This window comes from Vicinamibacterales bacterium (genome assembly GCA_035699745.1).
Lineage (GTDB): Bacteria > Acidobacteriota > Vicinamibacteria > Vicinamibacterales > 2-12-FULL-66-21 > JAICSD01.
The window spans coordinates 1-56,048 of record DASSPH010000074.1 but is presented as its reverse complement, the minus strand read 5'-3'; the positions used below and the strand labels follow the sequence as shown (position 1 = coordinate 56,048).

Genomic DNA, 56,048 nt, shown 5'->3' with positions numbered 1-56,048 from the left:
TGGGCGGCTCGCTGCTGCCGACGCGCGAGCCGTTCCTCTACAGCGTCGGCTTCACCGCCACGGACGGGGTTCCACTGGCCGACCTCGAGGCCGCGGCGACCTCGGAGATCGAGCGCGTGCGCGAGCAGGGGCTGACGGACGAGGAAGTGCTTCGCGCGAAGCGTCAACTCCGCGCCCGGCTGGTCTTCGAGAACGACAGCGTCACCAACGTCGCGCATCAACTCGGGTACTTCGAGACCGTCACGGGACCGGGATACTTCGAGGAGATGCCGTCGCATCTCGCCGCGGTGACGGCAGCGCAGGTGGCCGACGTCGCGGCGCGCTATCTCGCGCGCGAGCGGCGGACCGTCGGCTGGTTCCGCCCTCTGGAGCGCAAGCGATGACGACGACGGTGGCGAGCGGGCTGACCGCGGTTCGCGAGCCGCTGGCGAACGGGGCGGTGTTGATCGTCCAGGAAACCGCCTTCTCGCCGGCCGTCACCATCAACCTGGCGTTCCGCGCCGGCAGTCTCGAAGAGCCGGACGATCGTCCGGGGCTGGCCTGGTTTCTCGGCCGCGTCATCGATCGGGGCACGGCGACGCGAAGCGCCATGGCCGTCGCCGAAGCGCTCGACGACCGCGGCGTCGCGCTGCGGGTCTCGACCAACCGCCACGTGCTCTCGCTGTCCTGCACCTGCCTCAGCGAGGACTTTCACCACATCTTCGGCGTGCTCGCCGACGTGGTCCGCAATCCGGTGTTCCCCGAAGAGGAAATCGAGAAGCGGCGGGCGGAGACGATCACGGCGATCCGGCAGGATCTCGACAACCCGGGGGTGCGGGCGAGCGAGGCGCTGCAAACGCTGCTCTATGGGGCGTCGCATCCCTACGGGCGTCCGGCGAAGGGGACGATCGCCAGCGTCGAGCGGTTCACGCGCGCCGATCTCGTTGCCTTCCATCGCGCCCGGTTCGGACCCGCCGCACTCTCGATCGCGATCGTCGGTGACGTGCGCGCCGACACGGCGCTGGCGGCGGCGCGCGACGCCTTCGACGGCTGGGATGCCGTGCCGGCGCCGAACCGGCCGGTGCCGCCGGTGAGCCGGGCCGCGGCCCGGCAGCAGGCGGCAATCGAGATGGCGGACAAGTCGCAGACGGACATCGCGTACGGGTTCACGAGCATCAGCCGGCTGGATCCGGCGTACTGCAGCCACTGGGTGATGAACAACATCCTCGGGCAGTTCGGGCTCGGCGGCCGGCTCGCGGAGAACATCCGCGAGCGGCAGGGCATGGCGTACTACGCGTTCAGCTCGTTCGACCCGAGTCTCGGCCCGGGGCCGCTGGTGATTCGCGCCGGTGTCGATCCGGCGAACGTCGAGCGCGCGATTGCGGCGATCGACGCGGAAGTCGGCGCCCTCGGCCGCGAGGGGGCGACGGAACGGGAGCTGGCCGAGACCAGGCAGTACCTGATCGGTTCGATCCCGCGGATGCTGGAGACGAATCAGAGCATCGCGGTGTTCCTCCAGACCGCCGAGTTCTTCGGTCTCGGCCTGGACTACGATCGCAGGCTGCCGTCGCTGCTGCGCGCGGTCACGCTCGAGGACGTCAACGCGGCGGCCGCCGCCGTGCTCGATCCCGAGCGCGCGTGCGTTGCCGTCGCCGGCTCCGCCTTCGCTCGCGGTGACGGGCACGCGAGCTTCGGCGAGGCAGGCTCCGCCTTCGCTCGCGGTGACAGTGACGCGAGCTTCGGCGGGCAAGCCCCGCCTTCGGTTCCGCATCATTGATGACGCTTCGGCGAGGCAAGCCCACGAGTGTGAACACCAAGGCCGTCTTCTTCGACGTCGACTTCACGCTGATCCATCCCGGCCCCGCGTTCCAGGGCCACGGCTACGCCGAGGCCTGCGCGCGTCACGGCGTCGCGGTCGACGCGGCGCGGTTCGAGGCTGCGGTGGCACAGGCGTCGGCGAACCTGGACGCGCGCGGCGGTGTCTACGATCCCGCGGTGTTCATCGGCTACACGCTGCGGATCATCGAAGCGATGGGCGGATCCGGCGCCGGCGCCGAGGCGGCGGCGCGCGATCTCTACGATGCCTGGTCGTCGTGCCACCACTTCACGCTGTACGAGGAAGTCCCCGACGTGCTGCGCGATCTCCGCCAATCGGGTTACACGATCGGCCTGATCTCCAACACCCAGCGGTCGCTCGCCACGTTCGAGGAGCACTTCGAGCTGCACGGGCTGTTCGACGTCTCGATCTCGTCGGCCGAGCACGGCTACATGAAGCCGCATCGCTCGATCTTCGAGGCCGGCCTGCGCCGCGCCGGCGTCGCCGCGGCGGAAGCGGTGATGGTCGGCGACAGCGTGCCGCACGACATCGCCGGCGCGCTCTCGCTCGGGATGCGCGGCGTGCTGGTCGTGCGGTCCGGGCTCTCGAAAGGGGCGCCGCCGGAGGTGCCGGTGATCCATTCGCTGCGCGAGCTGCCGGCGCTCCTGTGATCATCCGCGATCTGACGACGATCGACGACTGCCGCGCGGTCGCGGCGCTCGAGCGGGAGATCTGGGGCTACACCGACGCCGAAGACGTCGTGCCGCCGCCGGTGCTGATCGTGTCGATCAAGCGCGGCGGCATCCTGCTCGGGGCGTTCGACGGCGCCGGCGTCATGCAGGGCTTCGTCTATTCCATTCCTTCGATCAAGGACGGCCGGCTGGCGCAGTGGTCGCACATGCTGGGCGTCGTGCCAGGGGCGCGCGACGGCGGGCTTGGCTTCCGCCTCAAGCTGGCGCAGCGCGACCGGGCGCTCGCCATGGGCATCGATCTGATCGAGTGGACCTACGATCCGCTGCAGGCGCTGAACGCGCACCTCAACTTCGCGCGGCTCGGCGTCGTCGTCGAGGAGTACGAAGAGAACATCTACGGCGGGTCGAGCAGCCCGCTGCACAGCGGATCGCCGACCGATCGCTTCGTCGCCGAGTGGAAGCTGACGGCGCCGCACGTCGAGCGGCGGCTCGCGGCGCGCGGCGTGGGGCTGATCCGCGACGCGGCGATCGTCACCGCGCCGCTGATCAATCCGTCACGCCAGGCGAAGCAGTGGCTGGCGCCGGGCGCCGCCGATCTGACGGCTGACGCGCCGCGGCTGCTGGTCGAGATTCCGGTCGACTACCCGGCGATGCAACAGCAGGAGCCGGCGCTCGCGCTCGACTGGCGCATGGCCACCCGCGCGATCTTCGAGCACTACTTCGCCCGCCACTACCGCGTGGTCGATTTCTTTCTGTCCCGCGCGTCCGGACGCGGCCAGTATCTCGTCGTTCGCACCTAGTCTGCGCGCCAGCCGCTTCCCGTAACGCGGCTTACCGGCTCCGTAAGCGCGAGCCGCGATCGCACCTCCCGTTTCTCTTTTCTGCCGTGCAGATCAGGCGCCTACCGAGTGGCGCCGGAATTTGCATGGCTCAGGACTCGAGCGTCTGCGCGATGGCCGCCAGGTGGTGGTAACTGTGGCGCACGGCGTGATCTTCGAGCATGAACTGGCAGGTGACGGGCGCGTCCGCGTACAGCGACGCCGGCGCCGCGCGATCGAGCTCCTCGTCGCTGAGCGCGCGGATCGCAGCCGCGGCTGCGGCACTGTTGCGCGCCAGCAGATCGAGCGTCGCCGCCTTCGCCGCTCCGTCGTGTTCGGCGGCATGCGCGCCGTTCATCGCGTGGATGTCGTTCCAGGTGACGCCGGTGATCGGCGATCCCGCGGCCAGCTTCTGTGCGAGCTGGATCTCGATGGGATAAACGCTCGCGACGTGGTGCACCACGACGCCGATGCGGCGGCCGTCGCCGCGGATGCGCGAGCGCCACTGCGCGTCGGTGAGCGAGGCGGCCAGCGCGGCGAGCGCGCGGGCGCCCGCTTCGAGGCGCTCGGCGAGCGCGCCGGCGCGGCGCGAGGTCTGAGGGGTAGTGGCGGGAAGGTGTGCAGCGATGTCGATCATGAATGAATCCTCGGGAACGGGGACCGGGTGCGTCATTGCGCGGTCCGATGCCGACGATACGAGACGGTCGGGCGTGAGGGCCATGCGCGGGCGTCCGGGATCGTTCGCCGCGCGTCCGCCAATGGCGCGCGCATGCCCGATCGTCCGCGCCGCTCGTCCGCGCGTCCGCGGGAGCGGCCGTGCAGACTGACGTCCTCTCCGACGTCCTGCGCGCCGTCCGCATGACCGGCGCGGTGTACTTCGATTTCGAACTGCGCTCGCCGTGGGTCGTGGAGGCGCCCCGGTCGCGCGAGATCGTCGGACAGGTGATGCCTGGCGCCCAGCGCCTGATCGAGTTCCATCTCATCGCCCGGGGATCCGGGTGGGGCCACGCCATCGGCGATCCTCCCGAGCGCCTGCGGGAGGGAGACGTGCTCGTCTTTCCGCACGGCGACGCGCATGTCCTCGCGAGCGCGCCCGGCCTGCGCGCGGCGCCGGACATGCAGGCCTTCGCCCGGAGGTCGACGCCGCTGCCGATGTTCTACGAGCTGGGCGGATCGGGCGGCGAGCGGGCGCGCATCGTGTGCTGTTTCCTCGGGTGCGACGACCAGCCCTTCAACCCGCTGCTGGACGCGTTGCCCTCCGTCGTGCACCTGTCGTCCGGCCGTTCCGACGCGGACGCCGAGCCGCTCGGCACCCTGCTGGTCATGGCGGCGAAGGAAGCGCGGAGCACGCGCGCCGGCCGCGAGAACGTCCTCGCCCGGCTGTCCGAGCTGTTGTTCGTCGAAACGATCCGCCGCCATCTCGAGACGCTGCCGCCCGGAGCCGGATGGCTCGCGGGACTGCGGGATCCGACGATGGCGCGGGCCCTCGGCGCGCTGCACGCCGAGCCCCATCAGCGGTGGACCGTGGAACGCCTCGCGCGGGCGGTCGGACTGTCCCGGTCGGTGCTCGCGCAGCGCTTCACGGAGATGATCGGCCGGCCGCCGATGCAGTACCTCGCGCTGTGGCGGATGCAGCTCGCCTCGCGCCTGCTGCTCGATCGGCAGCCGATCGCCGCGGTTGCGAGCGCCGTCGGCTATGAATCAGAAGCGGCGTTCAGCCGCGCCTTCAAGCGCCTCGTCGGCCTCCCGCCGGCGAGCTGGCGCCTCGTACGGCCGTCGTACGACCTCTGTCCTGGCGCTGTGCCTGTCCGCGATGGTGCCGCCCTCCGCACACTGGAGGCATGCTCAGGTGGAACGACGACATGAACACGGCACGGGCCAGCGGACTCGACGGCATCGTGGTCGCGCACACGGAACTGAGCGATGTCGACGGCGAACACGGCCGGCTGGTCATCCGAGGCTGCAGCGTCGAGGATCTGGCGGGGCGCGCCACGTTCGAAGATCTCTGCGGCCTGGTGTGGACGGGCGAGTGGCCATCGGCGGGCGTCGGCGGTGACCTGCGCGCAGCGCTGGCGACTGGAAGGCGCGACGCGTTCGCGCGTCTGAACTCCCTGGGCGCGGCGCTCGACGCCGGCGACGGCATGGACGCGCTGCGAGCCGCCGTCGGCCAGCTCACCGCGGCCGATCCGGCCATAGATCGTCTGCAGGTGACCGCCGCGATTCCCGTGTTCGCCGCCGCATGGGCCCGCCGCCAGGCCGGCCAGCCGGTTGTCCCGCCGCGACCGGAACTCTCGCACGCCGCCGACTACCTGCAGATGCTGACCGGCCGCCTGCCGGGCGCGTCTCACGCGGCCGCGCTGGATGCCTACTTCGCCTGCGTGGTCGATCACGGGATGAACGCCTCGACCTTCGCCGCGCGGGTAGTGGCGTCGACCGGCGCGGACCTCGTCAGCGCGGTCGTCGCGGGCATCTGTGCGCTGAAGGGGCCGCTGCACGGCGGCGCTCCCGGGCCGGTGCTGGACATGCTCGACGCCATCGGCCGTCGCGAAAGCGTCCGGGCGTGGCTGGAAGCGGAGCTCGCCGCCGGACGCCGGATCATGGGCATGGGGCACCGCATCTATCGCGTCCGCGACCCGAGGGCCGCGGCGCTCGAGCGCGTGACGTCGTCGCTCGAGCGCAGCCACGCGGACGATCGGCGCCTCGCGCTCGCGCGCGCCGTCGAGCAGGAGGCCGAGCGCCTCCTCGCCGAACGGTACCCCGCGCGCGGCCTGCGCGCGAACGTCGAGTTCTACACGGCGATCCTGCTGGACGCGCTGGGCATTCCGCGCTCGCTCTTCTCGGCCACGTTCGCGGTGTCGCGCGTGGTCGGATGGTGCGCGCACGTCGATGAGCAGCGCCGCGCCGGCCGACTGATACGGCCCGCCTCCGTCTATGTCGGCGCCGCCGCGGCGGCGCCCGGCGCGCGGCCAATTTCCTGATGGATTCCTCAGCCGTCGACCCGTACAGCGCCGCGTACGAGTCCTGTGCGGGTGCTGTGGGTGGTCCCTCGCGGGCGCCGAGTTCAGACTCGCCTCATGTCCGACGCCGCTATCGCGTTCGCTCCGAGCCCGGCGCACGGCGCAGGGCCGCACTTCTCCCGCTTCGGCCTCGTCGGCCGGAGCCGCGCCATCGGCGAGGTGGTCCGGCGGATCGACCTGGTGTCCGCATCCAGCAGCACCGTGTTGATCACCGGCGAGACCGGCACCGGTAAAGAGCTGGTCGCCCGCGCCATCCACCAGCGCAGCGCGCGACGCGCCATGCCGTTTGTCAGCGTCAACTGCGCCGCGATTCCCGACACGCTGCTCGAATCCAATCTCTTCGGGCACGTGCGCGGCGCGTTCACCGACGCCACCTCCACCAAGCGCGGACGCTTCTCGCTCGCCGACCGCGGCTCCATCTTCCTCGACGAGATCGGGACGATGAGCGGCGGACTGCAGGCCAAGCTGCTGCGCGTCCTGCAGGAGCGGGAAGTCGAGCCGCTCGGCGCCGAGCGGGCCGAGCGCGTCGACGTCCGGGTGATCGCCGCCACCAACCGCGACCTGCACCAGCTCGTGGAAGAGGGCAGGTTCCAGGCCGACCTGTTCTACCGGCTGCTCGTCGTCCCCATCGTCGTGCCGCCGCTGCGCGAGCGCGCCGACGACATTCCGATGCTGGTCGACCATTTCGTCGAGAAGCACGCGGCCCGCAATCACAAGCCGATCGCGGCCATCGAAGACGGCGTCATCGCCACGCTCCAGGGCTATCACTGGCCGGGCAACGTGCGGCAGCTGGAGCACACCATCGAGCGCGCGGTGGTGCTGACGACCGGCACGGTGATCGCGCGCGACGTGGTCACCATCGAAGCCAGGACGCCGGCGGCGGGCGCCGGAGCGCTGTCGCTGAACCTGCAGCAGAACGTCGAGCGGGTCGAACGGGACACGATCCGCCGCGCACTCGAGATGTCCCCGTTGAAACGGCAGGCGGCGACGCTGCTCGGGATCAGCCCGCGCGCGCTCACCTATTACCTCGCCAAGTACCCCCTGATTGGCAGGGGGGATTCATCTGAGATTCGGAAGGAGCACTGATGTCGAGAACAGGTCTTTCACTGTTGGCTGTCGCCCTCATCACCGGAGCGATCACCGCCGCGCCGCGGCTGCATGCCGCCGCAGGCTTGGTGCACGACGAGCAGATCGAACAGGAGCAGGACGGAGGGGCCGGGCTCTCCAGGCTGGTTGAGAAGGTGCGCGAAGCGACCGAGCCGTTCCGCCAGAGCGTTCCTCCCGGCTACCAGCAGTTCCTCGGCTGCGTGAGCGGCCCGGAGGCCGGCGCCATGGGCGTTCACTTCGTGAACTTCGAGCTGGTGGACGGCAAGGAGCCCGACGCCGCCAAGCCGGAGGCGTTGATCTACGAGGTCGAGAACGGCCGCGCCCGCCTCGTCGGCGTCGAGTTCATCGTCCCGGCCGAAGCGTGGGATGCGGCGCACGGCAATCCGGCAACTCCGCCGGAGCTCGAAGGCCAGGTGTTTCACTTCGTCGCGAGCCCGAACCGGTTCCGGCTGCCGGCGTTCTACGAGCTGCACGTGTGGGCATGGCGCGACAATCCCAAGGGCACGTTCGCGGACTTCAACCCGCGCGTCTCATGCGATCGGCGGTAACGGGAAGGACCGGGACGTTCGCGCGCGCCGCGGTGCTGCTGCTGCTCGCGGCACGCGCGGCGGCCGGTCCGCTGCCATCCACGGATCCGCTCGAGCACTTCACGATCGACATCTGCCTGCGCCTCCCTCGATCGATCCCGCCGCAGATCGCGCCGCTGCTGAAGAGCGAAGTGGAGGCGATCTGGGCCCCGTACAGCGTGCGGCTGCAATGGGCGGCGGACGGGAACGGCTCGGACGCGCCGCGCGCCCTGTCGCTCGATGCCAGCGTCGAGCGCGACTTCCAGCAGCACTCGCGGACCGGATGGCCGATGACCCTGGGAGAAGCGGCGCTCGGCGGCGATCTCGGCGCGGCGCATCCGATCCGTGTGTCGTTCGACGCCACCGAGCAGGTGCTGGCCGACCGGTCCGGCCGCCCGGCACCGCCCGGCATGGTGCGCGACGCGGAGATGGCGCTTGCGCTCGGACGGGTGCTCGCCCACGAGATCGGTCACGTGCTTCTCGGGCCGCCGTTCCACGACCGCGACGGCCTGATGCGCGCGTCGTTCCGGCCCGGCGAGCTGGCGGAGCCGGATCGCGCGCCCTTTCAACTGACCTGCAGCGGCGTGGTGCGCCTCAGAAACCGCCTGCGCGCGCTTGCGCGGGAGCCGCTGCTCGATTATCCCGTCGCGCCGTGCATACGGCCCGAGACAACGACGCGATCGCCTGAGCGTCGGGCTGGCGCGAAGACAGGCGTCGACGAAAAAAGGCAAGAGGAGAGACATCGATGATGAGACCAGTCGCCGGCCTGCCGGCCGTGCCCGCGGTGCCGACATGCTGACGTTGTCGCCGGAAATGCAGGTACTGAAGACGCGCCTCAAGGCCACGTGGGAGTCGGGCGACTACGGCGTGTTCGCCAGGTTCCTGGAGAAAGGGGCGCTGGAGTTCTTCGATCGGCTCGCGCTTCAGCCGGGCACGCAGCTGCTCGACGTCGCCTGCGGCGCCGGTCAACTGCTGCTGCCGGCGGCGCGGCGCGGCATGCACGCGACCGGCCTCGATCTCGCGTCGAACCTGGTGCGCCAGGCGCGGGCGAGAGCGGCGCAGTACGGCTTGGACGTTCGGGTCGATGAAGGAGACGCCGAGGATCTCCCCTACGCGGACGCGTCGTTCGACGTCGTGATCAGTCTGATCGGCGCGATGTTCGCGCCGCAGCCGGAGCTGGTCGCCCGCGAGATGAGCCGCGTCTGCCGGCCGGGCGGCCGCATCGTCATGGGCAACTGGACGGCCACCGGACACGTCGGACAGATGTTCGCCGTCATCGCTCGCCACGTGCCGCCGCCGTCCGCGCCGTCGCCGCTCCTGTGGGGCAGTGAGACGACCTGCCGGCAGCGGTTCGGCGCGGCCGTAACCGATCTGACCGCCACCCGGCGCACGTATCCGCTCGAATATCCGTTCTCGCCGCGCGAGGTCGTCGACTTCTTCGTCGAGTATTACGGTCCCGCGGCGCGCGCGTTCGCGTCCCTGAGCGGCGAGCGGCGCAAGCTTCTGCACGACGAGCTGACGGCGCTGTGGAGCAGCAACAACACCGCCGGCGACGGGACGACGATGGTGTACGCCGAGTACATCGAAGTCGGCGCGACGAGGCGGTGAGATGCGCGGCGATGGCGAGATGAAGGATCAGCCGGTATCGTTCGCGGCGCGACTGAAGGCGCTCCGGGAGGCGGCGGGGTTCACGCAGGAGGAACTCGCGACGATCGCCGGACTGTCGGTTCACGCGGTCAGTGCGCTGGAGCGCGGACAGCGGCGGCGGCCCCAGCTCGATACCGTTCGGGCACTGGCGGACGCGCTGGATCTCGCCGCGGAGACCCGCGACGCGCTGTTTGCGAGCGCGCGTCCCGCCCCGGTGCCGAGTGCCGCCGACGATCTCGGCCCGGCGCTGCTGCCGACCCCGGTCACCACGTTCCGAGGGCGCGAGAGCGATGTCCCCGTGCTGCGCGACTGGCTCGCCCGCCCGGACGTGCGGCTGATCACGCTGGTCGGTCCCGGCGGCGTCGGCAAGACGCGTCTCGCGCTGGAGGTCGCGCGGGGCATCGTCGAGGATCGGTCCAGCCGCGTGGTGTTCACGCCGCTGGCCGCGATTCGCGATCCCGGACTGGTGGCCTGCGCGATAGCCGAGGCCCTGGGGCTGGCCGACCTGAGCGCGACCGATCTGTCGCAGCGCGCGCGCGCGGCCTGCGACGGCCGCCCGACACTGCTGGTCCTCGACAACCTCGAACAGGTGCTCGACGCCGCGCCGCTCGTCGCGGAACTCCTGGCGTCGGTGCCCGTGCTGCGCATCCTGGCAAGCAGCCGCGCGCCGCTGCGCATCCGGGGCGAGCGCCAGTATCCGGTCGCGCCGCTCACCCTGCCGGAGCGAGCCGAGACGATGTCCGCGGCGGAACTGCTGCGCGTGCCAGCCGTGCGGCTGTTCCTGGAGCGGGTGCGCGATGCGCAGCCGGAGTTCTCCCTCACCGCCGCGACCGCGCCGGTGATCGCCGCCATCTGCCGCCGGCTCGACGCGCTGCCCCTGGCGCTGGAGCTGGCCGCGCCGTGGCTGAAAGTCCTCTCGGCCGAGGACCTGGCGCACCGGCTCGAGCGCAACCCGCTGCTCTCGATCGCCGAGCCGCGCGATCGCCACGAGCGGCACCAGACCATCGATGCGACGGTCGAATGGAGCTACCAGCTGCTCGACCGCGAAACGCGGCGCGCGCTGCGCCGCGTCAGCGTGCTGCCCGGCCGGTTCTCGATGGACGCGGCCGCGGCCGTGCTCGCCGAGCCCGGGCGTTCCTGCTGCGGCGGCGACGTCCTCGGACTGGTCGCCGCGCTCGTCGACAAGAGCCTCGTCCTCCGCGCGACGAGCCGCGTTCCGGCGCGGCCGGTGTACCGCAGCCTCGAAACCGTCCGCGCGTATGGCGCACGCGAGCTGGCCGCGTCGAACGAGTTCGAGGGCGCCATGGAAGGACTCACCCGGTACTGCGTGAACGAAGCAGCCGTTGCGTTTCAGGGACTCGTCGGCCCGGGCCAGGCAGAATGGCTCCACCGCGTCGAAGAGGATCTCGAGAATTACCGCGCGGCGCTGGTGTGGCTGCTCGATCGCCGCCGCGGCGCCGACGTGGCGATCATCGCCTGGGGCCTGCTGCTCTACTGGGTGATTCGCGGCAGGGCGTCGGAAGGGTTGTGGTGGTACGAGGCGGCGCTCCGGCTGTCTCCCCTGCCGCGCGCCGAACAGGCGCAGGCGCTCACCGGCGCGGCGGTGATGCGGCTTCTCCAGGGGGACAGCCAACGCGCCCGATCGGCGCTCTCGGTGGCCGCGGGCCTGCTCGACGCCGCCGACGTGGATCCGATCGTGCGGGCCAAGGCTGCCGACGTCTTCGCGCGCGTCGAGTTCGATGCCGGCAATCTCAGCGCGGCGCGCGCGTGGTTCGCGCGTGCCGCGGCAGGGTTCAGCGCGCTCGATGCCGCGTGGGGGACCGGCAACGCGCTGGTCGGACTCTCGGCGGTCGCGATCGAGATGGGTGACGCGCGTGAAGCGGAACGCCTGCTGGACGACGCGGCCTCGGCGCTCGAACAGGCGGGCCCCTGGTTCGTCGCGCGCGCCTTGTGCATGCGCGCCGTACTGGCGGTGCGGGTCCAGGCGGCCGACCAGGCGCTGAAGCTGGTCCGTCAGAGTCTGACGCGTATCCGCGACCTTCACGACAAGTCCGCCTTCGTGCACGTCACGGTGCCGCTCGCCGCCGCCGCGGCGCTGAGAGGGGAACATCTCTGGGCGGCGCGCATCCTCGGAGCGCAGAGCATCGTCGCCGAACGCAGCGGCGCGGCGATCGTGATGAAACCCGTGTCCGATTTGTGCGCGCAGGTCACGCGGGAGGTTCGCGCACGGCTCGGTCCCGATCGGTGGACCTGGGCCCATGCCTCGGGGCGCGAGACGTCGATCGACACGCTCCTGCACGACATCGACGGCGCGCTGGCGGGCGGCGGGTGTGTCGGCGAGCAGCCCGTGCCGGTCAGCGCCGGACCGTGACGCGGGGGATCACCCCGGCGGCCAGGTCAGGCCGCGGCCGGCGAGCACGTGCAGGTGGATGTGAAAAACGGTCTGGCCGGCTTCAGCGTTGGTGTTGAACACGGTGCGGAAGCCGCGGTCGGCGTAGCCGCGCTCGCGGGCGACGGCGGCCGCCCGGCGGACCATCTCCCCGACGATCCCATCGTCGGCCGCCGACAGGTCGTTCAGCGTCGCGATGTGACGCTTCGGCACGACCAGGGCATGGAGCGGCGCCTGCGGGTTGATGTCGTTGAACACGAGCAGCCGCTCGTCCTCATGAATCACGGACGCCGGAATCTCCTTGCGGATCACGCGGCAGAACAGGCAATCGCTCATGCCGTGAACATATCACTGCGGCGCGAACACCATCGTCCGGGTGATCCGCTGGAGATCCTGGCGGGTGTGATCCAGCCGCAGCCGCGCCGCGTCGGCGAGCTCGGTCACCGGATCGGCCTGATGCTGGCCGATCTCGATCACCAGTCTGCCGTTCTGCGTCAGGCGCTGCCGCGCCGCCGGCAGCAGGCGGCGGTAGACCTCGAGGCCATCGTCGCCGGCGAAGAGCGCGACGTGCGGCTCGTGATCGCGGACTTCGGGCGGCAGCGCCGCCGCGTCGCGGCGGGCGACGTACGGCGGGTTCGAGACGATGAGATCGGCGCGGGCGCTGACGCCGTCGAGCAGATCGGCGGCGCGAAAGGCGATGCGCGCGGCGACGTGATGGCGCTGCGCGTTGCGCCGGGCGACCGCGAGGGCCGCCTCCGAGATGTCGGTGGCGACGACGTCGGCGCCGCCGAATTCACGCGCCAGGACGACCGCGAGGCAGCCGCTGCCGGTGCAGACGTCGATCACGGTCGCCGGCGGCGGACCGCCGCCGAACGCGACCAGCGCCTCTTCGACGATCAGTTCGGTCTCGGGCCGCGGCACGAGCACCTCGGGGGTCACCTCGAACGCCAGTCCCCAGAATTCGCGCTCGCCGAGGATGTAGGCGACCGGCTCGCGGGCGGCGCGGCGCGCGACCAGCGCCGGATACGCGGCGGCGAACTCCGCCGGCGCCTCTTCGCGGCGGCGCGCCACGAGCGCCGCGCGATCCCAGCCGAGCACGTGCCGTGCGAGCAGGTCCGCGTCGAGCCCGGCCTCCGGCGGCGCCACGCCCGCGCTCTCGAGCGCGCGGCGGGCGGCGGCGAGGTGCTCAGCGATTGTCATCAGGCGACGCGTCGGCGGTGGTGAGGTCCCTGAGCTTCTCCGAGTTGAAGTGGGTGGTCGCGGCGTCGATCAACTGATCGAGCTCTCCCTCGAGCGCGGCGTCGAGCTGGTGCATGGTGAAGCCGATGCGGTGATCGGTGACGCGGTTCTCCTTGAAGTTGTAGGTGCGGATCTTCTCGGAGCGCTCGCCGGTGCCGACCTGCGACCGCCGGTCCCTGGCGATCGCGTCCTGCTGTTTCTGCAGCTCCAGCTCGTAGAGACGCGAGCGCAGGACCTTCATCGCTTTCGCACGGTTCTTGATCTGCGACTTCTCGTCCTGCTGCGAGACGACCAGCCCGGTGGGAAGGTGGGTGATGCGGACCGCCGAGTAGGTGGTGTTGACGCTCTGGCCGCCGGGACCGCTCGAGCAGAACGTGTCGATGCGGAGATCCTTGTCGTTGATCTGGATGTCGACGTCCTCGGCCTCGGGCAGCACGGCGACGGTCGCGGTCGACGTGTGAATCCGGCCGCTGGCCTCGGTCTGCGGCACCCGCTGCACCCGGTGCACGCCGCTCTCGTATTTCAGCCGGCTGTAGACGTTGCGCCCCGAGATCAGGGCGATCACTTCCTTGATGCCGCCGGCGCCGCTCTCGCTGGTCGACATCAGCTCGACCTTCCAGCCGTTGCGCTCGGCGTAGCGCGTGTACATGCGGAACAGATCGGCGGCGAACAGCGCCGCCTCGTCGCCGCCGGTGCCGGCGCGGATCTCGAGGATGATGTTCTTGGCGTCGTTGGGATCCTTGGGGATGAGCAGGATCTTGATCTCGCCGAGCAGCGCCTCGCGCCGGGCGGTGAGCTGCGCCATCTCCTGTTCGGCGAGCTCGCGCATGTCGGGGTCCTGCAGCATCTGCTCGGTCGCCTCGATCTCGGCGAGGACGTCCTTGTACTCGCGGAACTTGTCGACGAGCGGCTGCATGTCCGAGAGCGCCTTGGAATGGCTCCGGAACCGCGCGTTGTCGGCCTGGACGGCGGGGTCCGCCATCTCGGCCATCATCTGCTCGTACTTGCTCTCGACCGACAGTAGTTTCTCGTACATGGTGTTGGCCGACCGCGGTCAGCCGCCGGACACCGGCGGCAGGAACGCGACCTCGTCCCCGTCTTTCAGTCGCGCCGACAGCTGCGCGTACTCCTCGTTCACGGCGCAGGCGACGTTGCGCGTGTAGTCGCCCATCGGCGGAAACTCGCGCACCAGCAGCCGCCACGCGTCCGAGGCGGTGGCGCCGTCCGCCACCTCGCGCGCCAGCTCCCCCGCACCCGCCATCTCGCGGAGCCGGGCGAACAGACGAATCCTCACGTGCATGCGCGTTCCAGCGCCGCCTGGCGCGCCGCCTCGTCGGCGGGATCGGCGGTGGCCCCTTCGATCCACACCTCGCCGCCGTCGAAATGCTCGTGCTTCCAGATCGGCGCGATCTGCTTGATCCGCTCGATCGCGTAGCGGCACGCCGCGAAAGCGTCGGCGCGGTGCGGCGACGCCGCGGCAATCGCCACGCTGGCGTCGCCGATCGCGACCCGGCCGGTGCGATGGTGAATCGCGAGCCGCGCGCCCGGCCAGTGATCCGCGGCTTCCCGCGCGATCTGCTCGAACGCCTTCAGCGCCAGCGGCTCGAACGCCTCGTACTCGAGCCACAGCACGCGGCGGCCGGCATTGTGGTCGCGGACCAGCCCGACGAACGCGGCGACCGCGCCATCGCTGTCCCGCGCCACCGACGCCGCGACCGCGGCGGGATCGAGCGCGGCGCCCGTCACCACGAACCCGGCAGCCGGCGGCATGATTTCAGTATACCCGCCAGAAATGATTGAGCGGACCGTGCCCCGCGCCCAGCCCCGGCGCATGGCGGATTGCGCCTTCGAGATACGTGCGCGCCCAACGGACGGCGTCCTCGATGCCCCGGCCGAGCGCGAGCTGCGCCGCGATGGCAGAGGCGAAGGTGCAGCCCGTGCCGTGCGTGTGCGGCGTCTGGATCCGTGGTCCGCGCACCGTGAACACCTCGCCGTCCCCGTGCAGCACGAGGTCCACCACGTCGCCGCCGGTCGCCGCGGAATCCAGGTGTCCTCCCTTGATGATTACGACGCGCGGGCCGAGCTCGCGGATCCGCACCGCCGCCTGGAACATGTCCGCCTCGGCCGCGATGCGCACCCCGGAGAGCACCTCCGCCTCGGGAACGTTCGGGGTCACCACCTCCGCCAGCTTCAGCAGGTGCGCCTTGATCGCCCCCACCGCATCCTGCCGCAGCAACCGATCCCCGCCTTTGGCGATCATCACCGGGTCGACGACGAGCTGCGGCAGATCGAGCGCTTCGATGGCGGCCGCGACCGCTTCGACAATCGCGGCCGTCGCCAGCATGCCGGTCTTCACCGCATCAGGCGCCAGGTCGCCGGCGACCGCTTCGATCTGCGCGATGACGAGATCGGTGGAGACCGGCTCCCACGCGGTGACGCCGAGCGTGTTCTGCGCCGTGATGGCGGTGATCGCGGACGTTCCGTAGACCCCGGCAGCCGCGAACGTCTTGAGGTCCGCCTGGATGCCGGCGCCGCCGCCCGAGTCGCTGCCCGCGATTGTCAGTGCCGTAGCCATACGGTACAATTCCGGCCCATGAATACTCCCGTGCTCCTGGATGTGGTGTCGAGCCGCGCCGATCTGTCGCGCGCGATCCGCGCCGCCGCGGTGCTGTTCGTGACCGTGCTCACGATCGCCGCCGCGCAGGTGAGCATCCCGCTGCCGTTCACCCCGGTCCCCTTCACGCTGCAGCCGATGGTCGTGCTGCTCGGCGGTGCCGCACTCGGGGCGCGTCTCGGGATGAGCGCGCAGGTGCTCTATCTCGCGCTCGGCATCGCCGGCCTCCCGGTCTTTGCCGCATCACCCATTCTGCCGCAGGGATTCGCCCGGCTGCTTGGCCCGACCGGCGGCTACCTGATGACCTATCCGATCGCCGCTCTCGTCACCGGCTACCTCGCGCAGCGGGGCCTCGACCGCCGCTATCTCACGTCGGTGCTCGCCATGGTCGCGGGGCTCTCGATCATCTTCACCGGCGGCGTGCTCTGGCTCGCGTTCGGCGGCCACGTGGGTCTCGCCACCGCGGTGCGCACGGGACTGCTTCCGTTCATTCCCGCCGACATCGTCAAAGTCATGCTCGCTGCCACCGTGCTGCCGGCGGCGTGGCGATTCCTGCGCTGACAGCTGCCAGCTTCCGGCTTCCGGCTATTTGATGTAGCCCAGGCTGCGCAGCCGATCGATCATCTCGTGATCGAGCGGCTTGCCTGTTCGCGGTCCGCGCGCCGCCGACGGAGGCGAATACCGCTCGACGAAGCGTGGCGGAAATCGGCGGGTGAACTCCGCCGGGAACAGGAATTCCGCCGGTGCGCCGGGCAGCTCGCGGCTCAGCGGCACGCCCAGGGCGAACGCAATGGTTGGTGCGATGTCGACCGGTTCGATGGACGCCAGGACGTCGGCCGGCTCCGCCGCGTTGGTGAGCGCGACATTGCCGCGCGCGCGCGTGGATACGCGCCCGGGCTGCAGGATGCGCATGACCATCAGCGACGGGTCATCCTGCGGCACGAGCGGCGCCAGCGCACGATCGAGAAACGAATAGTAACGGCGCAGCGCGTCGAGCCGCGCCGCGAGGACGGACGGTGTCGCGCCGACGCCGGACAGCAGCGCATGCTGCGCGATGTCCAGTCCGGGAAGATAGATCACATCCAGGTCGCGCGGCGGCCCGGGCAGCGCCTGGAAGATGCCGATCACCGTCGCATCCAGCTCCGCCGACCGGATCAGCGTCCGGCGCACGTCGTCGTCGCTGAGGCCGTCGAACTGGAGATGCGCCTCGTCCCGCGCCCGGCTCCTGATGCCCGGCCACGCCGCCTGCAACGTGTCATAGAGCGGGGCAGGCGCGATCTCCGCGTCCAGCGGCCCCCCCTGCTCGAGTCGCAGTACCGCGCGATCGCTGATCACGATGCCGCTCTCGGCCGCCGCCGGCCACGTCGCCCACCAGTTCACCACCGCGGTGCGCAGCCCCGCGTCCGCGGCGACTTCCCAGAAGGTCTTGACGCGCCGCTCCTCGCGGCTGGCCGCGGCCGGCCTGGTCAACCGCACCACGTCGGTGGCTGACTGCACGAGCCGCCCGATCTGTCCGCTGCCGGGGCTGAGAATGCCGACGAGTCCCGCCACGCGCCGCGTTTCGAGGGCGTGCACGCCATGGACGTCGGGCGGGGTCCCCGTCGCAATGGTCGTCCAGCCCCGCGCCGGATCGGCGAGGTCCTGCGACGCGACCTCGGCGTGCCGTCCCTGATTCGCCGCGCGCAGACCCGCCGCCGACTCGGGCGACAGCGAGGTATCGAAGCCGTCGATCGCGATGACGCGGAGTCGCTTGCCCGTCGGAACCACGGTCAGCGGAGAGGTGGCGGAGGCCGTCGCCGCTTCGCTCGCGGTCACGATCAGGAGCGCCGCCGCGCCGGCGAACGCCAGGGCGCCTCCGGCCAGGACGACACGCCAGGAGCGCGCGCCGACCGGCGGCAGGTGCGCCGAGGGTCCCGCGGCGGACGCGAGCACGGCCAGCGTTGCGATCCGCTGCGCGTGGCCGAGCAGCAGGCTGATCGCGACGGCGAGCACCAGCGCCGAGGCGGTCCACGCCGGCGCGCTCCAGCCGAATCCGGCGCTGGCGTTGCGCCACCACAGCGTCAAGTACACGAGAGTGGCCAGCGTGGTGATCCCTGCCGCGGCGCGCGCCGCGCGCGGGCCGCGGCGGTCGAATGGCCCCGCACCGAGCCGCGCGAACGCGACCGTCGCAATCATGACGAGAAACGTCAGCGCGCCGACCGCCAGCCAGAAGATGACGGCGAGGTAGAGCGCCATGACGGCAGCATCGCGAACGCCGCTGATCAGTCCCGGCAGCCGCGCGCCGACGCCAATCGCCGCCGCCGGCCCGAGCAGAAGGCCGCCGAGCACGCCGACCCGCAGCGCCAGACGGAACGCGAGCCCCGCCGGCCCGCGCCGATCCTGCGCCGGCCCGAGCACGAAGCGGTCGACACCGGCGTCGAGATAGCCGAGCGCGCGAAGCTGCGCCCGCAGCTGGTCAACGCGTGCGTCAGGAACGGACGTCATGCAGAGACATTATCGCGCGGTCAAGGGCGACGCTTGGGGAAGGCCTGGCAGTGTGGCGACCGGGTATCGCCTGCAGCGCGGGATAAGGCTTGATTGCGACGGGCCGACGGGCAGCGGACACGAAGACACCAAGACACAAAGGCACGAAGACCAATCTCGTCTTCTTTGTGAACTTGGTGATCTTCGTGATCTTGATGCCCGCCGCCGTGGCGCGTTTCAGCGTGTCTCGTTTGCAGCGCCGGATAAGGCTTGGCTGCGACGGGCCGACGGCAGCGGACACGAAGACACCAAGACACAAAGGCACGAAGACCCATCTCGTCTTCTTTGTGAACTTGGTGATCTTCGTGATCTTGATGCCCGCCGCGTGGCGCGTCTCGGCGTGTCTCGTTTGCAGCGCCGGACAAGGCTTGACTGCGACGGGCCGACCGACGGCAGCGGACACGAAGACACCAAGACACAAAGGCAACGAAGACCAATCTCGTCTTCTTCGTGAACTTGGTGATCTTCGTGATCTTGATGCCCGCTCGCCGTGGCGCGTTTCAGCGTGTCTCGTTTGCAGCGCCGGACAAGGGCTTGACTGCGACGGGGCCGACGGCAGCGGACACGAAGACACCCAGATCACAGAGAGCACGAAGACCCATCTCGTCTTCTTTGTGAACTTGGTGATCTCTTCGTGATCTTGATGCCCGCCGCCGTGGCGCGTCTCGGCGTGTCTCGTTTGCAGCGCCGGACAAGGCTTGACTGCGACGGGGCCGACGGCAGCGGACACGAAGACACCAAGACACAAAGGCACGAAGACCAATCTCGTCTTCTTTGTGAACTTGGTGATCTTCGTGATCTTGATGCCCGCCGCCGTGGCGCGTCTCGGCGTGTCTCGTTTGCAGCGCCGGACAAGGGCTTGACTGCGACGGGGCCGACGGCAGCGGACACGAAGACACCAAGGCACAAAGGCACGAAGACCAATCTCGTCTTCTTCGTGAACTTGGTGATCTCTTCGTGATCTTGATGCCCGCCGCCGTGGCGCGTTTCAGCGTGTCTCGTTTGCAGCACCGGACAAGGCTTGACTGCGACGGGCCGACGGCAGCGGACACGAAGACACCAACTCGTCTTCTTTGTGAACTTGGTGATCTTCGTGATCGTGGTGCCCGCTCGCCGTGGCGCGTCTCAGCGGGTTTCGTCTGTAAGGTGGCAGAGACGAGACGTGGCGCGTCTCTGCGTGTCTCGTCTACAGCCGCCGCGCCGCCACGAACCGTGACAGCTCGCGCAATCGATCCGCCTTTGCGCCGAATGGCGTCAGCGCGCGATCCGCCGTGTCGCACAGCTCCGCCGCGAGCTGCCGCGCGCCGTCCACGCCGCTGAACGAGACGAAGGTCGTCTTGCGCGCGTCGGCGCGGACCGCCTTCCCCGTCTCCCGCGGATCGCCGGCGACGTCGAGCAGGTCGTCGACGATCTGAAAGGCGAGCCCGAGGTTCTTCGCGTACGCGGAGAGGGCGGCGATCGGCTCCGCCGCCGCGCCGGCGGTCAGGGCGCCGCAGACGGCCGCGGCGACGAACAGCGCGCCGGTCTTGCCGCGGTGGATCCGTTCGAGCGTCTCGAAATCGATCGGACGACTGGTCGCCGCGAGATCCAGCGCCTGGCCGCCGATGAGTCCCGACGGGCCGACGGCATCGGAGATGCGGGACGTCATCGCGACCGCGAGCGCCGGCTCGTAGGCGCGCGCGATCGACCCGTAGGCCAGATTCAGCAGGCCGAACGCGGCGAGGATCGCGACGGATTCCCCGAATTCCAGATGGTTGGCGCGGCGCCCTCGCCGCAGCGGCGCATCGTCCATCGACGGCAGGTCGTCGAGAATCAGCGAAGACGCGTGGACCAGCTCGATCGCCGCCGCGGCGGGCACCGCCGGCGCGGCATGTCCGCGGCACAGCTCCGCGCAGAGCAGCACCAGGCCGGCGCGCACCTGCTTCGACGGTGCCAGGGCGGTGTAGGCCATGGATCGTTCGACCGCGCTCTCGCCGCTTCCGACCAGGCGCTCGATCTCGGCGAGGACCGGCCGCTGGTACTCCGCCAGGAAGGCCGGGACACTCATTTCGGCGGGATGCCGAACGTGAGCATGTACTGGTAGCGCAGGAATGTAGGGCGATGGCGGAGCTCGAGCCCGGCGGCCTTGGCGTCGGCGATCACTTTCTCCGGATCGACGCGCATCTCCATCGCGGGCCCGGGTCCGCCGCCATCCTTCTTGTAGTTGACGATGCCGAGCACGCCGTGCGGCTTCAGCGCGCGCGCGACGTTGCGCAGCAGCGTGACCGGGTGCTCGACCTCGTGGTACGCGTCGACCATCAGCGCCGCGTCGAGCGATGACGGCCGCAGTTTCGGATCCACCGGCGTCCCCAGGACCGTCTCCACGTTCTTGAGCTGCTCGCGCGCCATCCGGCGCCCGATCGCATCGATCATCTGCGGCTGGATGTCTTCGGCGTACACGCGTCCGTTCGGCCCGACGCGGCGCGCCAGCCTCACCGTGAACCAGCCCCCCCCGGCGCCGAGGTCGGCGACGACGCTGCCTTCGCCGATCTGGAGGGCGTCCATGATCTGATCGGGGCGCTGATACGCGTCGCGATCGGGGCCCTCGAGCTGCCCGAGGTCCTCGGGCGGGAACAGCCGCACGTGCTGGGCCGCGGCGCCGGCGCCGCCGGCGAGCAGGAGCGCGAGCAGGACGGCGGCCCGGACCTGCATTACGCCTTCCTGGTCGATCCGGGAATCCCCGGCGAGGTCATCGCCTCGGGCGACAGGATCTGCTGCAGCTCGTCGTCGGGCATCAGCTTGCGCTCGCGGACGATGTCGGCGATCGATCGTCCCGTCTTCACCGCCGTCTTCGCGATCTCGGCGGTCTGCGCGTAGCCGATGTAGGTGCTGAGGGCGGTCGCCACCGCCGTGCTGCGATCGAGCAGCTCGCGACAGCGCGCTTCGTCCGCGGCGATGCCGGCGACGCAGCGATCGGCGAGCACCTGCATCGCGTTGCCGAGGATCGACGTCGCGTGGAGCGCGTTCCACGCCATCACCGGCATCATCACGTTGAGCTCGAGCTGCCCGGCGGCGGCAGACGCGAGCACCGCCGCATCGCAGCCGAACACCTGCTGGCACACCTGGTTGACCATCTCGGGCACGGATGGATTGACCTTGCCGGGCATGATCGACGATCCGGGCTGCACCGCGGGCAGCACCACCTCCGCGATGCCGGCGCGGGGCCCGCTGCTCAGCAGCCGCAGGTCCGAGGCGATCTTGTCCACTTCCATGGCGAGCCGCCGCAGCGCTCCGGAATACGCGAGCACGTCGCCCATGCTCTGCGTGACGCGGAAGCGATTCTCCGCCGGCGCGAGCGGCAATCCGGTCGCCGCCGAGAGATGCGCGATCGCGCGCGCCGTCACCGATTCGCCGGCGTTCAGCCCGGTGCCGAGCGCGGTCGCGCCGAGATTCAGCTCGTGCAGGCTCTCTGCCGCGTGATCGAGCTCGAGGACGGCGTGGCGCACGTTGGCGGCGTAGCCGCTGAACTCCTGGCCGAGCGTGATCGGCACCGCATCCTGCAGGTGCGTGCGGCCGGTCTTCAGCACCCGCGCGAACTCGCGCGCTTTCGCGTCGAGCGCGTCGGCGAGCACGAGCGCCGCCTTGCGGGTATCGGGAAGCACGAGCAGGATCGCGAGCCGCGTCGCGGTGGGGAAGACGTCGTTCGTCGACTGCCCCATGTTGACGTGGTCGTTGGGGTGCACGCGCGTGTAGGTGCCTTTCGGCTCTCCCAGGATCTCGGCGGCGCGGTTGGCGAGCACCTCGTTGGCGTTCATGTTGTGCGAGGTGCCGGCGCCCGCCTGATAGACGTCGACCACGAACTGATCGCGCAGCCTGCCGGCGAGAATCTCGTCGGCGGCAGCGATGATCGCGGAGGCGAGCGCGCGGTCGAGCCGTCCTTCCTCGGCATTGGCGCGGGCGCAGGCCTGCTTCACGAGGACGGTGGCAGTGACGAGCGCGGCGGGAGCCTTCAGGCCGCTGATCGGAAAGTTCTCGACCGCGCGCTGCGTCTGCACCCCGTAGTACGCGTCGGCCGGCACGCGCAGCTCACCGAGAGGATCCCGCTCGACCCGGGTGGCCATGTACCGTCAATTATACTGCCCGGTATGCTTGCTTCTTTCTTCGACAGCATGGTCGAGTTGATCGCGCGCACCTCGACGGATCTGCCGCCGGACGTGCGCAACGCGATGGGGCTCGCGCTGCAGGCCGAAGCGCCGGCGACCCGCGCCGGCCAGGCGCTGACGATCATCGCCCAGAACATCGATCAGGCGGCGAGCTGCGAAGGACCGATCTGCCAGGACACCGGCATGCCGACCTTCGAGGTCAAGGTCCCGATCGGCGCGAACCAGATCTGGATGAAGGCGCAGATCAAGGCCGCGGTCGCGGAAGCCACGAAGCGCGGCAAGCTGCGGCCGAACTCGGTGGACTCGATCACCGGCGAGAACTCGGGGAACAACCTCGGCCCCGGCATGCCGATCGTGCACTTCGAGCAGTGGGACGAAGACGGGATCGAAGTGAAGCTGATCCTCAAGGGCGGCGGCTGCGAGAACACGAACGCCCAATACGCGCTGCCGGCGGAGCTGGAGCATCTCGGCCGCGCCGATCGCAGCCTCGACGGTGTGCGCAAGTGCATCCTGCACGCGGTATGGAAGGCGCAAGGGAAGGGATGCGCCCCCGGCGCCGTCGGCGTCTGCATCGGCGGCGACCGCACCTCAGGCTATCTGCACGCCAAGGAACAGCTGTTCCGCACGCTCGACGACACCAATCCGGATCCGCGCCTCGCGGCGATCGAAACCGCGGTGATGGACGCCGCGAACCAGCTCACCGTCGGACCCATGGGCTTCGGCGGACAGACTTCGCTGATCGGCTGCAAGATCGGCGCGCTGAACCGGCTGCCCGCCAGCTTTTTCGTGTCCGTCGCCTACGACTGCTGGGCCTTCCGCCGTCTCGGCGTACTCCTCGATGCGCAGTCCGGCGCGATCTCCTCGTGGTTGTACCGCGACGGCAGCACGGCGTCCGCGCCGATGCTCACGCCGGAGCAGGCCGCCGCCGGCTTCCCGCGGACGGGCAGGGAAGTGCGGCTGCAGGCGCCGATCTCCGAGCAGCAGATCCGCGCGCTCGAGGTCGGCGATGTCGTCCTCGTCTCCGGCCGCATGTTCACGGGCCGGGACGCGGTGCACGCGCACCTGATGAAGAACCCGCCGCCGGTCGACCTGCGCGGCGGCGTTCTCTACCACTGCGGTCCAGTGGTGGTGAAGGACGCGGACGATCGGTATCGGGTCACCGCCGCCGGCCCGACGACGAGCATTCGCGAGGAGCCATATCAGGCCGACATCCTCGATCGCTACGGCGTGCGGGTCGTGATCGGCAAGGGCGGGATGGGGGCGAAGACGCTCGCCGGGCTGCAGAAGTCCGGCGCGGTGTACCTGAATGCGATCGGCGGCGCGGCGCAGTTCTACGCGCGGTGCATCGATCGCGTCGCCGGCGTGTCGCTGCTCGAGTTCGGCACGCCGGAGGCGATGTGGCACCTCGACGTCACCGATTTCCCCGCCATCGTCACCATGGACGCGCACGGCAACAGCCTGCACAGAGAGGTCGAGGAGGCGTCCGGCGCGAGGCTGGCGGCGCTGCCGAGGTAACCCGGGAGGGAACGGAGGGAGGGAACGGAGGAGGGAACGGAGGGAGGGAACGGTTTAAGCGGGAACGGAGGAACGGAGGAAACGGAGGTTAACGGAGGCGACGGGCTTCACCCAGGGGCCCTTGAGAACAGCCGGAATTTCCCAGGAAAATGTGCCGCTCAGGGTCGGGATCGCGAATTGCCATCCGACCGCCATGCTCACCGACCCCTACGGAACCAGTCCGATCACCAAGCGGATCATCGGGTGCGCGATCAAGGTGCACGACGTGCTCGGGCCCGGTCTCTTCGAGAGCATCTACAACGAATGCCTCCAGTACGAATTCAAGCAGGAGCGCCTTTCGTTCCAGTCGAATATCGCAGCACCGGTCGTCTACAAAGGAGTCCGCCTGAAATCAAAGTTCTACCTCGATCTGGTGGTCGAGGAAACGGTCCCAGTGGAACTCAAGTCGATCTCAATGCTGGCCGCCATTCACAAGAAGCAGCTTCTCTCGCAACTCTGGTTGACGAACCTGCCGGTGGGGTTGCTGATCAACTTCAACGTGGAAACCCTGAGCCAGGGCGGGATAAACCGAGTGGTGAACGCGAAGTATCGGCCCGTGCAGATTCGTGAATAGTCCGTTCCCCTCCGTTCCCTCCGTTCCTCCGTTTCCGCTTAAACCGTTCCCTCCCTCCGTTCCCTCCTCCGTTCCCTCCGTCAACCTCCGTTAAGCAGGGTATCCGACCACTCCCCCCAACACCGCGGCCGCATCGACCCCTCGCTCGAGGTGGATCCGCACCGTCCGGCGATCGTGCGCCTCGAGCGTCTGATAGTCGCCGACCGCCTGCGCGCGCTTCAGCTGCGCGAACGTAAACGGTGCGCCCGGAATCGGCGTGCTGGTCGCGTCCTCTCCGGTGATGACGAACGCGACGCAGGTGTTGGGCCCGCCTTTGTGATACTGGCCGGTGGAGTGGAGATAGCGCGGGCCGACGCCGAACGTGGTCGCGCTGCGCTTCGCGGCGCGGATGCGGTCGCGCAGTTTCGCAATCGCCTGCTCGGTCGCCGCTTCGTTGGGGAGGTAGGAGAGGAACGCCGCGTAGTCGCGCGGACCGATCGATTCGATCGCGTCGGCCACCACCGCGGCAGGCGACGGCCCGGCGAAGCGTGACGAGAACACCGACACCCCGTCTGCGGCCGCGACCGGCGTGCCCCCGGTGAAATCGCGCTTCGCGAGGATCGCCTTGGTCTTTTCCTTCGCCTCGGACACGTTCGGCTCGTCGAACGGATTGATGCCGAGCACCGCGCCGGCGATCGCGGTGGCGAACTCCCAGCGGAAGAATTCGGCGCCGAGGCCGGCGAGGCGCGTGCTCAAGCGAAGCACCGGGTGCCCGGCGGCCTCGAGCGCATCCAGCCGCGCCGCGTCCGGCGCGTCCCGGTCGGTGGCGATCGCGACGAACGCGCGGTCGGCGCCGTACTCGTCGGGGCGGCCGAGCGGCTCGTCGACGACCGGCAGGGCTCCCTTGCCGTGTTTGCCCGTGCTCTCGGCGACGAGCTGCTCGATCCACAGACCGAGGGTGTGAAGAGACGGCGGCAGGATCACGGTGAGCTTGTCCCGCCCTTCGGCGGCGTTGAAGCCGATGAACACGCCGAGATCCAGGCCGGGATTCTTGTAGCTCTCCTGGCGGCAGCCCTGCGCCATGTCGACCGCGCCCGCGAGCAGCTCGCGAACCGGCGCGCCGATCAACGCCCCCGGCACCAGTCCGAAGAGCGACAGCGCCGAAAAGCGGCCGCCGATGTCGGGAGGGTTGAGGAACGACTTCCGATACCCGCGCGCCTCGGCGAGACGCGCGAGCTCGGTGGCCGGGTCGGTCACGGCGACGAAATGGCGCCCGGCGCGATCGCCGAGCTCGGCCGACATCTGCTCCCAGAACAGCTTTTCCATCGACGCGGGCTCGATGGTCCCGCCGCTCTTGCTCGCCACCAGGAACAGCGTGCGGTCCGGTTCGAGACGGGTCAGCGCTCCGTGGATTGCGGCCTCGTCGGTCGTGTCCATGACGACGAGCTGCGGGTACCCGTCGCGGACGCCGTAGACGCTGCGCATGACCTCGGCGCACAGGCTGCTCCCGCCCATCCCGAGCAGGTAGACGATCGCGATCCCGTCCCCGCGGACCTCGTCGGCGAGCGCCTCGACGCGCTCCAGTTCGGGCTGCATTCCGGTGGGCACGTCGAGCCACCCCAGGCGGTTGGCGATGGATTGCGCGGCCTCTCCGGTCGGGTCGGCCGTCCAGACGGAGACGTCGCGGCGCCAGATGCGTCCTATGAGACGGTAGTCCACGGCGCCAGTGTATAATCAGAGCAGGAGAACGTTAGCAATGATCAATGTCACCCCCACGGCGGCCAGCAAGATCACCGAGCTGCTCGCGGAAGAGAACAAGACCGACGCGGGTCTGCGCGTGTTCGTGCAGGGCGGCGGCTGCTCCGGCTTCCAGTACGGCTTGATGATCGACGAAGGCGAAGGGGACGCCACCACCGACGCCATCATCGAAGTGAACGGTGTCAAGCTGCTGGTCGACCCGATCAGCGCGCGCTACCTGCGCGGCGCCGAGGTCGATTTCGTCGACAACGTGACCGGCGGCGGGTTCACCATCAAGAACCCGAACGCGAAGTCCACGTGCGGCTGCGGCTCGTCGTTCTCGGTTTAGTTGATCGATCTCCATCTGCATACCACCGCCTCCGACGGCACGTCGACGCCGTCGGAGCTGGTTTCCCAGGCCCGCTCCGCGGGCCTTTCCATTTTCAGCATCACCGATCACGACACGACGTCCGGCCTCGATGCCGCCAGCGTCCCGGCGCGGGATGCCGGCCTGCAGCTCATCGCCGGGATCGAGATCACCGCGGTCGCCGGCGGCCGGGACGTCCACATGCTGGGCTACTTCATCGATCCGGCCACGCCGCGGCTCCGCGATTTCCTCCTGCAGCAGCGCGAGGATCGGCTGCGCCGCGTGCACGAGATCGGCGCGCGGCTGGCCGAGCTCGGCGCACCAGTGGATGTCGGTCCGATTGCCGCGGACGCGGCGCGCGGCCGCAGCGTCGGCCGGCCGCAGATTGCGGACGCGCTGATCGCCGCCGGGCACGTCGGCGACCGCGACGAGGCGTTCGCAAGATTCCTGCAGGCGGGCGGTCCCGCTTTCGTGCCGCGCCGCGGCGCGTCTCCCGAGGCGGTCATCGCCCTGATTCACGACGCCGGCGGACTCGCGTCGCTGGCGCATCCGGGCGTCACCAGGCGCGACGACCTGCTGCCGGCGCTTGCCGCCGCGGGCCTCGACGCGCTCGAGGCGGTGCACGCCGATCACGACCCCGCCAGTGAAGCGCGCTATCGCGATCTCGCGCGCACGCTGGGAATCCTGGTGACGGGCGGATCGGACTTCCACGGCGCCGACGCCGGCCATCGGGTGAACGCGCTGGGGCAGGTGACGCTGCCGGCGGAGGATTTCGCCAGACTGCGGGCTGCCGCCGGGCGCTAGCCGCCGCGCTCCGCCATTCGCTCACCGCTGTCCGAAGGGCCAGCGGCGCGGAGATTTCAGTTCGCCGGATGCCGGCTGCAGGCGCAGCCGGCGCGGCGCGGCGGCCGAGGAGAAATCGGTGTCTTCCGAGATGATCAACGCGGCCAGCGAGCGTGAGCCCGCGACGCGGGCCACGGTCTCGCCGAACGGGCCGGCCTGACCGGGCGTGAACCCGATGGTCGGGTGTTCGACGATGAGCAGCGATGGTCCCAACGCGATCGCGCGGGCCAGATGCGCGCGGGCCAGCTGCGACCGGTCCAGACCCGCGACCGGCGCGCCGAGCAGAGCCCGGTCGAGACCGACATCGTCTGCCAGCGTCTCGACCTGCGCCGCGATCTCAGGTGGAACAGGGTCGATCGCGAGGGTGAGCGGCATCGCCAGGTTCTGCCCGAGCGTCGCCGCCTCGAGCAGCACCGCGCGCGGACTCACGATGCCGAAGCGATCGAGCCAGGCAAGCCAGTCGTCTCCGTCCGCGATCGCGTCGGTCGCGTGGCCGCAGACCTCCACCGTCCCTTCGTCCGGGACCGACGCACCGGTGATCAGATTCACCAGTACTTCGGCGGCGCCGGCATCGAACCCCGACAGCGCGACGCGCTCGCCCGCCCCGACGGTCAGCGACTGCACCCGCAGCGGCCGCAAGCCCTGATACTGCTTGCGGACCGCCGCAATGCGGAGAACGGGTGCAGACATCAACAGCGTCGCCGTGTCCGAGACGGGCTCACCGGATCCCGTCCGGATCCGTGTCCGTGTGAACCGTGGCCCTATTTCTTCTCGATCACGCCGCAGGCCACTCTCGGCCCGCCGCTGACGCCCGACTTCGGTTCGCCGGTGATGCCCTGATCGGGGTTGCCGTGAATGATGATGGCCGAGCCGTCCGCATCGAACAGCGACAGCGGCCCTTCCGACAGCGTCACCCGTGTCGTCGTCGCCTTCATCGTCGCCGCCCCCTTGCCCGCGGCGTTCAACTGCGGCAGATCGCCCATGTGGTACGGGTGATTGGCATCCGGATCGGTATTCCCCGCCGGGCCGGGGTCGAAGTGGCCGCCCGCCGCGGCGAAATCAGGGGTACATTTGCCGACCGCGTGCAGGTGCACGCCGTGCAGCCCCGGCTTCAGTCCGGTGACCGACAGCGTGACGCTGACGACCTTGCCGGTGCCCTGCTGACTCTCGACGAAATCGGCCGTGCCGCTGATCCCCTCTCCCTTGATCGCCGCGTGGGCGCGGACGATGCCGGCCCCCGACGCCGGCTGCGGTTTCTGCTGCGCGGCGAGCGCGGCGCCTCCCACCGCCACCATCGACGCAAGTATGATCGCTGGATGCTTCACCATCATCAGGCCTCCATCGCGTAAATGTATCTCATCCTGTTCGACATCGACGGTACCCTGTGTCTCACCGGCCGAGCCGGCTGGCGCGCGATGAACCGCGCCTGCCGCGACGTGCTCGAGGCCGACGACCCGATGGCGTCGGTCGAATTCGCCGGACGGACCGACTGGAGCATTCTGCGCGACGTGATGGCGCAGCACGGCCGCGACCTCGACGCCGCGGCACTGGCGGATCTGCGCGGCCGCTACGTGCGGTACCTGGCGGAGGAGATCGAGCAGCCGGGGACCGGCGTCAAGGACGTGATGCCCGGCATCCGGCCGCTGCTCGACACGCTGCAGCGGCGCCGGGACGTCGCGCTGGCGCTGCTGACGGGAAACTTCGTCGAGGGCGCGCGGATCAAGCTCGAGTACTTCGATCTCTGGAAGTACTTCCCGTGCGGCGCGTTCGGCGGCGACTCCGCGAGCCGCAACGATCTCGTGCCCGTCGCCCTGAGCCGCGCGCGCCAATCCGGCATCGTCAACGGCGAGCCGTCGCAGGTGCTGGTGATCGGCGATACGCCGAACGACGTCGAGTGCGCGCTGGTTGTCGGTGCGACGCCGATCGGCGTCGCGACCGGCGGCTACTCGATCGGCGATCTGCGCGCCGCGGGAGCCGAGATCGTGTTCGAGGATTTGTCGGATACGAAGGAATTCCTGAAGCTGTTGTGAGGTAGCCCTTCGACTCGCTTCGCTCGCTCAGGGCCATTCGCTGATGGCCTGCCATGAGCGAGCCTGCGCAGGACTGATGGCAGGCGAGTCGAATGGCGGAAGCGCCTGAGAGTCGAACTCAGCCCTCCCGCTCAACGCGGGAGACAACCGGTTTTGAAGACCGGGAGGGCCACCGGGCCCCGTTCGCTTCCTCTTTACCCGAGGGGCTTCGCCCCTCGGACTCCCCTGCACGCTCACTCGCGCCAACCTCCGCCCGTCGGTGCCTGACGCTGTCGTGAGCTATGGTTGTCGGCTCGTTCGCGTGGCTCGCATCGCTTCGCTCGCTCGCGGCTCTGGACCGCTTCGCTGCGCTCGCTCGGGTCATCTCTTCCGAGCCTGGCTGTTATCCAGATTATCTTCGCAATACAGGCACAGGGGCATCAAGCCAGCAACGTCCCCGAGTAACTGGCTTCGTGCCTTCGTGCCTTTGTGCCTTTATTGCGAAGCCCTTTATTGCGAAGCCCTGCGCGGAGGGCTACCCGGCCAGTCCCAGTCGATACAGCACCAGCTTGATCCACTCGGAGCCGGCAAACCTGAGGTCGGCACGCGTGCGCCACCAGCGCGCCGGGTCGGCCGGGTCGTAGCGTGACGCGCGCATGATGACGTCGGTGCCGGTCCCCTTCAGCGCACGGCGCACGGCGAAGCCCGAACGCCGCGTGTGGTATTTCGAGGTGACGACGATCAGCCGCTTCCACCCCCTGGCCTGCGCGGTGGTGCGCAGCAGGCTGCCTTCCTGCGCGGTGTTGTCGACCCACCCGGCCGGCGCGTGAATCGCGGCGGGCGGCACGCCCATCTGCACGAGCGCGGCCTGCTGCAGTTCGGGCGTACTCGGGAAACGCACGCCGCGGGTCCGGATGAGCATTTCGCCCGGTTCCGCGCGCTCCGGGCTGAGGAAGATCACCGGCGCGTAGCCCGCCCGATAGAGCTCGTACGCTTCGAGCCAGCGTTCGACGCGTGTGCCGCCCAGGACGAAAATGGCGTCGGCTCTCTGCAGCGGATCCTCGTGCTGCAGGTAGCGGCCGCCGTACACCAGCAGCCAGCCTGCGGCCGCGGCGGTCAGCAGCAGGGCCGCAAGCAGCGTCCGGCGGACGAGGAGGCGCATGGGGAGTGCGGCGGAACGCGGTCAGGAGCGGGGAGCGCGGAGGCGGGAGGCCCGGCGCGGAGGGATGCCTCCGCACCGGGTAAACGTCGGCAGCGCTTCAGCCTTCAACCAGCCGGACTTCACCGGCGCGCGGGCCTTTGCCGGACTCTTCGGGCGTGAATTCCACCCGCTGGCCTTCCCGCAGGAGCTCGAACACCGCTCCGCGCACGGAGCTGCGATGAAAGAAGTGCTCGATTCCCCCCTCGTCGCGGATGAACCCGAACCCCTTGTCGATAAGAAGTCGAGCGATCGTCCCGGTTGGCATAGCCCGTGTCCTCCGATGTGCCGTACGACGGCGCCCCCGGGAACATCCCGCAGGCTCCAGACGCTGAGCTTGAAACGGCGCCAGTGTAGGGACAAGCGGCCGGAAAAGTCAACAAATTCACGGTTTTTCTATTTCGACGGCAAATCGCCGTAGAACCTCCAGTCCACGCTCATGTCCGGCGCCAGCTTCTGCCTGGTCAGCGCCAGCCGGATCAACGCGATCGGCATGCTGCCCTGGCGCAGGATCTCGTCGTGGAACTGTTTGTTGGTCATCTGCTTGGAATCCACCAGCTCGCGGCGCAGTCCGCGGAGCTGCAGGCCGCCGAGCAGGTACGCCGCCTGGTACAGCGGACCGTAGCCGCCCTGGAACGAGCGCCGCACTTCGGCGGTGGCGTTGTCGCGCTCGTGTCCGACGCGATCGACGAGGAAATCGATCGCTTCCTGCGGCGACCACAGGCCCATGTGGAAGTTCAGCGAGAAGATGATCCGCGCGCAGCGGTGCATCCGCCAGAACAGCGCGCCGACGCGCTCTTCCGGCGTGTCGTTGAACCCCATGTCGTACAGCGTCAGCTCCCAGTAGAGGGGCCAGCCCTCGCCGAAGAACGGCGTGCTGCCGCCGATCCGCGCGCGGTAGCCGGCGGATCGCGCGCCGACGTAGCCGACGAGGTTGTGGCCGGGAATCATCTCGTGATGCGCCGTCGCGTGCGAGAACGGCCGGTTGTTGCCGCGCATGCTCTGCAGCCGCGCCTCGTATTCCATCGTGTTGGTCGGATACGAGACGATGATCTGCGAGCCGCCGAGGAAGAACGGGTTCGAGAGCTGCGCTTCGGGCGACATCATCGACATGTGGAGGGACTCGGCCGCCACCTGCGGCACCGTGATCAGATCCTTTGCGCGCAGGTAGTCGATGGCTTCGAAGAGCAGGTCTTTGATCATCATCGGCTGCCCGCCCGGCGGCACGTGCATGTCCTTGACCTTCTCGATCGCCTTCTTCCAGTCGTCGCCGAATCCCATCTGCCGCGACGCTTTCCTCATTTCCTCCTCGCACCAGGCGAACTCGCGGTTGGCCAGCGCGATGAGCTGCTCGGGCGTGTAGGGGATCATCTCGTCGGCGAGATCCATGATCAGCCCCTCGCGCCCGCGCGCTGCGCCGGGAATGCCGGTGCTGTCGGTCTTGCGCGGCGGATTGGCCGGCGGCGTGAAGTGCATCCGCGCGATATGCCGTTCGGCGGCGTTGCGGATGAACAGGTAGTCCACCTGCGCGTTGCGTGACAGCCTGTCGAACTCCAGCGTCTCGAGCGCCTTGAGCCAGGCTTCGTAGTACGCCTGCGGCCGTCCCGCTCCCGGGCTGTTGGTGGCGGCGCGCCCGCCGCCGCGCGCTCCGATGAAGCGCTCGACGATCGGCGTCATCTCGTCGTACGGCAGCTTGATGAGCGCCTGCAGGTCGGGCACCTGATTGAAGCGCGGGGCCGGCGCCGGCGGAATCCGGGGGCCGCCGCCGGCGTCCACCATGCTGTCGACGCCGGCCTGGCGCAGATGCGAGATGTAGCCCTCCAGCGCGGCGTCGACCTTCTTGTAGGGCATCTCGACCCACCAGGTGAACATCGGGTCGTAGCCGTAATAGAAGGTGTACCAGGTGGACAGATTGGCGCGGAGCGCCTGGACGGCGTCGGCCGCCCGCGCCCCCGCGGCCTTGCTGAACTTCGCGTCGCCGTCCGGCTTCGCCGCCGCGATCGCTTTCGCCACCGCCGTGAGATCGCCCGCGGCCTTTTTCGAGTCGACGTCTTCCAGCTTGATGCGGGCCTCGATCAGGTTGACGAGCGTCGGCGCGAAGGGCGCCAGGGCCAGCACCTCCGCCATCGCGCTGGCCTCGACGTCGAGCTGTTTGAGGTTCGCCGCGATGGTCTGCTGCAGCGCCGCGAGATCGGTCCGCCCGTCGGGCGTCAGCGCGTCGACGTCGAGCCTGGCGAGCGCCGCCTGCCAGTCCAGCTCGAACCGCTTCAATCGGCCGATCCGCGCGGTCGAGAGCGAGATGGGCGGCGCCGCCGGCGGCGGCTCCGCCGCGCCGCGCCCGCGCCCTCCGCCGCCGCGCCCGGACGCGCCTTGATAGTTGCCGTTCAGCGTCGCGCGATCCAGCCGATACGTCTGCGCGACCAGGCGCATTTCGCTCGGCGCGGACGCCAGCAGCGGCTCGAGGTCCTTCGGAACTTCTTCGACCGCGGGCTGCGGTGCCGCCTGCTGCGCGGCCACCGGGGTCAGCATCGCTGCTGCTATCAGAAACCACAGCCCCGTGCGGGCCGGGCGTCGCACGCTCGACTTGATCAAGGCTTCCTCCACGTTCGTTTACGATGGGCCGTGCACATGATACCGGCGATCGTGCTGGCGGCCGGCGCGTCGAGCCGCATGGGCCGCGCGAAAGCACTACTCCCGATAGGAGACCGGACCTTCGTGCGCACGATCCTGGAGAGCCTGCGCGAGGGCGGCGTCACCGAGGCGGTCGTGGTGATCCGCCAGGGCGACACTGCCATCGAAGCGGAGGTCGCGGCGGCCGGTTTCGGGCGGGCCGTCGTGAACCCTCGGGCCGCCGACGGGCAACTGACCTCGCTGGTCGCGGGACTCGATGCGGTGGATGGACCAGACGTGTCCGCGGCGCTCGTCACGCTCGTCGACGTGCCGCTCGTCACTGCCCGGACGATCCGCGGGCTCTGCACGCGCGCCGCAGCCTCGGCCGCCGCCGTCATCCGCGCCGTTCACCACGGCCGGCACGGTCATCCGGTGATCGTCAAGCGCGAGCTGTTCGCGGCGCTGCGTGCCGCCGATCCGGCGGTCGGAGCCAAGCCGATCCTGCGCGCCGCGGCGATCGAGGACGTCGAGGTGGACGATCCCGGCGTCATCGAAGACGTGGACACGCCGGCCGACTACGCGAGAGTCATCGCGCCATGAACGCCCAGAACATCGTCCTCTTCACGACGACGCTCCTGGCGATCCTCAATCCGATCAGCTCGTCGGTGCTGTTTGCGGCGATGGCGGGGAAGTTCACGACGGACATCCAGCGGCGGATGGCGAACCAGAGCGCGTTCGCCGTGCTGTGCGTGCTGCTCGTCTGTGCCTGGACCGGCCGCTTCCTGCTGCAGATCCTCGGCATCAGCGTGCCGATGCTCCAGGCGGCGGGCGGGCTGATCCTGCTTCTCTACGGCATCCGCATGGTGACGGTGGACGAGCTGAAGCTGACCGCCGCGGAGCAGGAATCGGCGCTCGAAGTGCCGGAAGAACACTGGAAGACGCTTGCCGTGGTGCCGCTGGCGATTCCCGGGACCGTCGGCGCCGGGACCATCACCACCGTCGTCGTGCAGGCGACGACGTTCGGGAGCGCGCGGGACCTGGCGATCATCACCGTCATCTGTGCGGCGGCGGCGCTCATCATGTGGATCGCGTTTCGATCCTCGGGGCCGATCGCCCGGCGCCTGGGGCCGATCGGCATGAACATCGTGACGCGGGTGATGGGGATCCTGGTCAGCGCGACGGCGTTCGGGCTGCTGGGCCGCGGCATCGGCGGTCTGCTGCCGGGACTGGCGCGCTAGTAGACTGGCGGCGAACGAGACCATGAACGCCCGTCCTTCCCGCACCGACGTGACGCGGCTGCTCGAGCGCGTGAGCGGCGGCGACCGCGCCGCGGTCGCCGCGCTGGTCGACGCGGTGTACGGCGAGCTTCGGAACCTCGCCGGCTCGCATCTCGGGCGCGAGCGCCGCGGCCACACGCTGAGCGCGACGGCGCTCGTGCACGAGGCGTGGCTCCGGCTCGCCGATCAGCGGCAGCCGTGGCAGGGGCGCGCGCACTTCTTCGGCGCCGCGTCGCACGCGATGCGCCGGATCCTGATCGATTACGCGCGGGCGAAGACCGCGGGCAAGCGGAAAGGAGAGCGCGTCAGTCTGACCGCAGTCGAGGACGAGCTGACGTCGACGCCATCGTTCGAGGAGCTGCTGACGATCGACACTGCCCTCGAGAACCTGGCGCAGGTGAACGATCGCCTGGTCCGGGTGGTCGAATGCCGCTACTTCGGCGGACTGACGATCCCCGAGACGGCCGACGCGCTCGGGGTGTCGCATACGACGGTTTCCGAGGACTGGCGCTTCGCACGGGCGTGGCTGCAGCGCGCGCTCGGCGACGCGCAGGCCCGGGCACCTCACCCCCCGGATCTCTGACAGCGAGCGAAGTCGGGAGCGGTTGGCGGTTTCCGCCGTTCTCCCGCCACTACGAATGGAGAGGTGCATCAGGGAGAACACCATGCTGAGTAACATGAAGAATTCATTACGTTTGCTGGCGGGCGCCGTACTGGTCTGCGGCGCCGGGCTGATCTCGGGGCATTCCGCGTCGGCCGCATCCGACACGCCCGTGGCACCGCTGCTCGCCGGGCTGGGTACCCACGAGTGGCCGGTGACGACCGGCGTCCCGCGGGCGAGACAGTTTTTCAACCAGGGCGTCCGGCTGCTCTACGCCTTCAACTTTCCCGAAGCGCTGCGCTCGTTTCGCGAGGCGGCGCGTCTCGATCCGGCGCTGGCCATGGCCTATTGGGGGCAGGCGATGGCGGTCGGGCCGAACCTGAACGCGCCGCTGAGCGCCGAGAACGCAAGCAAGGCGTACGACGCCATTCAGGCCGCCAGACGCGCGGCCGACGGCGCGTCGCCACGCGAGCGGGCGCTCGTCGAGGCGCTGGCCTCGCGGTTCGCCGCCGCCGGCATCGGCGACCGGCCGGCGCTCGACCGCGCATACGCCGCCGCGATGGAGCGCGTGGCCGCGGCCTATCCGAACGATCCCGACGTGCAGACGTTCTATGCCGACGCGGTGATGAATACGATGCCGTGGGACTACTGGCAGAAGGACGGCTCGCCCAAGCCGGCGACGGCGCGCGTGCTGCAGACGATCGAGTCGGTGATCGCGGCGCACCCCAGGCATCCCGGCGCGCATCACTACTACATCCACGCCATGGAGGCGTCGGACGATCCCGATCGGGCGCTGAAGAGCGCCGACGTGCTCGGGTCGCTGATGCCGTCCGCCGGCCACATGGTGCACATGCCGGCGCACATCTACCTGCGCGTCGGGCGCTACGCCGACGCGGCGGAGGCGAACGTCCGCGCCATCGCGGCCGACGAGGACTATCTCGCGCAGTGTCAGGCGCAGGGGCTGTATCCGATCACCTACTACCCGCACAACCTGCACTTCCTCTGGGCGGCCGCGACGCTGGAGGGACGCAGGGACGCGGCGGTCGCCGCGGCGCGACAGGTCGCCGAGAAGGTGCCGCATCACCACGCCGGAGCGGTGGCGTGGACGGCGGACTTTCCGGTCACGCCCTGGCTCGCGTTCGTGCGGTTCGGCATGTGGACGGAGATGCTGACCGCGCCGCCGCCGCCCGCGAGCGATCCGTATGCGACGGGCATCTGGCATTACGGGCGCGGCCTGGCGTTGGTCGCGCGCGGACAGTTGGACCGCGCCGCGACGGAGATCGGCGCCGTCGAATCGCTCGCATCGCACGACGCGTTCAAGACCACGCTCAAGGATTCGCCGCTGCAGATCAACCTGCAGATCGCCGCGCGTATCGTCAAGGGGGAGCTGGCGGCCCGGCGCGGCGCATTCGACGCCGCGGTGCGGGTGCTGGAGGAGGCGGTCGCGCTCGAGGACGCAATTCCGTACAACGAGCCGCCGGTGTGGCATCACCCGGTGCGCCAGGTCCTCGGCGGCGTGCTGCTCGATGCCGGCCGCGCGCGCGAGGCCGAGACGGTCTATCGCGCCGATCTCGTCCGCGTCCGCGAGAACGGCTGGTCGCTGTTCGGCCTGGCGCGGAGCCTCGAGCTGCAGCAGCGGAGCGCGGACGCGGCGGCCGTTCGCGAGCGCTTCGCGCAGGCGTGGAAGCGAGCCGACATCACGCTGACGTCCTCGCGGATCATCGGCAGCGACCGGCGCCCGTCGTCACCCGCTGACGCCCGCGTCATCAACCTGCCGGGCGGCGTGACGCTGTCGTACGCGGCGCAGGGCGATCCGGCCGGAACGCCGGTGATCCTGCTGCACGGCATCACCGACTCGCTGCGGTCGTTCGAGCCGATCCTGCCGCATCTGCCCCGCTCGCTGCGCGTGTTCGCGATCTCGCAGCGCGGCCACGGCGACTCGAGCAGGCCGGCCGGCGGCTACACGCCGCGCCAGTTCGCCGCCGACGTCGCCCGCTTCATGGACGCCCTCGGCCTGCCGCGCGCCGTCATCGTCGGCCACTCGATGGGCGCCGGCAACGCGATGCGGTTCGCCGCGGATTACCCCGGCCGCACCGTCGCGCTCGTGATGATCGGCGCCCTCGGGCGGCGCGAGTTCAGCGCCGACGTGCTGGCGTTCGACAAGGCGGTGTCGACGCTGTCCGATCCGATCGATCGGCAGTTCGCGCACGATTTCCAGATGGGCACGATCGCCCGGCCGATCGCGCCGGCGCTGGTCGAGACGTTCGTGGACGAGAGCCTCAAGGTGCCGGCGCGGGTCTGGCGCTCGGCCCTGACCGGACTGATGGGGGCCGACATCGGCGGCACCATGCGGCGCGTGAATGCCCGCACGCTGATCATCTGGGGGACGCGCGACTCCGTCGCGCCGCGCGCCGATCAGGAGGCGCTGCTGAACGGCATCCGCGGCGCGGAGCTGAAGGTGTACGAGGCGATCGGCCACGCCGTCCACTGGGAGGACCCGGCGCGGGTGGCGGCGGACATCGTGGCGTTCGTCTCGACGGAGCGTCACCGCACGAGGACCAGCGCCTCCGCGCGACGCTGATTCATCACCGCACGACCGCCGCATCCGGGCGCATCTCCCGGCTGCGGCGGTACTCGCGCGAAAAGAATCCGACCAGCGCGTGGTCTCGAGGAGCATCGGGCGTCCCGCCACGAGATCCTCCGGACCGGGAGACCGCCCTTACAGGTACTTCACGAACACGACTTCGTTCCGCTTCTCGTTGTAGAGCAGCTCGTCGACGCTGGCGCGCACCGTGAGGAGCCCGAACCCGCCGGGCCGGAGACCTTTGGCTTCGCGGACGCGCATGTGCTCCACCGGTTGATCGGGCGGCTGCCCGATGGCGGCGTGGGGCAGATCCTCGATGGTGAAGCCCGAGCCGGGATCCGCAATCCGGTACATCCGCATGCGCGGCGAGTGCAGGCAGGCGATGCGGACGCGGCGCGTCGGATCGAGCCGGCCGCCCCACTCGATGGCGTTCAGCAGCAGCTCGCGGAAGGCATAGGCAATCGACTCGCGCACCTCCGGCGCGAGCGCCGCTTCGAGCTGCGCCATCACGGGACCGATTCGATCGACCGCCTCGCGCGTGCACGGCACCACCAGCTCGATCCACTCCGGCCGCGCCGAGACCACCTCGATCGGGGGAATTTCCGGCGCGGCCAGGACCTCGCGCACGGTGTTCAGCAGCGCGGGCGGATCGACCGGCTTGTGCACGTAGCGGAAGGCGTTCTCGCGCACCGCCTCGAGCAGCGTCTGCGGCGCGTCGTCCGAGGTCATCACCACGACGCGCGGCCGGGACTTGCGCGAGCGCAGCTTCGCCAGCAGCTCGATCCCGTTCATGCGCGGCATCCAGACGTCGAGCAGCAGCAGGTCGAAGCGGCGGCTCTTCAGCGCCTCGAGCGCGTCGAGCCCGTCTTTGGCGACCGACGCCTGGTGGCCGTCGGCGTTGAGCAGCTGCTGCAGGATGTGCCGCGTGCCTCGATCATCGTCGACGACGAGAATCCTTGCCATGGAGCCTCCGCGTGCCGGCTGCGGCGCGCTTTCTGACCCGAGCCTTGGCGCGCTGGCGCGGCGCCAGTCCGGCGCCGGCGAACTCGCGTTCGAGCGAGACCAGGCTGGCGCGCAGCGCGGTCAGCGCCGCGCGGGCGCCGTCGATCTCGCCGTTGCGTCCCATTTGCTCGAGCGCGAGCGCCGCCTCCCGCCCCGCCGGCGAGCCGACGGTCGCCAGCGCGCCCTTGAGCGCGTGCGCGGCGAACCGCAGTTGTTCGGGGTCCTGCGCGTCGATGGCGCGGGCGATCGAACGAAGACTGGCTGGATAGTCCCCGCGGAACAGTCCGACGACTTCCGCCATCAGCTTGCGGTCGCCGCCGGCGTGCTTCAGCGCGGCCTGCGAATCGAAGATCGGCACGGCTGCGGAGTGAGGGGCCGCGACCGCCCCGGCGGGAGCCGGCGCAGCATTTTCGGCAACGCGCTCGACTTCGGCAACGCGCTCGACCGTGGCGACCAGATCGTCCACGTCGATCGGCTTGGACAGGTAGCCGTCCATTCCAGCCGCCAGGCAGCGCTCCCGATCCCCCTGCATGGCGTGCGCGGTCAGCGCGACGATCGGCAGGTGCGTGCCGGGCCGGGTTTCGTGCCGGCGGATCGCCGCCGTCGCCTCGAGCCCGTTCATCTCCGGCATCTGCACGTCCATCAGCACCACGTCGAACCGCGACGACGCGGCCGCGCCGACGGCATCGCGCCCGTTCTCGACCGCGGTGACGTGATGCCCTCGCTTCTGCAGCAGCCGGGTGACCAGTTTGCGGTTGACCGCGTTGTCCTCGGCGACGAGCACGCGCAGCGCGCGCGTCTGCCGGCGCCCGGGCCGCGGCTCCGACGCGGGCTTCCGCGTCGACACGCCGAACACGGTGACGAGCGCGTCGAGCAGGTCTGAATGCTTGACCGGCTTGGTCAGGTAGGCATCGACGCCGAGCCGGCGGCAGCGTTCGACGTGCCGCGGCTCGCCCATCGAGGTGAGCATCACCAGCGGCGTGGCGGCGAGGCGGCGGTCGTTCTTGATCCGCCTGGCCAAGGTGAAGCCATCGACACCCGGCATCTGGCAGTCGGACACCACGAGGTCGAACGCCTCGGGACTGCCCGCGGCCTGCCGCAGCAGCTCCAGCGCGTGAGTCGCGTCGGGGACCGAGGTCGGCGTCATCCGCCAGCTGATCAGCATTTCGTCGAGGATGCGGCGGTTGGCGGCGTTGTCGTCGACGACGAGGACGCGCAAGCCGTCCAGCTCGCTGCGCCACCGCGCGTCCGCCGCGGCGGCGTCGCGCGGCACCTCGAAACTGGCGGTGAAATGGAACGTGCTGCCCCGGCCAACCGTGCTGTCGACCCACATGCGTCCGTCCATCAGGCCCACCAGGCGCATCGCGATCGCCAGTCCGAGTCCGGTCCCGCCAAAACGCCGCGTGGTGGAGCTGTCGGCTTGCGTGAAGGCGTCGAAGATATGCTGCTGTTTCTCCGGCGGGATGCCGATGCCGGTGTCCGTCACCGCGAAATGCAGTGTGGCATGACGGGGCGCCAGCTGCTCGACGGTGACCCGCAGAATGACCTCGCCGGCGTCCGTGAACTTGATCGCGTTCCCGAGCACGTTCAGCAGCACCTGGCGGAGGCGTCCTTCGTCGCCGAGCAGCAGCGCCGGCACGTCCGGCGCGATCTGACACGCCAGCTCGATCCCCTTTTCCGAGGCGCGAACCGCCAGCAGCTTGGTGGCGTTGCCGATCGCCTCCCGCGCGTCGAATTCGGCGCGTTCGAGATCGAGGCGGCGGGCCTCGATCTTCGAGAAGTCGAGGATGTCGTTGATGATCCCGAGCAGCGATTCCGCCGACGACTTGACCGTCTCGAGGAATTCGCGCTGGTCGGGCCGGAGCCGGGTGTGCAGCGTCAGCGCCGTCATGCCGAGGATGGCATTCAGCGGCGTGCGAATCTCGTGGCTCATGTTGGCGAGGAACGCGCTCTTGGTCTCGGCCGCTTCTTCCGCGCGCCGCCGCGCCGCCTCGAGCTCTTTCACCAGCTGCGCCAGCCGCGCGGTCTGGTCTTCGAGCGCGCGGTGGCTGGTCTCCAGGTCGCGCGCGTACACGTTCAGCGTCTCTTCCGCCGCCTTGCGGTCGGTGATGTCGTGCGCCGCCGCATACATCACCTGCAGCTCCGGAAACGGCGTCGCCGACCACAGGAACCAGCGGCACGTGCCGTCCTTGTGGAGGAAGCGGTTCTCGAAGTGCAGCAGCTCGGCCCCGGTGGAGAGCTTCAAGGCTTCCTGCTGTGACGCCTGGCGGTCCTCGGGATGGATGAACTCCAGATAGGGCCGCGACAGCAGCTCGTCGGACGTGTAGCCGAGGATCCGTCCCCACGCCGGGTTGACGCGTTTGAAGTAGCCGTCGAAGCCGACGACGCACAACAGGTCGAGCGAGAGCGCGAAGAACCGATCGAGATCGTCCTGCGCCCGGCGCCGGCCGTAGAACAGGCCGATCTGATGGCCGACGCTCGACAGCATCGCGAGGAGCTCGTCGTCGGGCGGCCGGATCTCGACGCTGAAGAACTCCATGACGCTCAGCACGTCGCCGTGCATCACCACCGGGAACCCGAACGCCGCATGCAGCCCTTCGCGCGCCGCGATGGGCGCCCGCGGGAAGTTGCTGTCGCGGCCGACATCGGGAATCCACGCCGGCTGGCCGGTCGCCCAGACGCGTCCGGGCAACCCGACGCCGCGTGCGAACGTCCGCTCGCGGCTGCCGGCGTCGAACGCCTCGAAGCTTCGCCCCGGCATCGTCCAGATGTCGCTGCAGCGCAGCACATCCGCGTCGCGGTCGACGGTCCAGAGCGCGCCGTGCTCCCAGCCGAGCGACTCGCAGATGGCTTCGAGGATCTTGGGCGTGGCTTCGGCGAGCGTCGACGCTTCGACCAGCACGCGCGCAGTCGCGTGCGCTGCGGTCAACTGCCGCCGGGGCTCGGCGGCGGCCCGCGGCGCGTGAGGCGGGGACGCCATAGCGGGACGGCCATTATAGCCGCCGCCCGGGGATCGCGGCCGAAAGAGATCCCGGCTAGACCGGTTCGCTCCGCTTGCGCATCTGGACCTCGCGGCCGCCGTCCGTGTAGGTGACCTGATCCATCAGTCCGTTGATCAGGAACACGCCGCGCCCGCTCGGCTTGAACAGGTTCTCGGGACCGAGCGGATCGGGCACCTTCGACGGATCGAACCCCGGGCCCGGATCCCGCACGACGATGACCACCTCGCCGGCGGCATCGACGTTCACGCAGCACTGGACGCGCTTGGTGGGATCGCCCTGGCAGCCATGACGCACCGCATTGGCGATCGCTTCCTGCAGCGAGAGTTCGACCGCCATGACGTCCTCTTCGGGCCATCGCTTGCCGCGCAGCACCGCGGTGACCCCGTCGGTGATCTGCGGGATCGCGGACGGCTCGGCAGGCAGCGTGAGATCGAGCTGGCACGTCGAGCAGTAGGGGATCAGGCTGCTCAACTTGACCACGTCCGCTTCCGCCTCGTCCCGTGCCTTCAGCGCCGCCTTCAACTCGTAGAGATTGCGCCGCAGCTCGAGTTGCGCCTGTACCTGGCGCCTGAGCGCGTCGAGCGCCTCGCGCTGCTCGGCGGTCAGCGTGCGCGGCACGCAGTCGATGACGCAAATCGTGCCGAGCGCGTGCCCTTCGGGGGTGACGAGCGGAGCGCCGGCATAGAACCGCACGAACAGCCCGCCGGTGACCAGGGGATTGTCGCGAAATCGATCGTCGTCGCGGGCGTCCGGGACGATGAAGAGGTCCTGCTGCTTGATGGCATGGGTGCAGAACGAGATCGCCCGCGGCGTCTCGGTCTCGGCGATGCCGGTGCGCGCCTTGAACCACTGGCGGTCCGCGTCGACCAGCGTGATGAGCGCGATCGGCGTCTCGCAGATCTGCGAGGCGAGCAGGGCGAGGTCGTCGAAGGCGCGCTCCGGTTCGGTGTCGAGAATCCGGTACTGCCGCAGCGCCGCCAGCCGCGCGGTCTCGTCGTCTTGTACGGTGACCATGTGTCCCCCTTCCGGGTGGAACCTACTTCGCGCCGGGGCCCTTCAGCGCCCGCCCCGGTGTGGCGCCCGTGTGCTCGCCGTCCTTCAGGACGATGCGTCCGTTCACGAGCACGTGTTTCATGCCGACGGCGTACTGGTGCGGCTTCTCGAACGTCGCCCGGTCGGCAATCGTCGCCGGATCGAAGACGGCGACGTCGGCGAAAAAGCCCGGCTTCAGCATGCCGCGCCGATCGAGTCCGAGGTTTGCCGCCGGCAGCCCGGTCAGCCGGTGCACCGCATCGGCCAGCGTGATCACCTTCTCGTCGCGCACGTACTTGCCGAGAAGCCGCGCGACGTTGCCGTAGGCCCGCGGGTGCGGGTTCGACGCCAGGAACACGCCCTCGGGCGCGAACGACCCGCCGTCGGAGCCGACCGACACCCACGGCTTGCTCAGCTGCGTCCTGATGTTCTCTTCGGACATCAGGAAGTAGACCGTGCCGACGCGCGATTGATCCTCGAGGATCAGGTCGAGAATCGTGTCTTCCGGACGCTGCCGCCGCTCGGCGGCCACCGACGCGAGCGTGCGGCCGGTCAGGTGGCGGAGCTGCTCGTTCTTGAAGGCGACCAGCACCACCCGCTCCGCCGAGCCCGCCGCGAGATAGAGGTTCTCCCAGTCCTGGGTCGGCGTGACGATGGCGGCGCGGAGCTTCGCGCGCTCCGCCGGATTGCGGATTCGCTCGAACAACGCCTCCCAGCCTCCGCTCAGCGCGGACGGCGGCAGCGCGGCGTCGAGCCCGGTTGCTCCCGCCGTGTAGAGGTACATGTCGGCGGTGATGCGCAGCCCCTCGGCGCGTGCCGCCTCGATGGTCCGGAGCACGCGGTCCATCTTCGGCCAGTTGCGCTCGCCGGCCGCCTTGAGGTGGTAGATCTCCGCCGGCACCCGCGCCTCGCGGCTGATGCGAATCAGTTCGGCGACCGCCTCCTCGAGGCGATTGCCTTCGCTGCGGATGTGCGAGATGTACTTGCCGTGATATTCCCCTGCCGCTGCCGCCAGCGCGATCAGCTCCCCGGTGCTCGCGTAGAAGCCGGGTGCGTAGATCAGCGACGAGCCGACGCCGAGCGCGCCGTCCGCCATGGCCTGCCGCACCAGCGCCTGCATCTGCTCCAGCTCGCGCGCGGTCGGTCTTCGATCCTCCAGTCCAACGACGTACTCGCGGACCGTCGCGGCGCCGACGAACGACGCGACGTTCGGCGACACGCCTGTCCTTTCGAGCAGCTCGAGGTACTCCCGCAGCGTCGTCCAGGTGATGTCGAACTTGATTTCCCCTTGCTGACGCGTCCAGCGGGCGCGCATCTCCGCCGTCAGCGGCCCCATCGACGTGCCTTCGCCGAAGATTTCGGTGGTCACACCCTGGCGGATGTCGCTCTGCGAGCGCCCGTCGTGCAGCAGCGACTCCGTCGCCCACGACAGCATGTTGATGAAACCGGGGGCGACCGCCAGGCCGGAGGCGTCGATGACCGTGCCGGCGAGCGTCGGATCGAGCCGCGGTCCGATCGCCGCCACGCGATCGCCGGTGATGCCGACGTCGGCGCGCACGCCCGGCGCGCCGGTCCCGTCGTAGACGGTGCCGCCGGCGATCAGTACGTCGAACTGCGGCTGTCGGGCAGCCGTGCCGGCCCAGGCCACGAGAATGACGACCGCCGCCAGCCTGATCAGCTTCACGTCAGATCCACCCGCGTTCCGGTGCGAACCGCGGCGCTGAACGCCGGACGGAGACGCCGGGACACGGGAATGGTGGCGCCGCTCTCGAGGCGCGCGACGACGCCGCCGCCCGCCGTGGTCGCGACCTCCGTCACGGCGCCGACGCGAACCAGCGCGCGGCGGTGCGCGCGGACGAACCCGCGCGCGCCGATCCGCCGCTCCAGTTCGCGCATCGACTCGCGCAGGAGATAACTCCGGCCGCCGATCCACAGCCGGGCGTAGTTGTCCGACGACTCGATCCAGTCGATATCGCGAGGGCGCAGGACGGTGATCCCTTTCGCGGTCGTGACGACGATCGGCGGCTCGGGCTCGATCGCCCGTGCGGCACGCAGCTGCCTCGTCACCCGCGCCATCGTCGCGGCGAAGCGCGCTTCGGTGACGGGCTTGACGAGATAGTCGAGCGCCTGCGCCTCGAACGCGCGGAGCGCGAACTGATCGTAGGCGGTGAGGAATACGAGGAGCGGCATCCGCTCGGGCGTGCGGCGCCGGATGACGTCGAAGCCGTCGAGCCCGGGCATCTGGATGTCGAGGAAGAGCAGATCCGGCCGGCGGGCGTCCAGCGCCGCGAGCGCGTCCGCGCCGTTGCGGGCTTCGCCGCAGACGGTGAATTCCGCGTAGCCCGCCAGGAGCTGGCGGACGCCACGGCGGGCGGCCGGCTCGTCATCCGCGATCAGCACGGTCCATTCATCCGCCATCTTCGATATCCGGCGCCGCTTCATGATACGGCACGCGCAGGGTTGCGACCGTCCCGCCCGCCGGCCGGCTCTCCAGCGTCAGCGCCCCGGCGCGCCCGTACAGGGCCTGCAGGCGGTCCCGGGTATTTGCCAGGCCGTGCCGCTCCGGCAGTGCGGTCACGTCGAAGCCGGGGCCGTCATCCGAGACGGCGACCACCAGCGAGCCGCCGTCGCGGCTGGCCGAGACGCGGACGCGTCCGCCGGCGGCGCTTCCCGCGATGCCGTGCCGGATCGCATTCTCGACCAGGTGCTGCACCGCGAAGCTCGGGATCGCCGCGGCGCCGAGCGCCGGATCGGCGTCGATGTCGGCGCGCAGGCGATCGGGGAAGCGCGCCTGTTCGATGGCGAGGTACTGCCGCACCAGCTCGAGCTCCTCGTCGAGCGGCACTTCGTTCGCGCGTCCCCGGTTCAGCGTCCGCCGCAGCACGTCGCTGAGCTGCTCGACCATGCGCGACGCGCCGGCGCGATCGCCGTCGCGCACGAGCACGGCGATGGTGTTCAGGGTGTTGAAGAGAAAGTGGGGATTGAGCTGCGCCTGCAGCGCGGCGAACCTGGCGCCCGACAGCTGTTCGGACAACCGCGCCATCTGGATCTCCCGATCGCGCGCCTCGACGAAGTAGCGGATCGCGTGTTCGATGCCGACCACGGCGAGATAGACCGACACGCCGAAGGGCAGGGTAATGAACGTCCAACTGACGAACGGCAGCAGCCATCCTTCCGGCGGGACGCCGAGCAGGGCGACCTTCAGCAGCGTGCCGGTGCCCGCCCAGGCGGCGCAGAACACCAGCGAGATCGCGGCGTGCAGCAGCGCGCGGCGCGCCAGGTGCGGGCGCGCGATCGGCCATCGCCGCGCGACCGCGAAGACCAGCGGCGTCAGGAACGCGTAGATCAGCCAGTCGCCGCTCGCAAACAGGATCTGGCCCAGTCCGGCCCGCTCGCCCCCCCACAGGCGGCGCTGTGCGACCTCGTTGACGGCGCCGAGCACCGCCGGGCCGATCCACGCGGCCGACACCAGCATCCACGGACGCACCCGATTTGCAGCCACGCCGGCGGATTATCCCTCCTCGCCGGGGACCGCGCCGACCGTTCGCGTCAAAGTTCGCGCCGCTGCCGGATTCGTTCTTGCCGTGCCGCGGCGGCGGGCCGACGATGTGGCCATGAAGACCATCCTCGCATGCATCGTGCTCGCAGCCCTGGCCCCTCGAGCGGCCGCGCAAAGCATCCCCGCCTCGCGCGCCGCCGACGCCGCGCAGATCAAGCGCGAGATCGAGATCATCTGTCAGGCCTTCGTCGACAAGGATCGCCGGACCCTGGAGGCGACACACGGCGCCGACTGGCGTGGCTTCACGCCGGAATCGGACCATGTGATCCGCGGCCGCGACGGCTACATGAACGAGGCCACCTTCGATCCGCGCACGCCGAAGGGGCAGGGCATGGTGGGGTATCGCATCTCCGACTTCGACGTCGTCTTCTACGGCGACACCGCCGTCGCCTCGTTCGTGCTCGACGTGGATGGCGTGCGCGGGACCCAGCGCGTCACGCAGAAGCTGACGATCCTCGACGTCTTCCACAAGGAGCCGCGGCGCTGGGTGCAGGTGGCGTCGAATACGTCGTACCACGCCGACGAGTTCGCCCGCCGCATGTCGCAGTTGCGGCCGCTCGGCGACGCCGAGAAGCGCGAGGTGCTCGCCACCCGCGAGGGGGTCTGGCGCTCGTGGTTCGCCGGCGACGCGAAGCAGCTCACCTCCCTGCTCGCGCCGGAGCTGATCACGATCGACTCGTCGTCGCGGTTCGGCAGTCTCGAGTCGAACCTCGAGGCGTCGCGCGGCTTCGCCGCGGGCGGCGGCAGGCTGACGCGGCTCGTGTTTCCGACGACGGAGTTCCAGGCCTATGGGGCGACGGTGATTCTCTACACGACCTACGACATGGACCTGCTGGTGGACGGCAAGACGCGGACCGAGCGCGGCGCCGCGACCGAGATCTTCGTCAGGCAGGGCGATCGGTGGATCCACACCGGGTGGCAGCTCGCTCCCTCGACGCGGTAGCGGCGGGTCCTTTCCGCCGGCGTCGTCCAGCCCCCGCCGCCCCGGCGCCAGTGGCCGAGACGTCCGCGATCGCATAGGATCCTCGCCAGGAGGACACGGGATGGGGGCTTTCTCACGGGCCGCCGCGGCGGCCGGCCTGTGCGCCGCCATGCTGGCCGCCGGCTGCGCGAGCACGCCGCCGCGCGCCGCCGGCTCGGCGGCACAATCGATTCCCGACAGCCATTACAGCTATTCGGACGCCGACGTCGACTTCATGTCGGGCATGATTCCCCACCACGCCCAGGCGGTCGTCATGGCCGGCTGGTGCGGATCGCACGGCGCCCGCAAGGATCTCGCGGTGCTGTGCGAGCGCATGGTCGTCGCCCAGCGCGACGAGATCGCATTGATGCAGCAGTGGCTGCGCGATCGCGGCCTGCCGGTGCCGGAGGCGACGTCGACGCGTCATCGTCACCGGATGCCGGACGGCGCCGTGCACGACATGCTGATGCCCGGGATGCTCACCGACGAGGAGATGGCGGCGCTCGATCGCGCGCGCGGCGCCGAGTTCGATCGGCTGTTCCTGAGCGGCATGATCAAGCACCATCAGGGAGCGATCGACATGGTCGAGGTCCTGTTCAAGTCGTACGGCGCGGCGCAGGACGAGACCGTCTTCAAGTTCGCCAACGACGTGCAGGTCGATCAGGCGATCGAGATCGACGTCATGAAGGACATGCTGGAGGAGATCAAGTCATGAGGCCAATCGTCACCGGCGCGTTGTGCGCCGCGGTGCTCGCGGCGTCGGCGCTGCTGCCTGCGGCGTGCGCCAGTTCTTCGGGAACGGCGCCGCCGGCCGCGGCACCGGCGGCGGCACCACCGCCGGCGCCGGCGACGACATCGCCAACCGCCTCGGCGCAGCCGCCGCGGGCAGAGACCGCGACGACGCCGGCCGCTCAACGCCCTGCGCCGTCACCGACGGGCGTGGCGGCGCCCGCGCCGGGCGCCGAGGCCGCTGCCGATCCCTTCGCTGCGGCTGCCGGCCGCGGACGAGGCCGGGGGAATCCGCCGCCGCCCCCGCCGCCCCTGCCCGCAGTGATGCCGCGTCCGCCGAAGCCGATCGTCTCCGCCGCGCCGCCGACGCCGGATCCGCGCGTCGGACTGAAGGCCGGCTGGTGGGACGCCGGCGCCGCCGCGTGGAACATGAACCTGGTGTCGACGACGCCGCCGACCGGACGATCGCTCGGAGCGACCCACTCGGATCTGGCGTTCACCGGCAAGTACACGATCCAGGGGCACTACAACGGGTTCGACATGTACGACATCTCGAACGCCGAGGAGCCGGTGCTGGTGCAGCAGTACGTCTGCCCGGCGTCGCAGAACGACGTCTCGGTGTACGGCAACCTGCTGTTCATGTCGTCGGAAGCGCCGAACAGCCGCGCCGACTGCGGCTTCGGCGGCGTGCCGGATCCGGTCAGCAAGGAACGGGTGCGCGGCATCCGCATCTTCGACATCAGCGACATCAAGAAGCCGAAGCTGGTGACCAGCGTGCAGACGTGCCGCGGGTCGCACACCCATACGGTTGCGCGGCAGGCCGGCGACAAGGACAACGTCTACATCTACATTTCGGGCACGTCGAGCGTGCGTTCGGCAGAGGAGCTGCCGGGATGCCAGGACGGCGGCCGCGACGATCCGAACTCGGCGCGCTTCCGCCTGGAAGTGATCAAGGTGCCGCTGGCGACGCCGCAGAACGCCGCCGTCGTCAGTTCGCCGCGCGTGTTCCAGGATCTGCCGGTGGCGCCGCGCAACGCCGAGCGCGACGCGCTGGCGCAGCGCGAGCGTGAGCAGCAGGCGGCGCAGCGCGGACAGGCCGGGGCGGGCGCGGGCGGCGCCGCCGGCGCGGCGGGCGGCGGCCGCGGACGCGGCAACCAGGGACCGCCGACCGGGCCGAACCAGTGCCATGACATCACGCTGTATTCCGACGTGGGACTCGCCGGCGGCGCGTGCGCCGGGCTGGGGCTGCTGCTCGACGTCCGCGACGTGACCAACCCGAAGCGGATCGAGTTCGCCGCCGATCAGAACATGTCGTTCTGGCACTCGGCGACGTTCAGCAACGACGGCAGGAAGGTCCTGTTCTCGGACGAGTGGGGCGGCGGATCGGCGCCGCGCTGCCGCGACACCGACAAGCCGGAATGGGGGGCGAACGCGATCTTCACCATCGAGGACAACAAGCTGAAGTTCCGCAGCTACTACAAGCTGCCGGCGCCGCAGACCGCGCAGGAGAACTGCGTCGCCCACAACGGCTCGCTGATCCCGGTTCCGGGCCGCGACGTGATGGTGCAGGGCTGGTATCAGGGGGGCCTGACGGTGTTCGACTGGACCGATCCGGATCACCCGAAGGAAATCGCGTTCTACGATCGCGGTCCGGTCGCCGCCGAGCGCCTGGTGTCGGGCGGCTCGTGGTCGGCGTACTGGTACAACGGCCTGATCGTCAGCTCCGAGATCGCGCGCGGCCTCGACATCTACGAGCTGGTTCCGAGTCCGCTCCTGTCGGCGAACGAGCTTGCCGCGGCCAAGACGGTCAAGATGACCTACTACAACACGCAGGACCAGCAGAAGTTCGTCTGGCCGCCGAGCTTCGTGCTGGCACGCGCCTACCTCGATCAGCTCGAGCGCTCGGCGGGGCTGGCCGCGACCACGATCGCGTCGGCGCGCACGGCGCTGTCGAACGCCGAACGGCGCTCGGGCGCGCAGCGCCGGACGGCGCTGACGCAGCTCGCGGCGCAGCTGACGAGCGAGGCGGCCTCGGCGAAGGAGCAGGACAAGGTCCGCACCCTCGCGGCGGCGGTCACCGACCTGGCGACCGCAACGAAGTAGCGAACTTCGGGTGGGGGCGGCGCGCCGCCTCCCCCTGCTCCCGCATCGCGGAGGACCGCTGCCGGCGATGCCGGAATGATGTACACTGGAGGTTCGTTCCTCCCGCAACGTGGGCCTGTGGCGCAGCTGGGAGCGCGCCTGAATGGCATTCAGGAGGTCACCGGTTCGATCCCGGTCAGGTCCACCAAACCTTCATTTTCGGTTCTGATTTCCCGCAAGTAGTTGAAGGCCGGTGCGGTTGCGCCGGTTCCAACAAACCGAATTCCGTCGAACGCGATTCCGTCTGGAAAGAACAGTTGTTGGAACCGCTGTCGCTGGTCGAGTGATGCCTGCACCCACAGGTCTGCGGCGCGCGGCAGAACACGTTCTGCGAACGCCAGGATGCCTTCTACGTCGAGCTCTTCGAGCTGGCCGGAGTGACGGTCGATTCGCGCGAGCGTGAGCTCCTCGCGCAATTTCTCCGCGTGGCGGTCGTAGGTCTCGATGTCGATCGAGCGCTCGAAGAGGAACGCTTCGTCCAGGCGGTTCAGCTTGTCTTGGATGGTTTTGGCGGCTCGCTCGGCGATCGCAATCTCCTCGGTGACTGCCGCCTTCCTCGCCTTCCAGATCTGCAGCACGGATTCCTTGAGCAGCCGCATGTAGCCTGGCGACGGCTGCAGCAGCGCCAGTTCGTCTGCGAATAGCCCCTCCAGCTTTGCCTTCGTGACGTTCACCGCGCGACAACCAGGGCGGCAGTGGTAGTAGGCGTAGTAATCGCTTCGTCCCTTCGACCAGCTGCCGGTGAGGCCTCGGCCACAGGACTCGCAGCGCACGAACGCGCGCAATGGGAAGTCCGGGTGCGCCCGCTGCTGTGGCGTGGTGATCGGAGCTCGCCCTGACAAGACCGCTTGCACACGGTAGAACAGGTCTTCGGAGATCAGGGGCTCGAAGTCGCCGCGTTTTCCGCGAACGCCGTACTCCGGAACCTCCACGATGCCCGCGTATAGCTGATTTCGCAGCAGCATGCCGATGGCCTGCGACGTGAGCGGCCGACCGCGGCGGTTAGTGAGGCCCCAGGCTCTGGCCTGCTTGAGCAGTTGTTCCTTCGTGAATCGACCTGTCGCGTACTCCTCGAACGCGCGTCGCACGAGCGGTGCCCGCTCGGGGTCATGCGTCAGGCTCTTGCCCGCTGCGCGCGGCGCATTCAGGAAGCCGATCGGCGCCAGAAACACCCATCGTCCTAGTTCGAGTGCTGCCTTCATACCGGCGCGCGTGCGATCGGAGCGCACATCGTTGTCGAATTGGGCAAACGCGGCGAGCACACCTTCCATCAACTTGCCGGTTGAGGTGTCGTCGATCGGCTCCGTTGCGGAGCGAAGGGAGATGCCAAGCGACTGCAGATGGGAGCGCAGCGCGAAGTGGTCGTACTTGTCGCGCGCGAAGCGCGTCAGGTTGAACACGACCACGAAATGGACGCGGCCCTTATTCAACCGGCAGAACGTGAGCAGGTTCTGAAGCTGGCTGCGGTCGGTGGACTTGGCGCTCTCGCCTTCCTCGTGGAAGCGTTCGAGGACTTCATAGCCCTGGCGGCGGCAGTACTCCTCGCACGCGCGAAGCTGTGTCGGCAGACTGAGATTTTCGGTCTGCTCCTTCGTGCTCACGCGCACGTAGATCACCGCGCCGACCATGTTTGGCAGCGTAGATCCATTCGCCGACTCGGGCAAGCGGCGTTTGCGAGGCACTGTTGCTACTCGGAAGCGCGGCACTGCTCCTGGTACATCTCGACCACGATGCACGCCAGGGTCTGTGCGTGTTGGCGGATCTCCTCGACCTCCTGATCGGTCATCGATTCCGCGTCCTCGCCAAGCAGTTCGCGACAGCGCGCGATCGAGATCGGTTCCGGCTTCGGATCCGCACGTTCGACGTACTCCATGGCTACCTTTGCGAGCTCGATGCAGACGTTCGGGATGCGGCGGAGTGCGCTCGAAGCGCGCCGATATGATGTCAGCGCGCCGAGACGATGAGCGTGGATGTGGCGTGACGCCGACACCGAAGCGCGTGACTTGAAGTCGAACGCGACGATCGCGTGAACGTGGGCGATCGATTTGCTGGTTGTTGAAAGGAGCTTGCGGCTTTGCTCTGAGAGCGTCGGCTTCAGCGGTCCGCGTCTGGTGAGACTGCGGAGGGATGCCTGATGGCATCGACGAGAACTTCACGATACGACCGCTGGCGCCTCCGGTCAACGCCGAAATGAGGTCGAGCTTCGTCGGCCATCACATAAGTGCTAGTTTCGAGCTGCGCGCAGGCGTCGTCAAGGCCGAAGCCCGCAGGGTCGAGCGCAGCGAGAGCCTTGACGACGTCGAGCACAGCTCGACGCTGATCATGTGATGGCCAAGGCAAACGAGTACGGAGCAGAAATCAGCGTCGAAAGTACACTGCATGCCGTGCGCGATTTGCGACGAGTACGCAACGAACAATGCACTCGCAAACGACGCGCAGATCACTCGCCCTTTCGATGGCGGTTTGCGACACCCGCACAGGGGCGTGAGCAACCCTCCGCGCCGGCCTCGGGACGGCAGTAGGCGCCGAACCGGGGGGTTGCTCACGCCCCCGCTCCATCAGTGACGTCGGCTAAGTGTGTTTCGTGCGCGGCACAGAACGCCGCGCTTGTTGCTCTCCCTCTCAAGTTGCAAGTCGTCGGTGTGGAGAGACTTGCGACATCAGGCTTCGCGGGCGCCGGTTCATCGGCCATCGGCTTCGACTGACAACTTAGCGTTCCAGAACTGCGCCAACCACCGCTCTTTGTCGCGGCCCCCCTCGCGGCGTCAGCCGTTCTGATCAAAGAGCCGGGACCAGAGTGAAAAGAGCGTCGAGAAATCCCTCAAGTTCTCTCGCAGGTTGCGCGTCGAATTCACCGCGGCTTCCACCGGACTGACGCTGCTGGCACGGGTCGCCAACACCCTTTGAGCGGTGGCGTGAGCGACCACATCGCTGGCCGCAGGCTTGGCAGGCCAACCGGCCATTTCGGGTGGTCGCTCACGCCACGGTGTTGCTCTTGGCGACCGCTCCGACGGCGGCTCCACCAGGCGGGCGGCATAGAGCGCCGCCCGAGGACGACGGGCTGCAACCTCCACGACGATCGGCAGTTGCCGGATGCGCTCACGGCTTGCGAGCCGCGTTAGTTGACCAGGACGTAACGTCGATGCGGGCCAATCCAAGGGGGAACACCTCGCGCGGAGGGGGTGTTCCCCCCGGTGTTCCCCCTGGACACCCTCAATCTGGCGGCTACCATGGTCGTGGTGGTCCCGGTGAAGGCCGGTGGACCAGTGGAGGGCGAATGGCAATTGTGGAGGTCCATCCGGTGCCGATCGACGGGCCGTGGATCGAGGGGTTCGCCCTGGATCGCCACGTGATCTCCAGCGTGCCAATTGGCTATCTCGGCGAGCACATGCAGTTCGACACAACCCGCTCCGCCCTGGGCGAACTAGTGTATCAGCTGAAGTACCGAAACGGACCGCTGAATGACATCGTAGACACCACCGTTGCCTTCGTAAACGAACGGTGGAATGGCGTCATCGACTGCGTCGTGTCACCGCCGCCATCGTTGCACCGGACGAAGCAGCCCGCAGTGCTGATCGCTGCAGGAATAGCGGCGGCGCTCGGGGTCCCGGCGGCTCCCGCCGCAGCAGTCAAGGCCACCGCGACACCGCAGATGAAGAACGTCGCGTTGCACGAGCGCGGCCCGCTGCTCTCTGCGGCCATCCAGGCGGGCACGGATGCGGTCCAAGGGCAGCGGATTCTACTAATCGACGACCTGTGGGAGACTGGTAGTACGCTGAGGCGCGTCACCGAAGTGCTCGGGCAAATGGGCGCCACCGAGGTCAGAGCCCTCGCGATGACACGAACGAAATGAGCCATCCATCCACCGTTTTCGTCGCCGGTTCACGACAGATTTCTCGGCTTCCGGTCGAGGTCACAAGTCGTCTCGACACGATGATCGAAAAGGGTTTTCAGATCCTCGTCGGCGATGCCAATGGCGCCGACAAGGCGGTCCAGCGCTACCTTGCCGACAAGTCGTATCCGAACGTCCTCGTGCACTGCATGAAGGACCACTGCCGGAACAACGTCGGGAACTGGCCAACGCGTGAGGTCGCCGCCCCGCGCGGCGCCCAAGGCTTCGACTACTACTCCCTCAAGGACCGCGCGATGGCTGACACGGCAGACTACGGGCTCATGCTCTGGGACGGCAAAAGCAAGGGCACCGTTAACAACGTCGTCAACCTGTCACGCGATCACAAGCCGGTTGTCGTCTACGTCGCGCCGACAAGGCAATTTCGCACGATCAAATCCTTTGACGATCTCAAGGATCTTCTGGCGCAAGGCGATTCGGACAGCGTCGAACGGATCGTCAGCGAGCTGCACCTGCACGATCTCGGGCACGGCACAATGCTCCCTGGGTAGGGAAGTGTTCGCAATGGCGATGACGGTTGCGTGGATTCTCCGACAGGCATCGGAAAGCGACCGAGAGTTTCTGTACGAGCTCCATTGCCGTACGATGCGTGAGGTCATCGAAAAGACGTGGGGCTGGGACGAGGAATGGCAACGAATAGACTTCGAGCGGCGTTTTCGTCAGTACCTCGCGTCAGTCATCGAATATGAGCGCCGCCCGATCGGCGGGTTGTTGCTAGAACCGCTGGCGGATTCGATCTACGTCCACGAGATCCAAGTTCTACCCGAATGGCAAGGACAAGGGATTGGTACCGCCGTAGTCCGGCAGATCATCACGCAGGCTGCCAGTCGTGGAGCAACGGTCACGCTCTCTGTGGTTCCTGCTAATCCTCGGGCCAAACAGTTGTATGAGCGGCTCGGGTTTGAAGTTACCGGCTTCGAGGCGCCGTTCTTACGAATGAGGTTCGGTCCGCCACTGGGAACGCATGTAGCCAGTCGTCTTCGCGCGAATGGCGCGCATTTCAACAACCGCATGGACGAATCGTCTCCAATGGCCATCGGCGCAATCGAAACGCGCGAGGCTCATCCGGATGACGCCGACGCGATCCTGGCGGCCCATCTGGATTCCATCCGATCGATCGGTCCGAGCTTCTATCCACCGGAGATTGTTGAGGCGTGGAGTGCGGGCCTGACACCGAACGTGTATGTGAGCGCAATGGAAGGCGGTGAGGTCTTCTTCATCGCCATCGGCGCAGTCAACGGGGAATTGGCCGTGCTGGGTTTTGCCAGTCATCGCGTTGACGATGATCAAGATGGCGCCTCTGTATACGTTCGAGGCATGGCTTCGCGTCGTGGTATCGGAACGACGCTGTTAGGGCTGGCCGAAGAACACGCGCGGGCACATGGTGCCAAGAGCATCAAGATTCAAGCATCCCTAGCGGGCGTGGCTTTCTATCGGGCGAATGGGTTTGAAGAGCTCGGACGCGGAGATGCGTTGCTCATGACCGGCCGGTCCATGCCCTGCGTCTTCATGCGTAAACTGCTCTGAGGCGCGAACGCTGTTCCGTCGTCACTGTCCCGACCCACGGCAGTCGATGCTGCGGATGAGCCGGGAGCGGCAAGCAGACCAAATCGAGCGCTACGCGACATCCCTAAGGCCCTCGACTGAGCGTAACCAACTGATCAGTCGGTTCCAACTGGCGCTGTTCAGGTCCACCACCCTTCGCTCGCCTGCACTCGTGAGCGACCTACGGGTGGCAAGCCACCTTTCACGCGTGCTCAGGGAAGGTCAGGTCGGGCCTGATCGCGAGCTCACGTCACAGACATGCGAAGGGTGTCCACCGTAGCGGC

At 69.1% G+C, this 56,048-nt stretch carries 54 protein-coding genes and 2 tRNA genes (1 of these 56 running past the window's edge); 31 read left to right on the top strand and 25 right to left on the bottom strand.

Features of this window, described 5'->3' with window-relative positions:
* The 4 genes in view from VFK57_18720 to VFK57_18705 are tightly spaced (each overlapping or abutting the next) and all read left to right on the top strand, a layout consistent with a single transcriptional unit that may run on beyond the window.
* On the top strand, window positions 1-383 hold the 3' portion of the coding sequence (locus VFK57_18720) for a pitrilysin family protein (GenBank protein ID HET7697754.1). The gene continues 898 nt to the left of window position 1, outside the view; only the last 383 of its 1,281 coding nucleotides appear in the window; its start codon lies beyond the left edge, outside the window; its stop codon occupies window positions 381-383.
* Window positions 380-1,756 (top strand): pitrilysin family protein, encoded by a 1,377-nt coding sequence (locus VFK57_18715; GenBank protein HET7697753.1) that lies wholly within the window; start codon window positions 380-382, stop codon window positions 1,754-1,756. The genes VFK57_18720 and VFK57_18715 overlap by 4 nt, the downstream gene beginning before the upstream one ends.
* Window positions 1,756-2,466 carry an HAD family hydrolase gene (locus VFK57_18710; GenBank protein ID HET7697752.1) on the top strand — a complete coding sequence of 237 codons (711 nt, stop codon included), beginning with the start codon at window positions 1,756-1,758 and terminating at the stop codon, window positions 2,464-2,466. The genes VFK57_18715 and VFK57_18710 overlap by 1 nt, the downstream gene beginning before the upstream one ends.
* Window positions 2,463-3,287: a hypothetical protein gene (locus VFK57_18705; GenBank protein HET7697751.1), complete on the top strand. Its 825-nt coding sequence runs from the start codon at window positions 2,463-2,465 to the stop codon at window positions 3,285-3,287. Before VFK57_18710 ends, VFK57_18705 begins: the two co-directional genes overlap by 4 nt.
* 130 nt (window positions 3,288-3,417) lie before the next feature.
* Here VFK57_18705 and VFK57_18700 read toward each other — a convergent pair whose 3' ends face one another.
* Entirely contained in the window at window positions 3,418-3,942 is a 525-nt protein-coding gene (locus tag VFK57_18700) for a DinB family protein (GenBank protein HET7697750.1), read from the bottom strand.
* Window positions 3,943-4,121: 179 nt separating this feature from the next.
* Here VFK57_18700 and VFK57_18695 point away from each other — a divergent pair, with 179 nt between their 5' ends.
* From VFK57_18695 to VFK57_18665, 7 genes are all read left to right on the top strand, one after another.
* A complete protein-coding gene (locus tag VFK57_18695; GenBank protein HET7697749.1) occupies window positions 4,122-5,171 on the top strand; it encodes an AraC family transcriptional regulator in 1,050 nt (349 codons plus the stop codon).
* The gene (locus VFK57_18690) at window positions 5,147-6,283 is read left to right on the top strand and encodes a citrate synthase/methylcitrate synthase (GenBank protein ID HET7697748.1); all 1,137 of its coding nucleotides are present in this window, start codon (window positions 5,147-5,149) and stop codon (window positions 6,281-6,283) included. The genes VFK57_18695 and VFK57_18690 overlap by 25 nt, the downstream gene beginning before the upstream one ends.
* Window positions 6,284-6,379: 96 nt before the next feature.
* Window positions 6,380-7,408 carry a sigma 54-interacting transcriptional regulator gene (locus tag VFK57_18685; protein ID HET7697747.1) on the top strand — a complete coding sequence of 343 codons (1,029 nt, stop codon included), beginning with the start codon at window positions 6,380-6,382 and terminating at the stop codon, window positions 7,406-7,408.
* A 23-nt stretch (window positions 7,409-7,431) separates the two neighbouring features.
* Window positions 7,432-7,977 (top strand): hypothetical protein, encoded by a 546-nt coding sequence (locus tag VFK57_18680; protein ID HET7697746.1) that lies wholly within the window; start codon window positions 7,432-7,434, stop codon window positions 7,975-7,977.
* Complete coding sequence (locus VFK57_18675) at window positions 7,962-8,744, top strand: hypothetical protein (GenBank protein ID HET7697745.1); 783 nt, start codon at window positions 7,962-7,964, stop codon at window positions 8,742-8,744. The genes VFK57_18680 and VFK57_18675 overlap by 16 nt, the downstream gene beginning before the upstream one ends.
* A gap of 43 nt (window positions 8,745-8,787) precedes the next feature.
* Window positions 8,788-9,603, top strand: coding sequence for a class I SAM-dependent methyltransferase (locus VFK57_18670; protein ID HET7697744.1), 816 nt, complete (start codon window positions 8,788-8,790; stop codon window positions 9,601-9,603).
* A 1-nt stretch (window position 9,604) separates the two neighbouring features.
* Entirely contained in the window at window positions 9,605-12,013 is a 2,409-nt protein-coding gene (locus VFK57_18665) for a helix-turn-helix domain-containing protein (GenBank protein HET7697743.1), read from the top strand.
* Between the two features lie 9 nt (window positions 12,014-12,022).
* Here the strand turns inward: VFK57_18665 and VFK57_18660 are convergent, their stop codons facing one another.
* The 6 genes from VFK57_18660 to thiD are packed head-to-tail and all read right to left on the bottom strand — an operon-like array spanning window position 12,023 to window position 15,845.
* Window positions 12,023-12,367 (bottom strand): histidine triad nucleotide-binding protein, encoded by a 345-nt coding sequence (locus VFK57_18660; GenBank protein ID HET7697742.1) that lies wholly within the window; start codon window positions 12,365-12,367, stop codon window positions 12,023-12,025.
* Between the two features lie 12 nt (window positions 12,368-12,379).
* A complete protein-coding gene (prmC, locus tag VFK57_18655; GenBank protein HET7697741.1) occupies window positions 12,380-13,231 on the bottom strand; it encodes a peptide chain release factor N(5)-glutamine methyltransferase in 852 nt (283 codons plus the stop codon).
* Entirely contained in the window at window positions 13,218-14,306 is a 1,089-nt protein-coding gene (gene prfA / locus VFK57_18650) for a peptide chain release factor 1 (GenBank protein ID HET7697740.1), read from the bottom strand. The genes prmC and prfA overlap by 14 nt, the downstream gene beginning before the upstream one ends.
* A gap of 18 nt (window positions 14,307-14,324) precedes the next feature.
* On the bottom strand, window positions 14,325-14,570 hold the full coding sequence (moaD, locus tag VFK57_18645; protein ID HET7697739.1) for a molybdopterin converting factor subunit 1: 246 nt from the start codon (window positions 14,568-14,570) through the stop codon (window positions 14,325-14,327).
* The gene (locus tag VFK57_18640; protein HET7697738.1) at window positions 14,561-15,040 is read right to left on the bottom strand and encodes a molybdenum cofactor biosynthesis protein MoaE; all 480 of its coding nucleotides are present in this window, start codon (window positions 15,038-15,040) and stop codon (window positions 14,561-14,563) included. Before VFK57_18640 ends, moaD begins: the two co-directional genes overlap by 10 nt.
* Before the next feature lie 4 nt (window positions 15,041-15,044).
* Complete coding sequence (gene thiD / locus VFK57_18635; GenBank protein ID HET7697737.1) at window positions 15,045-15,845, bottom strand: bifunctional hydroxymethylpyrimidine kinase/phosphomethylpyrimidine kinase; 801 nt, start codon at window positions 15,843-15,845, stop codon at window positions 15,045-15,047.
* Between the two features lie 18 nt (window positions 15,846-15,863).
* Between thiD and VFK57_18630 the strand changes: the two genes are divergently transcribed.
* Window positions 15,864-16,445 carry a biotin transporter BioY gene (locus tag VFK57_18630; GenBank protein HET7697736.1) on the top strand — a complete coding sequence of 194 codons (582 nt, stop codon included), beginning with the start codon at window positions 15,864-15,866 and terminating at the stop codon, window positions 16,443-16,445.
* 24 nt (window positions 16,446-16,469) lie between these two features.
* Here VFK57_18630 and VFK57_18625 read toward each other — a convergent pair whose 3' ends face one another.
* On the bottom strand, window positions 16,470-18,368 hold the full coding sequence (locus VFK57_18625; GenBank protein HET7697735.1) for an alkaline phosphatase family protein: 1,899 nt from the start codon (window positions 18,366-18,368) through the stop codon (window positions 16,470-16,472).
* Window positions 18,369-18,457: 89 nt separating this feature from the next.
* Here VFK57_18625 and VFK57_18620 point away from each other — a divergent pair, with 89 nt between their 5' ends.
* Entirely contained in the window at window positions 18,458-19,045 is a 588-nt protein-coding gene (locus VFK57_18620; protein ID HET7697734.1) for a hypothetical protein, read from the top strand.
* A 548-nt stretch (window positions 19,046-19,593) separates the two neighbouring features.
* Here the strand turns inward: VFK57_18620 and VFK57_18615 are convergent.
* The 3 genes from VFK57_18615 to VFK57_18605 are packed head-to-tail and all read right to left on the bottom strand — an operon-like array spanning window position 19,594 to window position 22,507.
* Window positions 19,594-20,454 carry a polyprenyl synthetase family protein gene (locus tag VFK57_18615; GenBank protein HET7697733.1) on the bottom strand — a complete coding sequence of 287 codons (861 nt, stop codon included), beginning with the start codon at window positions 20,452-20,454 and terminating at the stop codon, window positions 19,594-19,596.
* Window positions 20,451-21,098, bottom strand: a complete 648-nt coding sequence (locus tag VFK57_18610) for a methyltransferase domain-containing protein (protein HET7697732.1) — start codon at window positions 21,096-21,098, stop codon at window positions 20,451-20,453. The genes VFK57_18615 and VFK57_18610 overlap by 4 nt, the downstream gene beginning before the upstream one ends.
* On the bottom strand, window positions 21,098-22,507 hold the full coding sequence (locus VFK57_18605) for an aspartate ammonia-lyase (protein ID HET7697731.1): 1,410 nt from the start codon (window positions 22,505-22,507) through the stop codon (window positions 21,098-21,100). Before VFK57_18605 ends, VFK57_18610 begins: the two co-directional genes overlap by 1 nt.
* A gap of 24 nt (window positions 22,508-22,531) precedes the next feature.
* Between VFK57_18605 and VFK57_18600 the strand changes: the two genes are divergently transcribed.
* Together VFK57_18600 and VFK57_18595 are read left to right on the top strand one after the other, a co-directional pair.
* Window positions 22,532-24,064 (top strand): FumA C-terminus/TtdB family hydratase beta subunit, encoded by a 1,533-nt coding sequence (locus VFK57_18600; GenBank protein HET7697730.1) that lies wholly within the window; start codon window positions 22,532-22,534, stop codon window positions 24,062-24,064.
* 193 nt (window positions 24,065-24,257) lie between these two features.
* A complete protein-coding gene (locus tag VFK57_18595; GenBank protein HET7697729.1) occupies window positions 24,258-24,677 on the top strand; it encodes a GxxExxY protein in 420 nt (139 codons plus the stop codon).
* Between the two features lie 90 nt (window positions 24,678-24,767).
* On the opposite strand, the gene VFK57_18590 is transcribed toward VFK57_18595, so the two are convergent.
* On the bottom strand, window positions 24,768-26,375 hold the full coding sequence (locus tag VFK57_18590; GenBank protein HET7697728.1) for a hypothetical protein: 1,608 nt from the start codon (window positions 26,373-26,375) through the stop codon (window positions 24,768-24,770).
* A 37-nt stretch (window positions 26,376-26,412) separates the two neighbouring features.
* On the opposite strand from VFK57_18590, the gene erpA reads away from it, so the two are divergent.
* A complete protein-coding gene (gene erpA / locus VFK57_18585; GenBank protein ID HET7697727.1) occupies window positions 26,413-26,742 on the top strand; it encodes an iron-sulfur cluster insertion protein ErpA in 330 nt (109 codons plus the stop codon).
* Window positions 26,743-27,564, top strand: coding sequence for a PHP domain-containing protein (locus VFK57_18580; GenBank protein HET7697726.1), 822 nt, complete (start codon window positions 26,743-26,745; stop codon window positions 27,562-27,564). It abuts the gene before it with no gap.
* A gap of 21 nt (window positions 27,565-27,585) precedes the next feature.
* Here VFK57_18580 and VFK57_18575 read toward each other — a convergent pair whose 3' ends face one another.
* Window positions 27,586-28,293 carry an ATP-binding cassette domain-containing protein gene (locus VFK57_18575; GenBank protein HET7697725.1) on the bottom strand — a complete coding sequence of 236 codons (708 nt, stop codon included), beginning with the start codon at window positions 28,291-28,293 and terminating at the stop codon, window positions 27,586-27,588.
* Between the two features lie 71 nt (window positions 28,294-28,364).
* Window positions 28,365-28,931, bottom strand: coding sequence for a superoxide dismutase family protein (locus VFK57_18570; GenBank protein ID HET7697724.1), 567 nt, complete (start codon window positions 28,929-28,931; stop codon window positions 28,365-28,367).
* Window positions 28,932-28,952: 21 nt separating this feature from the next.
* Between VFK57_18570 and VFK57_18565 the strand changes: the two genes are divergently transcribed.
* Window positions 28,953-29,633 (top strand): HAD family hydrolase, encoded by a 681-nt coding sequence (locus VFK57_18565; protein HET7697723.1) that lies wholly within the window; start codon window positions 28,953-28,955, stop codon window positions 29,631-29,633.
* Window positions 29,634-29,726: 93 nt separating this feature from the next.
* On the opposite strand, the gene VFK57_18560 is transcribed toward VFK57_18565, so the two are convergent.
* The 4 genes from VFK57_18560 to VFK57_18545 form a co-directional block, all read right to left on the bottom strand.
* Window positions 29,727-29,824 (bottom strand) — tRNA-Sec (locus tag VFK57_18560).
* Between the two features lie 323 nt (window positions 29,825-30,147).
* Window positions 30,148-30,774: a YdcF family protein gene (locus VFK57_18555; GenBank protein ID HET7697722.1), complete on the bottom strand. Its 627-nt coding sequence runs from the start codon at window positions 30,772-30,774 to the stop codon at window positions 30,148-30,150.
* 97 nt (window positions 30,775-30,871) lie between these two features.
* Window positions 30,872-31,078, bottom strand: a complete 207-nt coding sequence (locus tag VFK57_18550; protein HET7697721.1) for a cold shock domain-containing protein — start codon at window positions 31,076-31,078, stop codon at window positions 30,872-30,874.
* 128 nt (window positions 31,079-31,206) lie between these two features.
* Window positions 31,207-33,339 carry a DUF885 family protein gene (locus VFK57_18545; protein ID HET7697720.1) on the bottom strand — a complete coding sequence of 711 codons (2,133 nt, stop codon included), beginning with the start codon at window positions 33,337-33,339 and terminating at the stop codon, window positions 31,207-31,209.
* 99 nt (window positions 33,340-33,438) lie between these two features.
* Here VFK57_18545 and VFK57_18540 point away from each other — a divergent pair, with 99 nt between their 5' ends.
* From VFK57_18540 to VFK57_18525, 4 genes are all read left to right on the top strand, one after another.
* Entirely contained in the window at window positions 33,439-34,020 is a 582-nt protein-coding gene (locus VFK57_18540) for a nucleotidyltransferase family protein (protein HET7697719.1), read from the top strand.
* Complete coding sequence (locus VFK57_18535; protein ID HET7697718.1) at window positions 34,017-34,658, top strand: MarC family protein; 642 nt, start codon at window positions 34,017-34,019, stop codon at window positions 34,656-34,658. The genes VFK57_18540 and VFK57_18535 overlap by 4 nt, the downstream gene beginning before the upstream one ends.
* Before the next feature lie 22 nt (window positions 34,659-34,680).
* Entirely contained in the window at window positions 34,681-35,280 is a 600-nt protein-coding gene (locus VFK57_18530; protein ID HET7697717.1) for an ECF-type sigma factor, read from the top strand.
* Window positions 35,281-35,362: 82 nt separating this feature from the next.
* The gene (locus tag VFK57_18525; GenBank protein HET7697716.1) at window positions 35,363-37,879 is read left to right on the top strand and encodes an alpha/beta fold hydrolase; all 2,517 of its coding nucleotides are present in this window, start codon (window positions 35,363-35,365) and stop codon (window positions 37,877-37,879) included.
* Window positions 37,880-38,017: 138 nt separating this feature from the next.
* Here VFK57_18525 and VFK57_18520 read toward each other — a convergent pair whose 3' ends face one another.
* The 6 genes from VFK57_18520 to VFK57_18495 are packed head-to-tail and all read right to left on the bottom strand — an operon-like array spanning window position 38,018 to window position 46,420.
* Window positions 38,018-38,845 carry a response regulator gene (locus tag VFK57_18520; protein HET7697715.1) on the bottom strand — a complete coding sequence of 276 codons (828 nt, stop codon included), beginning with the start codon at window positions 38,843-38,845 and terminating at the stop codon, window positions 38,018-38,020.
* On the bottom strand, window positions 38,817-41,864 hold the full coding sequence (locus tag VFK57_18515) for a response regulator (protein ID HET7697714.1): 3,048 nt from the start codon (window positions 41,862-41,864) through the stop codon (window positions 38,817-38,819). Before VFK57_18515 ends, VFK57_18520 begins: the two co-directional genes overlap by 29 nt.
* A 55-nt stretch (window positions 41,865-41,919) precedes the next feature.
* Entirely contained in the window at window positions 41,920-42,900 is a 981-nt protein-coding gene (locus tag VFK57_18510; GenBank protein ID HET7697713.1) for an ATP-binding protein, read from the bottom strand.
* Between the two features lie 22 nt (window positions 42,901-42,922).
* Complete coding sequence (locus VFK57_18505; GenBank protein ID HET7697712.1) at window positions 42,923-44,602, bottom strand: D-aminoacylase; 1,680 nt, start codon at window positions 44,600-44,602, stop codon at window positions 42,923-42,925.
* Window positions 44,599-45,336 (bottom strand): LytTR family DNA-binding domain-containing protein, encoded by a 738-nt coding sequence (locus VFK57_18500; GenBank protein ID HET7697711.1) that lies wholly within the window; start codon window positions 45,334-45,336, stop codon window positions 44,599-44,601. Before VFK57_18500 ends, VFK57_18505 begins: the two co-directional genes overlap by 4 nt.
* Window positions 45,326-46,420: a histidine kinase gene (locus tag VFK57_18495; GenBank protein HET7697710.1), complete on the bottom strand. Its 1,095-nt coding sequence runs from the start codon at window positions 46,418-46,420 to the stop codon at window positions 45,326-45,328. Before VFK57_18495 ends, VFK57_18500 begins: the two co-directional genes overlap by 11 nt.
* Window positions 46,421-46,532: 112 nt before the next feature.
* On the opposite strand from VFK57_18495, the gene VFK57_18490 reads away from it, so the two are divergent.
* The 5 genes from VFK57_18490 to VFK57_18470 all read left to right on the top strand — a co-directional run bounded on the left by VFK57_18490 (window position 46,533) and on the right by VFK57_18470 (window position 50,953).
* The gene (locus VFK57_18490; GenBank protein HET7697709.1) at window positions 46,533-47,420 is read left to right on the top strand and encodes a nuclear transport factor 2 family protein; all 888 of its coding nucleotides are present in this window, start codon (window positions 46,533-46,535) and stop codon (window positions 47,418-47,420) included.
* Between the two features lie 100 nt (window positions 47,421-47,520).
* A complete protein-coding gene (locus tag VFK57_18485; GenBank protein ID HET7697708.1) occupies window positions 47,521-48,153 on the top strand; it encodes a DUF305 domain-containing protein in 633 nt (210 codons plus the stop codon).
* Entirely contained in the window at window positions 48,150-50,270 is a 2,121-nt protein-coding gene (locus VFK57_18480) for a hypothetical protein (protein ID HET7697707.1), read from the top strand. Before VFK57_18485 ends, VFK57_18480 begins: the two co-directional genes overlap by 4 nt.
* Window positions 50,271-50,381: 111 nt before the next feature.
* Window positions 50,382-50,457 (top strand) — tRNA-Ala (locus tag VFK57_18475).
* A 229-nt stretch (window positions 50,458-50,686) separates the two neighbouring features.
* Window positions 50,687-50,953 (top strand): hypothetical protein, encoded by a 267-nt coding sequence (locus VFK57_18470; protein HET7697706.1) that lies wholly within the window; start codon window positions 50,687-50,689, stop codon window positions 50,951-50,953.
* Between the two features lie 1,043 nt (window positions 50,954-51,996).
* On the opposite strand, the gene VFK57_18465 is transcribed toward VFK57_18470, so the two are convergent.
* A complete protein-coding gene (locus tag VFK57_18465) occupies window positions 51,997-52,182 on the bottom strand; it encodes a hypothetical protein (protein HET7697705.1) in 186 nt (61 codons plus the stop codon).
* A 254-nt stretch (window positions 52,183-52,436) separates the two neighbouring features.
* On the opposite strand from VFK57_18465, the gene VFK57_18460 reads away from it, so the two are divergent.
* The 4 genes from VFK57_18460 (at window position 52,437) to VFK57_18445 (ending at window position 55,746) form a co-directional block, all read left to right on the top strand.
* Window positions 52,437-52,637 carry a hypothetical protein gene (locus VFK57_18460; protein HET7697704.1) on the top strand — a complete coding sequence of 67 codons (201 nt, stop codon included), beginning with the start codon at window positions 52,437-52,439 and terminating at the stop codon, window positions 52,635-52,637.
* A 949-nt stretch (window positions 52,638-53,586) separates the two neighbouring features.
* The gene (locus VFK57_18455; protein ID HET7697703.1) at window positions 53,587-54,162 is read left to right on the top strand and encodes a phosphoribosyltransferase family protein; all 576 of its coding nucleotides are present in this window, start codon (window positions 53,587-53,589) and stop codon (window positions 54,160-54,162) included.
* Complete coding sequence (locus VFK57_18450) at window positions 54,159-54,710, top strand: hypothetical protein (GenBank protein HET7697702.1); 552 nt, start codon at window positions 54,159-54,161, stop codon at window positions 54,708-54,710. Before VFK57_18455 ends, VFK57_18450 begins: the two co-directional genes overlap by 4 nt.
* Before the next feature lie 13 nt (window positions 54,711-54,723).
* Entirely contained in the window at window positions 54,724-55,746 is a 1,023-nt protein-coding gene (locus VFK57_18445) for a GNAT family N-acetyltransferase (GenBank protein HET7697701.1), read from the top strand.
* Window positions 55,747-56,048: the final 302 nt, after the last annotated feature.

Excerpts from the sequence above, each read along its gene's own strand:
- VFK57_18465 (HET7697705.1), bottom strand. The coding sequence starts at position 52,182 with ATGGAGTACGTCGAACGTGCGGATCCGAAGCCGGAACCGATCTCGATC.
- VFK57_18485 (HET7697708.1), top strand. The coding sequence starts at position 47,521 with ATGGGGGCTTTCTCACGGGCCGCCGCGGCGGCCGGCCTGTGCGCCGCC.
- VFK57_18595 (HET7697729.1), top strand. The coding sequence starts at position 24,258 with ATGCTCACCGACCCCTACGGAACCAGTCCGATCACCAAGCGGATCATC.
- VFK57_18525 (HET7697716.1), top strand. The coding sequence starts at position 35,363 with ATGCTGAGTAACATGAAGAATTCATTACGTTTGCTGGCGGGCGCCGTA.
- VFK57_18700 (HET7697750.1), bottom strand. The coding sequence starts at position 3,942 with ATGATCGACATCGCTGCACACCTTCCCGCCACTACCCCTCAGACCTCG.
- moaD (HET7697739.1), bottom strand. The coding sequence starts at position 14,570 with ATGCACGTGAGGATTCGTCTGTTCGCCCGGCTCCGCGAGATGGCGGGT.
- VFK57_18510 (HET7697713.1), bottom strand. The coding sequence starts at position 42,900 with ATGGTCACCGTACAAGACGACGAGACCGCGCGGCTGGCGGCGCTGCGG.
- VFK57_18615 (HET7697733.1), bottom strand. The coding sequence starts at position 20,454 with ATGAGTGTCCCGGCCTTCCTGGCGGAGTACCAGCGGCCGGTCCTCGCC.
- VFK57_18500 (HET7697711.1), bottom strand. The coding sequence starts at position 45,336 with ATGGCGGATGAATGGACCGTGCTGATCGCGGATGACGAGCCGGCCGCC.
- VFK57_18450 (HET7697702.1), top strand. The coding sequence starts at position 54,159 with ATGAGCCATCCATCCACCGTTTTCGTCGCCGGTTCACGACAGATTTCT.
- prfA (HET7697740.1), bottom strand. The coding sequence starts at position 14,306 with ATGTACGAGAAACTACTGTCGGTCGAGAGCAAGTACGAGCAGATGATG.
- VFK57_18715 (HET7697753.1), top strand. The coding sequence starts at position 380 with ATGACGACGACGGTGGCGAGCGGGCTGACCGCGGTTCGCGAGCCGCTG.
- VFK57_18535 (HET7697718.1), top strand. The coding sequence starts at position 34,017 with ATGAACGCCCAGAACATCGTCCTCTTCACGACGACGCTCCTGGCGATC.
- VFK57_18690 (HET7697748.1), top strand. The coding sequence starts at position 5,147 with ATGCTCAGGTGGAACGACGACATGAACACGGCACGGGCCAGCGGACTC.
- VFK57_18490 (HET7697709.1), top strand. The coding sequence starts at position 46,533 with ATGAAGACCATCCTCGCATGCATCGTGCTCGCAGCCCTGGCCCCTCGA.
- VFK57_18675 (HET7697745.1), top strand. The coding sequence starts at position 7,962 with ATGCGATCGGCGGTAACGGGAAGGACCGGGACGTTCGCGCGCGCCGCG.
- VFK57_18540 (HET7697719.1), top strand. The coding sequence starts at position 33,439 with ATGATACCGGCGATCGTGCTGGCGGCCGGCGCGTCGAGCCGCATGGGC.
- VFK57_18520 (HET7697715.1), bottom strand. The coding sequence starts at position 38,845 with ATGGCAAGGATTCTCGTCGTCGACGATGATCGAGGCACGCGGCACATC.
- thiD (HET7697737.1), bottom strand. The coding sequence starts at position 15,845 with ATGGCTACGGCACTGACAATCGCGGGCAGCGACTCGGGCGGCGGCGCC.
- VFK57_18550 (HET7697721.1), bottom strand. The coding sequence starts at position 31,078 with ATGCCAACCGGGACGATCGCTCGACTTCTTATCGACAAGGGGTTCGGG.
- VFK57_18710 (HET7697752.1), top strand. The coding sequence starts at position 1,756 with ATGACGCTTCGGCGAGGCAAGCCCACGAGTGTGAACACCAAGGCCGTC.
- VFK57_18665 (HET7697743.1), top strand. The coding sequence starts at position 9,605 with ATGCGCGGCGATGGCGAGATGAAGGATCAGCCGGTATCGTTCGCGGCG.
- VFK57_18670 (HET7697744.1), top strand. The coding sequence starts at position 8,788 with ATGCTGACGTTGTCGCCGGAAATGCAGGTACTGAAGACGCGCCTCAAG.
- VFK57_18640 (HET7697738.1), bottom strand. The coding sequence starts at position 15,040 with ATGCCGCCGGCTGCCGGGTTCGTGGTGACGGGCGCCGCGCTCGATCCC.
- prmC (HET7697741.1), bottom strand. The coding sequence starts at position 13,231 with ATGACAATCGCTGAGCACCTCGCCGCCGCCCGCCGCGCGCTCGAGAGC.
- VFK57_18480 (HET7697707.1), top strand. The coding sequence starts at position 48,150 with ATGAGGCCAATCGTCACCGGCGCGTTGTGCGCCGCGGTGCTCGCGGCG.
- VFK57_18555 (HET7697722.1), bottom strand. The coding sequence starts at position 30,774 with ATGCGCCTCCTCGTCCGCCGGACGCTGCTTGCGGCCCTGCTGCTGACC.
- VFK57_18455 (HET7697703.1), top strand. The coding sequence starts at position 53,587 with ATGGCAATTGTGGAGGTCCATCCGGTGCCGATCGACGGGCCGTGGATC.
- VFK57_18685 (HET7697747.1), top strand. The coding sequence starts at position 6,380 with ATGTCCGACGCCGCTATCGCGTTCGCTCCGAGCCCGGCGCACGGCGCA.
- VFK57_18625 (HET7697735.1), bottom strand. The coding sequence starts at position 18,368 with ATGACGTCCGTTCCTGACGCACGCGTTGACCAGCTGCGGGCGCAGCTT.
- VFK57_18600 (HET7697730.1), top strand. The coding sequence starts at position 22,532 with ATGCTTGCTTCTTTCTTCGACAGCATGGTCGAGTTGATCGCGCGCACC.
- VFK57_18630 (HET7697736.1), top strand. The coding sequence starts at position 15,864 with ATGAATACTCCCGTGCTCCTGGATGTGGTGTCGAGCCGCGCCGATCTG.
- VFK57_18445 (HET7697701.1), top strand. The coding sequence starts at position 54,724 with ATGGCGATGACGGTTGCGTGGATTCTCCGACAGGCATCGGAAAGCGAC.
- VFK57_18605 (HET7697731.1), bottom strand. The coding sequence starts at position 22,507 with ATGGCCACCCGGGTCGAGCGGGATCCTCTCGGTGAGCTGCGCGTGCCG.
- VFK57_18530 (HET7697717.1), top strand. The coding sequence starts at position 34,681 with ATGAACGCCCGTCCTTCCCGCACCGACGTGACGCGGCTGCTCGAGCGC.
- VFK57_18570 (HET7697724.1), bottom strand. The coding sequence starts at position 28,931 with ATGGTGAAGCATCCAGCGATCATACTTGCGTCGATGGTGGCGGTGGGA.
- VFK57_18515 (HET7697714.1), bottom strand. The coding sequence starts at position 41,864 with ATGGCGTCCCCGCCTCACGCGCCGCGGGCCGCCGCCGAGCCCCGGCGG.
- VFK57_18565 (HET7697723.1), top strand. The coding sequence starts at position 28,953 with ATGTATCTCATCCTGTTCGACATCGACGGTACCCTGTGTCTCACCGGC.
- VFK57_18660 (HET7697742.1), bottom strand. The coding sequence starts at position 12,367 with ATGAGCGATTGCCTGTTCTGCCGCGTGATCCGCAAGGAGATTCCGGCG.
- VFK57_18610 (HET7697732.1), bottom strand. The coding sequence starts at position 21,098 with ATGCAGGTCCGGGCCGCCGTCCTGCTCGCGCTCCTGCTCGCCGGCGGC.
- erpA (HET7697727.1), top strand. The coding sequence starts at position 26,413 with ATGATCAATGTCACCCCCACGGCGGCCAGCAAGATCACCGAGCTGCTC.
- VFK57_18545 (HET7697720.1), bottom strand. The coding sequence starts at position 33,339 with ATGCTGACCCCGGTGGCCGCGCAGCAGGCGGCACCGCAGCCCGCGGTC.
- VFK57_18460 (HET7697704.1), top strand. The coding sequence starts at position 52,437 with ATGCCTGATGGCATCGACGAGAACTTCACGATACGACCGCTGGCGCCT.
- VFK57_18575 (HET7697725.1), bottom strand. The coding sequence starts at position 28,293 with ATGTCTGCACCCGTTCTCCGCATTGCGGCGGTCCGCAAGCAGTATCAG.